We start from the raw sequence: 56,971 nt of genomic DNA on the forward strand, positions 1-56,971 counted from the left end.
CCCCTACCTGCAGACGACCCGAACGGCATGACCACCCGGCCCTCGCTGGCGGTCATCGGCACCGGCGGCCTGGCCAGAGCCGTCTGCTACGCCCTGGCCGTGATCGGGCCGCCGGCCCATGTCACCGTGATCGGGCGCGACCCGGCCCGTACCGCCGATCTATGCCATGTCGGTATGGCCAGAGCCGCACTGTCCGGCACCGGCGTCAGCTTCCGCCCCCAGACCGCGGACCCTTCCAGCGAGGACGCCCTCGCGGAGGCGCTGGCGGCCGCCGCTCCGGCGGGCGTGCTGCTGGCCGCCTCCAGCCAGTCCCCCTGGGAGTCGCTCAGCTCGCCCTCGGCGTGGACCGCCCTGCTGCGGCGCGGAGGTTTCGGGCTCACGCTGCCCTTCCAGGCGGAGTCCGCCGTCCGCGCGGGCGAGGCGCTCGCCTCGGCCTGCCCCGGCTCGTGGTTCGTCAACGCCTGCTTCCCCGACGCGGTCAATCCCGTGCTGGCCGCCGGCGGCACCCAGGTGCTGTGCGGGATCGGCAACGCCGGCCTGCTGGCCGCCAGCCTCCAGGCCGCCCTCGGCCTGCCCGACCAGCGAGAGCTGCAGGTGCTCGCACACCACGCGCACCTGTACGCCCCGGCCTCCCCCGAGACCGAGGCGCGGGCCTGGCATCAGGGCCGCCCGCTCGCCGACGTCGGCACGCTGCTGGCCGGCCAGCGGGCCACCTCCCGAACCGAGCTCAACCACGTCACCGGCCTGACCGCCGCCCGCGTGCTGGGCTGCCTGCTCACCGGCGGCGACCTGGACACCTCGCTGCCGGGCCCGCTCGGACTGCCGGGCGGCTACCCGGTACGGCTCGCGGCCGGCCGGCTGAGCCTGCGCCTGCCGCCCGGAGTGGACCGTGCCGACGCCGTCGCGTTCAACCAGCGCTCCGCCGTACAGGACGGGGTGGTCGTGGACGGGACGCGCGTCACCTTCGGCCCTGCCGCCCAGCAGGAGCTGGCGCGGGTCGCCCCCGATCTCGCCGACGGCTTCCACGTCGCGGACCTGGCGCCCGTGACCAAGGCGTTCGCCCAGCTCCGGGACCGGCTCCGCGACCTGCCCGCAGACTCACCCAGCCCCGCCGACAACCCGTAACGAGGTGCGCCCGACGATGCACGCAGCGAACCTGCTTATCGACTATTACGACCGCCTCCCCGCCTCGATCGCGGCCTGCGTCGACGACCTGGAGCCGGTCAGGTCCGACACCGGCTTCTCCCCCGGCTACCACCTGCCCGCCCTCGACGCGGACGTGGAACGTTTCCTGTCCGTGGCCACCGCCCGCTGGCAGCCGCTCGGCGCGTACGGCGAGCACCGGCTGACCCTGCTCGACCTCACGGGCAACCCCGCCACGGGAACCACCAAGACCTTCCCCTCGCTGCTGATCGTCGCGCGCGCGGTGGAGTACATCAGGCGGTACGGCGAAGCCGTCACGATCTTCTCGCCCACCTCGGCCAACAAGGGCGTCGCGCTGCGCGACGCGGTGCTGCGCGCGATCGAGGCCGGCCTGGTCGAGCCCGACCAGCTGCGCACGGTGATCCTGGCGCCCCGCTCGTGCCTGGCCAAGCTCCGCTCCAGCCGGCTGTCCACCGATCCCGCGCTGCGCGCGCTCAACCCGATGCTGATCTACAGCGGGCCCGAGCCTGAGCAGGTCAAGGCGCTCGGCCGGGCCTTCGCCGACAAGTTCGCCGGTGACCTGCGGGCCAGGGGCGAGAACCTGTGGTACTCGCTGGACCTGGCCAACTACCTGGTGGCCGACACCGCGAGGGCGTACTTCGAACACGCGGCGGCCCCCGTCACGGGGCCCCGGCTGCACGCGCACGCGGTGTCCAGCGCCTTCGGCCTGCTCGGCTACCACCGTGGCCGGGACGTGCTGGAGGACTCCGGGGCCTCGCGCCCTGAGCACCGGCCGGCCAGCCTGCTCGTGCAGCATCTCGGCACCCCCGACATGGTGCTCAACCTGCGCCACGGCGACTTCGAACGCGCCAACCTGCCCGCCTACCAGGCCCTCGACGGGCTCTACCGGCAGTCGTCCGACCCGCGCTTCCCCCAGGTGACCTACGACCCCGACGAGGTGCTCGACCCGACCTTCTACACCCACCGGCCCGCCACGTCCCCCGCGATGAACGCGATCATCGAGCGGGCCGGCGGCGACGGCATCGTGGTCTCGCTGGCCGAGTGCGTGGCCCGCTATCCGCAGGTGCGCGAACTGCTCGCCGGGTCCGGCTGCGAGCTGCCCGCCGACTTCCGGCAGCTCAGGGAATGGTCCCTGGTCATGGCCATGACGGGCGTGCTCAACGCCGTGGACCGCGGCCTGGCCGACGACTGGCGGGACGTGGTCGTGCACGGGTCGGGCCGCTACACCTCGGCCGAGTACGTGCCGCTCGAACTCGAGGCGATGACCGAGGTGGCGAACGTCGAGGACGTCGCCGCGGTGGTCTGCCGCTGATGTCGCTCCCTGAAGACGCGATCGCCGTCGTCGGGATGGCCGGGCGCTTCCCCGGCGCTCCCGACGTGGCCTCGCTCTGGCGCAACCTGCTCGACGGTGTGGACGCCGTGCACGACCACACCGAGGCCGAGCTGCGCGCGCTCGGGGTGGGCGAGCGCCTGCTGACCGACCCGGCGCACGTGCGGGCCGGCGGGCGGCTGCCCGATGTGACGGCGTTCGACGCCGAGTTCTTCGGCATGCCGATGGACGAGGCCGCCGCCATGGACCCCCAGCAGCGGCTCTTCCTGGAGCAGTCCTGGGCCGCCCTGGAGGACGCGGGCTGCGACCCGGCGGCCTTCGACGGGCTGATCGGCGTCTTCGGCGGAGCCTCGGTCAACAGGCATTTCCTCTACCGGCAGTTCACCGGCGACCCGGACGAGCCGCTGGTCCCCGGTTTCGCGCCGGACTACCTGGCCGCCCAGACGGCCTACCGCCTGGGGCTGACCGGCCCCGCGATGGCCGTGCAGACCGCCTGCTCCAGTTCGCTCACCGCGGTGTGCGTGGCCGCCCAGCACCTGCTCGACTACCGCTGCGACCTGGCGCTCGCGGGCGGCGTGAGCGTCACCGAGCCCCGGTTCCTGCACACGCCCGGCGGCCTGGTCTCGCCCGACGGCCGCTGCCGCGCCTTCGACGCCGCCGGCCAGGGCGGCGCCTACAGCAGCGGCGTGGCCGTGCTGGCGCTCAAGCGCCTGGAGGACGCGGTCGAGGCCCAGGACCGGGTCCTCGCCGTGCTCAGGGGCTGGGCGGTGGTCAACGACGGCGCCCGCAGGGCCGGGTTCGCCGCCCCCGGGCTGGAGGGCCAGGCGAGAGTGGTGGCCGAGGCGCTGGCGGACGCCGGCCTGCCGCCCGCCGCGATCGGTTTCGTCGAGGCGCACGGCAGCGGCACCGCGGTCGGGGACGCGATCGAGCTCACCGCCCTGGCCCAGGCCTTCTCCGACGAACCGCTGCCGCCGGCCTCCGTCGCCCTCGGGTCGGTCAAGACCAACCTCGGCAACCTGGACACGGCGGCGGGCGCGGCCGGGCTGATCAAGGCCGTGCTGGCGGTACGGCACGGCGTCATCCCGGCCAACCTCCACTTCGAGCGGCCCCATCCGGACGTCGACTTCGCCTCGCTGCCCTTCTACGTGCCGGTCAAGAACGTGGCGTGGGACGCGGAGACCCGGCGGGCCGGGGTCAGCTCCTTCGGCCTGGGCGGGACCAACGCGCACGTGATCGTCGAGCAGGCCCCGGCCGGCCCGCCGCGCCCGGCCGCCGCCGGCTGGCGTGTCCTGCCCGTCTCGGCCAGGACGCCCGAGGCGCTGCGCCAGGCCCGCACGCGGCTGGCCGACCACCTGGAGGCGGCTCCCGGCACGGACCTGGACGACGTCGCCCACACGCTGACCGCCGGACGGCGTGCCTTCGCGTGCCGGGCGGCGATCGTCTGCCGTGACCTGACCCAGGCCGTCGCCGGGTTGCGCGATCTGGCCGAACCTGTCACCCCGCCGCACGACCCGGCAGGGGGACGCGGCGGCCTGCCGTACGACGCTCCCGAGGACCTGCTGCGGGCGGCCGCCGCCTGGGTGAACGGCGGCGGGCCCGCCTGGCCGCCGCCGGGCGGCCGCATCGTCTCGCTACCGGCCTATCCGTTCCAACGGGAGGAGGTCCGATCATGAGACCCGACACCAGCTCGCTCGACCGCTGGTTCTCCACCCCGCAGCCCCGGCCCACGGCGCCCAGGCAGCTGTTCTGCCTGCCGTGGGCCGGCGCGGGGGCGGGAGCCTTCCAGGGCTGGGCCGCGGCGGCCGGACCGGAGCTCGAGGTGTTACCCGTGGTCCTCCCCGGACGGGAAGGCCGCTTCTCCGAACCCTTCGACCTCGACATCGCGGAGCTGGCCGACGCCGTCTCGGCCCGGGCCGACCGCCCGTACGCCTTCTACGGGCACTCCATGGGCGGCAGGCTGGGCTTCGAGGTGATCCGCGAGCTGACCAGGCGGGGCGAGCGGCTGCCGCGGCGGCTGTACCTCGGCGCGTGCCGGCCCCCGGACCTCGTGGAACCGCTGGCGGCGCTGTCGGAGGTGTCCGACGAGGAACTGCTCGGCAGGCTCATCGAGCTCGGCGGTCTGCCGGAGGAGCTGCTGGCCGAACCGGAGCTGCGCGAACTCGTGCTGCCGGTGCTGCGGGCGGACTTCACCTGGCTGCACGAGTACGTCTACGAGCCGGGACCACCGATCGGGGTGCCCATCGAGGCCTTCGCCGGAGCCGAGGACAAGTCGGTCTCCGTCGCGGCCATGCGGGGCTGGTCCAGGCACACGAGCGCCGGATTCACCCTCAGCGTCCAGCCGGGCGGCCACTTCTTCCTGCGCGAGCGGCGGGATCACATCTTGGACAGGGTGCGGGGATGAGCGGAACCGGCACGGGTGGACACCGCATGCCGCTCGGCGAGACCGGCTGGTGGGTGTGGCGCGAGGCGCTGCTGCGCAGCACCGGCTTCCCGGCCGACGGCCTGGACCGGCTGGCCGCCCCCGACTGCGGGCGGGCGGCCGACGCGCTGCTCTCGGGCGAGCTCGGGGACGCCGACTTCGACAAGGTCCTCGCGGAGGCCTGCCACGACGTCGCGAGGGAACTGAGCGAGATCGCCGCCGATCCGCTCTTCCGCGAGGCGATCACCTGGCAGAACAGGGGCGCCCTGGTCGCGCTGGACGCCCTGGCGCGGGGCGGGGCCGATCAGCGTCGCGACAGCAGGCGGCGCGAACGCGAGCGCATCGCCGTCAAGTACTGGCAGCGTTACAGCGCCAAGAACGAGACCGTGGGCTTCTTCGGGCCGGTGACCTGGGTGCGGTGCACGCAGGACGAGCCCGCGCTGAGCGTGCGGCCCGGCGAGCGGCTGCTGTCGGAGCGGCGCGTCTTCTTCGAGGACTGGGCGCTGCGCGCGTACGCGGCGAAGCTGGCCGAGGACCCGGCGGTGCGCCGCTGGCTGCCGCCCGCCCTGCAGCCCCAGCTGACCTTGGACGGCCGCCAGGTACGGCGGCCGGCGCACCCGCCCGTCCCGGTGTCGGCCGCCGAGGCTCTGCTGCTGTCCCGGTGCGACGGCAGGCGCCGGGCGGTGGACGTGGCCGGCGAGGTGGCGGGGCAGGCCGGCATCCGCACCGAAGGCGACGCCTACCTGCTGCTGGACCTCCTGGTCGAGCGCGGCCTGCTGACCTGGCAGGGCGACCTGCCGCAGTCCCCGCACGCCGAGGAGCGCCTGCGGCTGCTGCTGTCCGGCATCGAGGACGCGCCCGCGCGCGAGCGGGCCCAGGCGGGGCTGGAGCGGCTCGCGTCGGCCAGGCGGGAGGTCGCGCGCGCCGCCGGCGACCCGGACGCCCTGCTGGCCGCCCTGGACGCGCTCAGCACGGTGTTCACCGAGGTCACCGGTGCCGGCTCGGTCCGCAGGACCGGCCAGACGTATGCCGGCCGCGGTCTCGTCTACGAGGACACCACGCGCGACGTGACCGTGAGCGTGGGCGGGCCGCTGCTCGACGGCATCGCCGAGCCGCTGGCGCTGATGCTCGGGGCCGCCCGGTGGCTGACGGCCGAGCTGGCCGCGGCCTACGGCCAGGCGCTGCGGGACCTGTACGAGGAACTGCGCGCCGACGGCCCGGTACTGCTGTCCGACCTGTGGTACCTCGCCCAGGGCATGTTGTTCGGCTCCGGGCCCAGACCCGTCGACGCCATAGCCGAGGAGTTCGCCCGCCGCTGGGCGGAGCTGTTCGGCCTGGACAGCGTGGCGCCGGAGACCGCCGAGCTGACCTTCAGCACCCGCGAGCTGGCCGCCTCCGACGCGTTCGCCGCCACCGGCCCCGGCTGGTCCGCCGGCCGGCTGCACAGCCCCGACCTGCAGATCTGCGCCGACAGCGTCGAGGCGGTCAACCGCGGCGACTACCTGGTGGTCATGGGCGAGATGCACGCGGCCTGGGCGACCTTCGACTGCTCCGTCTTCACTCTCGCCCACCCCGACTCCGGCGCCCTGCGCGACGCGCTGGCCGAGGACCTGGGAACGGACCGGGTCAGGCCGCTCTACCCGGTGGACTGGCCGCGCTACACCGGCCGCGTGTCGTACTCGCTGGATCACCCGACCGACAGCGAGCTGGCCTGGACCGCCGCCCCCGGCGCGGACCCCGACCGGCTCATGCCCGCCACGGGCGTCCTGGTCGGCGAGGCGGACGGGGAACTGGTCGCCACCGCCCCCGACGGCCGGAGCCGGCCGCTGCTGGAGGTCTTCTCGCAACTGCTGTCCATGCACGCGGTGGACGGCTTCAAGCTGGTCGGGGCCGGACCGAACCAGCACACCCCGAGGATCACCATCGACCGGCTGGTGGTGGCCCGCCGGACCTGGCGGACCACCGCCGACGCGACGGGGCTGACCGACGTCGGCGGCGAGCGCGCCCGCTACCTGGCCGTACGCCGCTGGCGGCGCGAGCTCGGCCTGCCCGAACGGGTCTTCGTCAAGCTGTCCACGGAGATCAAGCCGCTGTACGTCGACCTCACCAGCCCGGTCTTCGCCGACCTGCTCTGCTCGATGGTGCGCTCGGCGCGCCTCACCGCCGGGCAGGACGTGCGGCTGGTGGTCTCGGAGATGCTGCCCACCCCCGACCAGACGTGGCTGCTCGACGCCGAGGGCCGCCGCTACTTCACCGAACTGCGCATGCACATGGTCGATCCCCTTCCTGGAGGCGCGGGATGACGCTGCCCGATCTGGTGCTGGCCCACGCCGCGCGCCGCCCGTGGGCGCCGGCCGTACGGCAGTGGCAGGACGTGCTCACCTACGGCGAGCTGGCCGAGCAGGCGGGCGGTCTGGCCGCCCGGCTGCCGGACATGGGGCCGGAACGACTGGTGGGGGTGTGCCTGCGGCGCACGCCCAGCATGGTCGCCGGGGTGCTCGGCGTACTGCTGGCCGGGGGCGCGTACGTGCCGCTCGACCCCGACGGCCCCGCCGCTCGCCGGGAGCAGATCATCCGGAGCGCGGGCCTCGACGTCGTCGTGGTCGACGAGTCCACCGCCGGCCTGTTCGACGGGGTGCGGGTGGTCCCGGTGGAGGGTCCGCCCGCCGCGCCGGGGCGCTGCCCCGCGCTGCCCGACAACGCGGCCTACGTGCTGCACACCTCGGGATCCACCGGCACGCCCAAGGGGGTGGTGATCAGCCATCGGAGCGCGCACGCGTACGCCACCAGGCAGATCGAACTGATGGGCCTCGACGAGCACGCGCGCGGCTTCGCCTTCGCCTCGCTCGGTTTCGACGTGTCGGTGCACGACCTGTTCGTGCACCTGGGCGCCGGCGCCACCGTCATGCTGGTGGACGAGGCGGACCGGCGCGACCCCGTACGGCTGCAGCGCTTCTGCGAGGAGCATCGCATCACGACAGGCGTCGTGCCGGTCTCCCTGCTGCCCGTGCTGGAGCCGGCACGTCTGCCCGAGTGGCGGACCCTGGTCACCGGGGCCGAGGCGCCGGGGCCGGAGCAGGTGGAACGCTGGTCAGGCGCGCGCTTCCTCAATTACTACGGGCCCACCGAGACGACGGTGGCGGTCACCGTCTTCGAGGCCGAGGGGAGCTGGGACCGGCCGCTGCCGATCGGCGTCGCCCAGGGCGGGCACCGCGCGCACGTCGTGGACGAGGAGCTGCGGGAGGTCCCGGCGGGCCTGCCCGGCGAGCTGCTGATCGGCGGGGTGGGTCTGGCCCGGGGGTACCTGGGCCGGCCAGGGCTGACCGCCGAGCGTTTCCTGCCCGACCCGTTCGGCGGCGGCGGTGAGCGGCTCTACCGGACCGGCGACCTGGTGGTGCGCCAGCCCGACGGGAACCTGCTGTTCCTGGGCAGGACCGACCGCCAGGTCAAGATCCGCGGGCAGCGCGTGGAGATCGGCGAGGTGGAGACCGTGCTGCGCGGCCACCCGCAGGTCGGGCACGCCGTGGTGGAGGCCGTCGAGGGGCCGGGCGGGCTCCAGCTGGTGGCCTTCTGCACCGCTGACGGCGCGAGTCCTGGCCTGCTGCGGGAGCACTGCGCGGAGCGGCTGCCCGAGGTGATGGTGCCGGCCGAGGTGCTCGTCCTGCCGAGCCTGCCGATGTCGTCGTCGGGCAAGGTCGACATCCAGGCGTTGCTGGCGCTGCTGCCCGACGCGCCGCCCGCGGGCGGGGGCACACCGCCGCAATCGCCGACCGAGCGCGCGGTGGCCGAGGTCTGGTCGCGGGTGCTCGGCCGGACCCCGGGGCTGGAGGACGACTTCTTCGCCTCCGGCGGGCATTCCATCAGCGCCATGCGCCTGGTCAGCGGCCTGCGCGAGGCGTTGGGGCGGGAGCTGGCGGTGGAGGACGTCTTCGCCGCGCGCACCCTCGGCGCGCTTGCGGCACGGGTGGACGGCGCGCCGCCCGCGGCCGAGCGGCTGCCCTCCGGCAGCTCGCCCGCGCTGACCGCGTCGCAGCGGCGGCTGTGGTTCCTCGAGCGGCTCTCCCCCGGCAACGTCGCCTACAACATCGCGGTCGCCGAGCGCCTGCGCGGAACGCTCGACGTGTCGGCGCTGGAGCGGGCGCTGTCCGCCGTGGCCGCGCGGCACGAGGTGCTGCGCTGGCGGGTGCCCGACGCCGGCGGCGTGCCCCGCGTGGAGGTGTCCGCGCCCGAACCCGTGCACCTGGAGGTCGAGGCCCTGGACGGCGACTTCCAGGGCCAGGCGCAGCGGCTCCGCGCCTGGCTGGACGGTGCCGCCGCCCATCGCTTCGACCTGGCCCGCGGCCCGCTGTGGCAGGCCAGACTGGCCAGGCTCGGCCCGGACGACCACGTGCTGTCGGTGACCTTCCAGCACGCGGTCTTCGACGGCTGGTCGCAGCGGCCCTTCTTCGACGATCTGGCCCGTGCCTACGTCGGCGAGGTCCTGGCCGAACCCCGGACCACCTTCTCCGACTACGCCGCGTGGCGCGCGGAGCGGAACAGCAGGCGGGCCGAGCAGGACCTGGCCTGGTGGACCCGGTCGCTGTCCGACGCCCCCACGACGCTCGACCTGCCCAGGGACAACCCGCGGCCCGACGTGCAGAGCCATGCAGGGGCCCTGGCCACGGCAGCGCTGACGCCGGAGACCACCGCCGGCATCCGCGCGCTGGCGGTACGCCTGGGCACCACCACCCCGAGCGTGCTGCTGGCCGCCTTCGCCGAACTGGTCCGGCGCATCACCGGCCGCGACGACATCGTGGTCGGCACCCCGGCGGCGGACCGCAGGCACGAGGCGTTCCAGGACCTGATCGGGTTCTTCGTCGACATCGTGCCGATCCGGTTGCGTTCGGCCGGGTCGGCCACCTTCGCCGAGCGGGTGCGTGGCTGCTCGGACGCGGTCATCGACGCGCTGGCCAGGCCCGGCGCCGCCATCGAGGACATCGTCGGCGCCCTGGCGGTACGGCGTGAGCCGAGCCGGGCCCCGCTGGTGCAGGTGCTCTTCAACGTCTACAACTTCCCCGAGCCGCGGCTGGAGCTGAAGGGGCTGAGCTCCACCGGCATCGTGCCCGCGCCCGCCGGCTCCCCGTTCGACCTGACGGTCTACGTCGTGGAGCGGGACGGGCGCTACGCGGTGGACATCGTCTACAACACCGACCTCTACGCCGCCGAACGCATCGAGCTGCTGCTGCGGGCGTTCGCCGACCTGCTCGACCAGGCCGTGGCCGACCCCGGCGCCCCCGCGGCCGGCTTCGAGCTGAGGGGCGTCGACGTGCTCGCGCGGGGGGTGGCCGACGACCCGGCCGACGCCGTACGAGCCGAGCCCGTGGCGGCAGGGGCTCGCGCGGAGCCCGTCACCGACACCGAGCGGCTGCTGGCCGGGATCTGGCGGGACGTGCTCGGCCGGGCCGAGGTGACCGCGACCGACAACTTCTTCGACGTCGGCGGCACCTCCATGGCCGTCGTCGTGGTCCGGGACCGGCTGGCCGCCCTGACCGGGCGACAGGTGACGGTCGTCGACCTGTTCCGCTACCCGACCGTACGCGCGCTGGCCGCCCACCTCGACGGCGAGGCCGCGAATCCGGAACTGAGCCGCGCCGACCGGCGTGCCGACACACGCCGCCAGCTGCGGGACAAGCGCAGGAGGAGACAGTGACAGAGTTGTCGAACGACTCGGGCGCCGAGCCCATCGCCATCATCGGCATGAGCGCCCGTGTGCCGGGCGCCAACGACCTCGACCAGTTCTGGCGCAACCTGGTCGACGGGGTGGAATCGGTGACCTTCTTCACCGACGAGGAGCAGCTCGCCAGAGGGGCGACCCCGGAGCAGCTGGCCAGCACCTCCTTCGTCAGGGCCGCGCCCATCATGATCGACATGGAGGGCTTCGACCACCGTCTGTTCGGCATGAGCGCCCGCGAGGCTGAGCTGGCCGACCCGCAGCAGCGGGTCTTCCTGGAGCAGGCGCACGCCGCGCTGCAGGACGCCGGCTACGACCCGACCACCTACGACGGCGCCATCGGCGTCTACGGCGGCTCGGGGCCCAGCCAGTACCAGTGGCTCAACCTGCAGACCAACCCCGACCTGGACAGCAACGCGCTCAAGCTCGGCATGTCGATCGGCAACAACATCGACTACGTCGCCACCACGGTCTCCTACCGGCTGAACCTGCGCGGGCCGGCCATGACCGTGACCACCGCCTGCTCGTCCTCGCTGGTCGCCCTGCACCTGGCGTGCGAGTCGCTGCGCGGCGGGGAATGCGACATGGCACTGGCCGGCGGGGTCTGCGTGGAGCTGCCGCACGGCGTCGGATACCCGGCCATGGAGGGTTTCACCTCCTCCGACGGGCACGTCAAGCCGTTCGACGCCCGCGCCGACGGCACCATCTGGGGCAGCGGCGTCGGCGTGATCGTGGTCAAGCGCCTGGAGGACGCGCTGGCCGACGGCGACCACATCCGCGCCCTGGTCCTGGGGAACGCCGTCAACAACGACGGCAGCAACAAGATCGGCTTCTCCGCGCCGAGCCACGCGGGCCAGACCGAGGTGATCGTGGAGGCGCTCGGCGTGGCCGGGGTGGATCCGCGCACCATCAGCTACGTGGAGGCGCACGGCACCGGCACCGCCCTCGGCGACCCCATCGAGGTGGCCGCCCTGAGCGAGGTCTACCGGCGCGACACCGACGATCGCGGCTGGTGCGGCATCGGCTCGGTGAAGTCCAACATCGGCCACCTCAGCCAGGCCTCCGGCGTGGTCGGCGTGATCAAGACGGTGCTCGCGATGGAGCACGGGCTGATCCCGCCCAGCATCAACTTCGAGCGGCCCAACCCGGCCATCGACTTCGACTCCAGCCCCTTCTACGTGGTCTCCGCCCCGTCGAAGTGGGAGGGCGACGAGGCCGACCCGCGCCGGGCGGCGGTGAGCTCCTTCGGCATCGGCGGCACCAACGCCCACGTGATCCTCCAGCAGGCTCCGCCGGCCGCCGCCGCCACGCGCGCTGACGGCCCGCACCTGCTGCGACTCTCGGCCCGGACGGAGAGCGCGCTGGAGGCGATGCGCGCCCAGCTGGCCGACCACCTCAACGAGCACCCCGAGCTCTCGCTCGCCGACGTCGCCCACACGCTGCGGGTGGGCCGGCCGGAACAGCGGCATCGTGTCGCCGTGGTCGCCGACGACGTGGCGGGCGCGGTGAGCGCGCTGACCGACCGCAAGCGTCACCCTGCCGGGTCGGCCGTCGGGGCCCCGCCCAAGGTGGCCTTCCTGTTCTCCGGGCAGGGCGCGCAGTACGCGGGCATGGGAGCCGCGCTCTACGCGGCCGAGCCGTCCTTCGCCGCCGCCGTGGACGAGTGCGCGGAGCTGCTGCGCGCCGAGCTCGGCGAGGACATCAGGCAGCTGATGTTCGCCGAGGGCGGCGACGACAAGCTGCGCGAGACCCGCTTCACCCAGCCCGCGCTGTTCACCGTGGAGTACGCGCTGGCCAGGCTCTGGCAGGAGCGCGGCGTCCGGCCCTCGGGCATGATCGGGCACTCCGTCGGGGAGTACGTCGCCGCCACGCTCGCCGGGGTGTTCACCCTGCCCGACGCGCTGCGCCTGGTGACCGCCCGCGGGCGGCTGATGCAGTCGATGCCCTCGGGTTCGATGCTCGCGGTGATGAAGGACGAGCAGGAGATCGCCGAGCTGCTCGTCGACGGGGTGAGCATCGCCACCGTGAACGGCCCGGGCACCTGCGTGGTCGCCGGGACGGACGAGGCGATCACCGCGTTCGCCGAACTGCTCGACGGCAAGGGCGTCAAGGCCACCCGGCTGCGCACCTCGCACGCCTTCCACTCCCCGATGATGGACCCCATCCTGGCCGACTTCGAGGCCCTCGTGGCGTCCGTGCCGCGCCAGGAGCCCCGCCTGCCGTTCCTGTCGAACGTGACCGGCGACTGGATCACCGCCGAGCAGGCCGTCGACCCCGCCTACTGGGCCGGGCACATCCGCCGCCCGGTGCGCTTCGGCGACTGCGTCGCCCGGCTGGTGGCCGAGAAGGACTGGGTGATGCTGGAGTGCGGGCCGGGCAAGCAGCTGACCGGGCTCGCCCGCATGCAGCTGCGCGGCGCCAAGGACGCGCTCCCGCCGCTCGCCAGCCTGCCCGGCCCCGCCGAGGGCACCGGCGACCTGCACGTCCTGTACGGCTCCGCCGCCCGGCTGTGGTCGGCGGGAGTGCCGGTCACCATGGCGGACGGCCAGGAGGCCGGCCGCAGGGTGCCGTTGCCCGGCTACCCCTACGAGCGGGAGTACCGGTTCGTCCCGCCGGGCGAGGGCAGGGCCACGCCCGCCGCGCAGCCGTCCGGCCCGCGGGCGCTGGAGGACTGGTTCGAGGTCCCGGCGTGGCAGCAGCTCGCGCCTTCCACACTCGGCGAGCCGATCACCCGCTGCCTGGCCTTCGTGAGCGGCAGGCGCGGCGAGGAGCTGGTGGCGGCGATCCTGGCCGAGGGCGGCGAGGTGGTGACGGTCCGCCCCGGCACGGAGTACGCGGGCGGCGGCGAGTTCACCGTGCGTCCCGGCGAGCGCGCCGACTACGACGCCCTCGTCGCGGCGCTCGGCGACTCCCTGCCCTCGCGCGTCGTGCACGCCTGGGCCCTGGACAGCGACCCCGCGCAGGCGCAGGAGCACGGCTTCTTCAGCCTGCTCTCCCTCGTCCAGGCGCTGGCCGCCGAGCAGCGGGCCGACGGAGTCCACCTCGACGTGCTCACCACGGGCACCGAGGACCCGCTGGGCGGCGCCGACGTGACCCGGCCTGAGTACGCGCTCGTCGCGGGCATCGCCCGGGTCGTCCCGCTGGAGGTCGACGGCCTGCGGGTGCGCCACCTCGACCTCGAGCCCGACGAGCTCGGACGCGGCGGCACCCCCGCCGGGAGCGCCCTGGCCGAGCTGCGCAGGGAACCGGCGGGCGACGTGCTGGCCCTGCGGGGCGGGCGCCGGTGGGTCCGCGAGTTCCAGCCGGTCCGGCTGGCCGGCGGCGCGGGCCACTCGGGGCTGCGCGAGGAGGGCGTCTACCTGATCACCGGCGGGCTGGGCGGCATCGGCCTCACGCTCGCCGAGCACCTCGGCACCCGGCTGCGGGCCCGAGTGGTGCTGCTCGGCCGCGGCGGCACGGTGACGCCGAGGGCCGCACTCGCGATCACACGGATCGAGCAGGCGGGCGGCAAGGTGACCGTCCTGGCCGCGGACGTCACCGACCCCGCCCGGTTGCGCGAGGTCAGGGACGAGGTGGTGGCCACCTACGGCGGGCTGCACGGCATCGTGCACGCCGCTGGCCTGCCGGGCGGCGGCATGGCCGAGATCAAGGAGCGGGCCGTGGCGCAGGCCGTCCTCGACCCCAAGCTGGCCGGCACCGTCGCGCTGCTCGACGTCTTCGGCGACCTGGGGCTGGACTTCGTCGCCCTGTGCTCCTCGGTCACCAGCGTCAGCGGCGGGTTCGGGCAGGTCGACTACTGCGCGGCGAACGCGTACCTGGACGCCCGCGCCCGCGCCGCCCACGGCACCCGCGTCCTGAGCCTCAACTGGGGCGCGTGGCTCGAAGTGGGCATGGCCGCCAACGCCACCGGGCTCACCGGCGGCGCGACCGGCCTCACCGCCGCCGTCGCAGGGGGCACGCCCGTCGACCATCCGGTCGTGCGCAGCCGTACCGACGGCAGGGCGTCGGGGCCGCTGGCCGCCGACAGCCACTGGGTGCTGGACGAGCACCGCATCGGCGGCGTGCCGGTGCTGCCGGCGACCGGACAGCTGGAATGCGCGCGGGCCGCCTTCGCGGCCGTCGTGCCGGCACCGGGCGAGGGCCACGCGGTGGAACTGCGCGACGTGGTCTTCCTCGAGCCGCTCGCCGTACCCGACGACACCACCACCGAGCTCGTCGTCGCCTTCCCCGACGGCCCCGACGGCACGGCCTTCGAGGTGCGCGCGGGCGGGCGGCTGCACACCCAGGGCGCGGCGGCATGGGTACGGCCCGCGCCCGCCGCGGCCGTGGACGTGGCGGAGGTGAAGGCCAGGATGGAGCCGGTGGCCGAGCAGGACGGCGAGTACGCGGGAGTGCTGACCTTCGGTCCGCGCTGGCGCTCGCCCGAGCTGGTCTGGCGGGCCGAGGAGGAGGAACTCGCCTTCGTCGAGGGCACCGAGCAGGTCGCGGAGGAGGTCGGCCGCTGGGGCCTGCATCCCGCGCTCCTCGACGTGGCCACGTCCTTCGGCCGGGGCAACGGCGGCGGCGCCTACCTACCGCTGAGCTACGGGCGGCTGCTGGTCAGGTCGCCGCTGCCGGACCGCTTCTACAGCCACCTGAAGCGCAGGGGCGACGGCGGCGCCGAGGTCGTCACCGCCGACCTGACCCTGATGGACGAGTCGGGCACGGTGCTCGTGGAGATCGAGGAGTTCGTGCTGCGGCGCATCGACGCCTCGGCGGTGACGGGCTCGCTGAGCGCCGGGGACCCGCAGCCCGGCGCCGGCATCCGCCCCGCCGACGGCGCCGAGGCGTTCTTCCGCGTGCTGGCCGCGGCCGAGCTGGGTTCGCAGGTCGTCATCAGCGCGACCTCGCTCGCCGAGATCACCCGGCGGGAGCGGCTGACCCGCGAGAGCCTCGAAGCCAAGGCCCCGGCGGCCAGGACCGAGGACTTCGTCGCGCCGGAAGGCGAGGTGGAGGCCGCGCTGGCCCGCGTGTGGAGCGAGATCCTGGGCGTGCCCGAGGTGGGCGCCGACGACGACTTCTTCGAACTCGGCGGCAACTCGCTCATCGCCGTCCAGCTGATCGCGCAGGCTCGGGCCGCGGTCGGCGTCAAGCTGCCGATGCGCACGCTCTTCGAGGCCCCGTCCGTGCGCCAGATGGCCGCCAGGGTCGAGCAGGTCCGCGCGGAGCAGCAGGCCGCCGAGGCCCCCGCGTCCACCACGATCCCGCGCGTGTCGCGAGGAAGGTAGCCCGATGCGCGCCGAGCATCGCGAGTTCCGGGCGGACTGGCTCGAGGAGTCCATCGCCGCCCGGTTCTGGGCCGTCGTCGCCGAACATCCCGACCGGGTCGCGGTGCTCGGCGAGGAGGGACCGCTCACCTACGCCGAGCTCGCCCGGGAGGTCCAGGCCGTGGCCGCGGCCGTGCACGGGGCCTCCCGGGTCGGGCTCCTGGTCGGTCACGGCCCCAGGATGGTGGCCGCCATCCTGGGGGTGCTCACGGCCGGCGCCACCTACGTGCCCCTCGATCCGGCCTACCCGCGGGCACGCCTGGAGCGCATGGCCGAGCTGGCCCGGCCGGAGCTGGTCGTGACCCTGCCCGAGCACAAGGACCTGCTGGACGGCGACCTCGTCGACCTCACCTCGGTGCCGCCGGCGCCGGGCTTCCGGCCCGTCGCCGTGGACCCGGACGCGCCGGCGTACATCCTGTTCACCTCAGGGTCCACGGGCCGGCCCAAGGGGGTCGTGCAGAGCCACCGGGGAGCGTTGTTCCAGATCCGGACGCACACCAACAACCTGCGTATCGGGCCCTCCGACCGGATCAGTGTCGTCTCCTCCTTCAGCTACGACATGGCCGTGACGGACGGCTTCTCCGCGCTGCTCAACGGAGCCGCCGTGGTGCCGGTCGACCTCCGGCTGCACGGGCTGGGACGGCTGCGGGAAGCCCTCGTCAGCGGATCGGTCACGATCTACCATTCGACGCCGACCGTTTACCGGTATCTGCTCGACTCCCTTTCCCCGGACGAGGTGCTGCCGGACATCCGGGTCGTCGTGCTGGGCGGCGAGGAGGTCGTCCGCCACGACCTCGACCGCTTCCGGCGGCATTTCCCCGACTCCTGCGTCTTCGTCAACGGTTACGGGGCCACCGAGATCTCCTTCGTCGCGCAGAACCACCTGACGGCCGCCGGCCTGGGCGACGACCCGGTCGTGCCCGTCGGGCGGCCCCTGGACGGTGTGGAGATCGAGCTCCGCGCCCCGCAACCGGACCCGGCGGAGGGCGAGATCGTCATCCGCAGCCGGTACCTGGCCGGCTACCTGGGCGCCTCGGAGCGGGACCAGGCCAGGTTCGGCGTCGATCCGGACGGCATGCGGTACTACCGCACCGGCGACCTCGGGCGGTGGCTTCCCGACGGCCGCCTCGCCTACCTGGGCCGGCTCGACCGGCAGGTCAAGATCCGCGGCCACCGCGTCGAGCTGGGCGAGGTCGAAGCCGTGCTGGCCACGCTGGTGCCCCGGGCCGCCGTCGTCACCCGTGAGGTCAGGGGCGAGCCCCAGATCGTGGCCTACGTCCTGGGCGCCGACGCCGCCGGGCTGCGCGAGCGGCTGGCCGAGGAGTTGCCCGACTTCATGGTTCCCTCCGTGATCGTCCAGGTCGACACCCTGCCCCTGACCCCGACCGGGAAGATCGACACCGCCGCCCTGCCGGACCCGAGCCCCGGACCCGCCCCCGTGCGAACGGCGAGCCTGCCGCGGCCCGTGGCCGAGCTCGCCACCCAGATCGCGGGCGCCTGGGGCGCCGTGCTCGACCTGCGGGAGGTCGACTGGGAGCGGTCGTTCTTCGACCAGGGAGGGCACTCGCTGCTCATGGCGAAGGTCCAGCAGCGGCTCGAAAGCGTCCTGGGCCGGCGCGTCCCGCTGACCACCCTCTACGCCCATGCCACCGTCGAGTCCCTCGCGCGCCACCTCGCGTCAGGGGACGAGCGGGCGGCCGAGGCGGGCGCGCCGAGCGACGCCCCCGCCGTCCGCGCGGCCCTGCGCCGCCGGCGCCGCCGGTCCTGATCAGCCCACCAGGGCGACGCGTCCCCGGGTCCCGGGCCTCCGGACCCGGGTTCCGGGCCTCCGGACCGGGGCCTTCGGGCCCGAATTTCGGGCCCGGGTTTCGGGCCCACCCGTCACCTGGAGGGGCTGCGGCTCCTGCCCGCCCGCGCGCGAGGAAAGGGCCGTCAGGACGGGCAGGCGTTCAGGACGCGCCCTCTCGCAGTTCCTTGGCGGCCGCTCGATAGCCCTGGGCGACGCGGCCGAACATGTCCAGCAGTACTCCGACCTGTTCCGGCCGGTAGTCCAGGCTGACCGCCTCCAGGTGGCGCCTGGACGACGCGCAGGCGGCGTCGTAATCGTCCATGCCGCCCTCGACCAGTTCGACGGTGACCGTACGCCGGTCACGTTCCCCGCGCACCCGGCGCGCGTAGCCGGCCTTCTCCAGCCTGTCGATCAACCGGGTGGTCGAGGCGGACGGCAGCCCGAGCTCATCGGAGATCGCCCCCACGGCGAGCGGTCCGCGCGTCTCCAGCAGCATGAGGGCGGCGACGTCGGCCGGTTGCAGGCCGAGCCGTTCGGCGACCGCCTCGTTGTGCAGGAGGACCGCGATCAGGAACTCGCGGAACCCGGCCTCTCCCGGGTGTTTGTGGGCCACTTTCACAACCTACTTCACGGCGATATATCTTCATATCGGAGATACTCCGATTTGGAGGAGATATGGAGATCCTTGTCATCGGCGCCGGCGTGGGCGGACTCGCGGTGTCCCGCGCATTACTGGCCGCCGGGCACCGCGTGCGGGTTTACGAGCAGGCTCCGGCCCGGCGGACAGGAGGTAAGGCGCTGCTCGTCTGGAGCAACGGCAATGCCGTCCTCAACGATCTCGGCATCAGCCTGGACGGCGTCGGCGCCCGCATCGACAGGATCGACGCGATGACCGACGACGGGCGGCTGCGCACCAGCATGGACATCGCCCACGCGGCCGGCCGCTTCGGCTTCGCCACCCAGGCGATCCCCCGCCGGCACCTGCTGGAACGCCTGGGTGACGGGCTGCCCGACGACCTCGTCCGCTACGGCACGAGCTGCCAGGGCGTGAGCCAGGACGACGACCGGGTCACGGTGACCTTCAGCGACGGGTCGACGGCCACGGGAGACCTGCTCGTCGGAGCCGACGGCCACCACTCGGCCGTCCGGCGCCACCTGTGGGGCGACGGCTCGGTCCAGCCTGCCACCTTCGGCACGTGGCAGGGCCTCAGCCCGATCGACATCGACCTCACCGGCACGCACCGCCATCTCATGATCACCGGGCCGGAGGGCGCGTGCGGGCTCATGCCCGCCGGCGACGGTTTGCTGCAGTGGTGGTTCGACGTGCGGTGGTCACCCACCGACCCCCGGCCCGCCGCCCCGCTGGCCGAGCTGCGGCGCCGGTTCGGGCGGTGGGCCTCGCCCGTCCCCGAGGTGCTCGCCGCCGCCACCGAGGACGACCTCGAGTTCTTCGGCCACCACTGGAACAAGGTCCGCCCGGTGTGGGGAGAGGGCCGCATCACCCTGGTCGGCGACGCCGCCCACACCATGCCGCCCACCCTGGGACAGGGCGCCAACCAGACCCTCGAGGACGCGTGGGTGCTCGGCCGCGAGCTCGCCAGGGGCGGCGACCCGGCGGTACGGCTGCGCGCCTACGAGAAGGCCCGCTACCCGCACATCTCCCTGGTGTCCAGGCTGGCCAAGCGCAACCCCGCCAACTGGCGCATCCCGCCGCTGCTCGGCCGGCTGATCCCGGAAACGTCCCAGACGGGAATGCTCGCCCGCTTCAGCAACCGCCTCACCACGCCTGCCGTCCGATCCGCCTGACGCGGCCGCCGGTCGCGCCGTGCCGCCCACCCCTTCCGCGACGAACCTGCCGGTGTCCGGCCCCCACCAGCCCGGATAGCGATCGTCAAGTTTGTACCTCTTTTTCGGCTATATGCGTGTTTGTCAGATTTTCGGGGCAGAAGGGGGACCGATTCACGGCTCGGGAGAGGCGCCTCCAGGAGCAGATCGCCGTTCGAGCGGATGCTTCGCCGGTGCGGCCCTGCCGGGTGGTCGAGGTCGAGGCAGGAACGGCAAGGAGCGCTCATCATGAAGGACCGAACACGGGTAGCGCTGGCTGTGATCGCCGGCTACTACCTCGGTCGGCGGCACAAGCTGGGGCTGGCCATGGCGCTGGCGGCCGCCGGGCTGGCGAGCGGGATGACTCGGGGTGAGGGCGGCGGCGGACTGCTCCAGCTGGGAAGCAAGCTGCTCGGCGAAAGCCCCGAGTTGCAACAGCTGACCGGACGCCTGCGGGGCGAGCTGGTGGAGGTCGGCAAGGCCGCGGCGGTGGCCGCGACCAGCAGGCAGATCGACTCGTTGAGCTCGCGCCTGCACGACCGCGCCGAATCCCTGCGGCAGCCCGGCGGCGGCAGGGGCGCCGACGAGCAGGCCGGTGCCGAGGAGCAGACCGGCGACGGAGAAGGCGAGCGGACCGCCGGCGGAGCGGGCAGGAGCCGCGGCACGGAGGAGACAACGGACCGTGGCGCGGGCGGCCGGGGCGGCCCGGAGGGCGACGAGGAAGGCCAGTACGACGAGGACGAGTACGACTACGTCGAGGAGCCCTACGACGAGGAGGAACAAGAGCCTCCTGAGGAGGAGCCCACACCACCGCCGAGGCGTCAGCGTCCCGTCCGGCCGGTCTCCAGGACGCGGAGGTGACGTCGATGGCCGCGCCGAAGACAGCAGTCACCGAGAAGGTGGCGGAGAAGATCGCGCAGGCCGTGCCCACGGACCGGCTCGCCCAGGAGATGCAGAACCTCGTCCAGGCCATGGCCGAGCGGGCGCTGCTTTCCCTGACCGGCAAGGTCGAGGGCATGGCCGGCCGGCTGACCGACTTCGCGGCGGGGGGCGGAACCAGCCTGATCAGCGCCATCACCGGGTCGGAACCCGGCGGTTCCGGGCTGGCCAAGGCGACTGAGGCCGTCAAGGGCGGCATCGGGAGCACGGGCCAGAAGCTCGGGGGCGTGAGGCAGAAGCTCGGGAAGGCGGGCCAGAAGAGCGCCAAGCCCAAGATGACCAACATCGTCGAATCCGTCGACGTCGGCGCTCCCGTGCGCGTCGTCTACAACCAGTGGACGCGCTTCCAGGACTTCCCCGGCTTCATGAAGAAGGTCGAGAGCGTCGAGCAGGAGTCCGAGGAGCAGGTGAGCTGGAAGGCGCAGATCTTCTGGTCGCATCGGACGTGGCAGGCCAAGGTGATCGAGCAGGTGCCCGACAAGCTGATCATCTGGCGTTCGGAGGGAAACAAGGGATATGTCGACGGCGCGGTGACCTTCCACGCGCTCACCCCTGATCTCACCCGCGTGGTGCTCGTCCTCGAGTACCACCCGCAGGGCGTGGTCGAGCGGGTCGGGAACATGTGGCGCGCGCAGGGGCGGCGGGCACGGCTGGAGCTCAAGCACTTCGTCCGGCACGTCATGACGCAGACGATGCTGCACCCCGAGGAGATGGCCGACGACGGCTGGCGTGGCGAGATCCACGACGGCGAGGTGGTGAAGGACCACGAGACGGCGCTCCAGGAGGAGCAGGAGCGGGAGCAGCCCGCGGACGAGAGGGCCGAGGAGAAACCCGCGGAGCAGCCCGAGGAAGAGCCTGAGGAAGAGCGCGAGGACGAGAGGGCCGAGGAGGAACAGCCGGAGGAGGAACCCGAGGAAGAGGAGGAGGAAGAAGAGGAAGGACCCCAGCGGGAGACCGCTGAGGAGGAGGAAGAGGAGCCCGAGGAGGCTTCCCGGCCCGCCGTCGCCAGGGAGCGGTCGACGGGAGCGGGCGCCGCGAGTCCGGTACGGCGGCGCCGCGAGGCCGCGGAGGACCAGCCGTCCTCCCCGGCGCGCAGAAGGACGGGCTCGACGCGCACCAGGTGACGGGCCGGCAACGACCACCAAGGAAGAGGCAGGGCATGACGGTGCAGCCTGCGGGAGGCGGCGGGGTGACCAGCCGTCCCTCCGGAACGAGTCTGGCCGATGTCGTCGACACGATCCTCGACAAAGGGCTCGTCATCGACGCCTACGTCAGCGTCTCGCTGATCGGCATCGAGATCCTGAGCATCGACGCGCGGATCGTCGTGGCGAGCGTCGACACGTATCTGCGTTTCGCCGAGGCGACGGATCGGCTGGATCTCACCAAGTCCAGGAAACCTGGGCTTCCGGAGGTCGTGCAGAGCGTGACGGGGGGCGGGGACCAGCAAGCGGCGGCGGAGCAGATCCAGGCCGAACAGGTGCAGGCGGAGCAGGTGCCGTCCGAGGACGACGAGCGCCCCTCGCTGGAGGCCGCCGGCAAGAGGCTGGAGGACCTGATCGGCGACCGCGACGAGGAGCGGGAGCCTGCCCGGTCGCGCGGGAGCAAGAAGGAGGAGGGCTGACATGGGCCAGACCACCGAGACGACCGAACAGCCCGCCACCGAGCAGAAGACCGGGTGCTACCTCTACGGCATCGTGCCCGCGGACGTGGAGGTCGACCCGGAGGCCCAGGGCGTGGCGGAGGCGCGGATACGCACGGTACGGCACGGCGACCTGGCCGCGCTGGTGAGCGAGATCACCCTCGACCGCCCGCTCGGCACCCCCGACGACCTGCGCGCGCACGAGCAGCTGCTCGACGCGACCGCCGCCGAGGTGCCGGTGCTGCCGATCCGCTTCGGCGCCGTGCTGGCGACCTGCGACGCGGCGGTCGAGGAACTGCTGGCTCCCTATCACGACGAGTTCGCCGCCGCGCTGCGGGAGCTGGAGGGGCGCGCGCAGTTCGCCGTGAAGGGGCGCTACGCCGAGGAGACGGTGCTCGGCGAGGTGCTCGAGGAGAACCCCGCGATCGAGCGGCTCCGGGAGGAGATCCACGGCCTGCCGGAGGACGCCACGCGGGACCAGCGCATCCAGCTCGGCGAGCTGATCAACACGGCGGTCGCCGCCAAGCGCGAAGCGGACACCGCGGCGCTGCTCGAAGCCGTCAAGACGGTCGTCGTCATGTCGTCCGTCCGGGAGCCGTCACACGAGCTGGACGCCATGAACGTGGCGCTCCTCGTCGATACCGACCGCGAGGGCGAGCTGGCGCAGGCCGTGGAGGAGCTCGGACGGCAATGGGCCGGGCGGGTCGAGCTGCGCCTGCTCGGGCCGATGGCGCCCTACGACTTCGTGGTGAGCGGCGGCCAGGGCGGTGGGTGATGGGACTGCTCACCATGATCGTGGGCCTTCCGCTCGCGCCGCTCAAAGGACTGATCAAGCTCGCGGAGGTGCTGCGGGACGAGGCGGACCGCCAGCTCTACGACCCCGCAGTGGCCAAGCGCGAGCTCGAGGAGATCGAGAAGGCCAGGGACGCCGGCGAGATCTCCGAGGAGGAGGCGGAGGAGGCCATGGAGCGGGTCCTGCTACGGATCACCGGCCAGGCCACCGACCTGCCCGATGACACGGAGGGGAGGTGACTTCGTGCCTGCCAAGCGCAGGGTCGCACGTCCCGAGGAAGACCGGAACGACCGGCCTGCCCCGCGCCGTACAGGTGACATGACGGCCGTGTCGGCGGGCCAGGCCGGCCTGCGCCACATCATCGACCTGACCGCGCGAGAAGCCGAGGGCGTCACGATGGTGGAACCGGCGGAGGACGGCTGGGTGGTGGAGGTCGAGGTCGTCGAGGACCGCCGCATCCCCTCGGCCGGCGACATCCTGGCCCTCTACGAGGTGGACCTCGACGAGGAGGGCAACCTTCTCGCCTACCGGAGGAAGGGACGGTACCGGCGGGGCACAGGCGACAGACCGTACGAGGAGTCATGACATGACCGATCCGCGTTCCGCGCCTGCCGTACGACCGATGTCCTCTCCCGCGCGACAGGGCGGGCGCGAGCCCGCCAACCTCGGCGACATCCTGGAGCGCGTGCTCGACAGGGGGGTGGTGATCGCGGGCGACATCCGGGTGAACCTGCTGGACATCGAACTGCTCACGATCAAGTTGCGGCTGGTGATCGCCTCCGTCGACACGGCCAGGGAGATGGGTATCGACTGGTGGGAGCACGACCCATGGCTCACGGGCGACAGCCGGGGCCTCCTGGAGGAGAACCGCAGGCTGCGCGCCAGGCTCGAGGCGCTGGAGGAGCGCGAGTCCCTGGGCGCGGGCCGAGAGGAGCGCCAGTCCCTGCGGGCCGGACGATCGGACGAGCAGCGTGAACGACACAGCCAACGAGACACCGAATGACACCCTGCGTGACACGGGGACCTACCTCTACGCCGTGACCCGCGACCTCGGTCTCAAGGTGCCTGAGGGCCTGGTCGGTGTGGCCGGCACGCCGGTGCGGGCCGTCGCGCACGCCGGACTGGCGGCATACGTGAGCACCGTCCCGCTGAGCCTGTTCGGGGCGGAGCCGCTGCGGCGGTCGATGGAGGACCTCGACTGGCTCGGCCGGACCGCGAGGGCCCACCATCACGTCGTGGAGGCGGTCGCGGAGGGCTGCCCGGCCGCGCCGGTCCGGCTGGTCACCGTCTACAGCGGCGACGACCAGATCAGGCAGCTCCTCAGCCGCAGGCACGACGACTTCGTGGAGGTGCTCGCCCGCATCGCCGACCGGCAGGAGTGGGGCGTGAAGGCCTACGTCGACCTGTCCGCCGCCGCTCCCCCCGAGGAGGAGACGGTGCAGGCGGGCGGCCCGGGAGCGGCCTACCTCAGGCGGCGCCGGCAGAGCATTCGCGGTCGCGAGGAGTCGTGGCGCAAGGCCGCCGCGCGCGCGGAGGAGATCCACGAGGCGCTCTCGTCCCTCGCCATCGGGAGCCGGCGGCACCGCGCCCAGGACCCGCAGCTGTCGGGCCGCAGCGAGCTCATGATCCTCAACGGCGCCTACCTCGTCGAGCGGGACCGCGCCGGCGAGTTCACCCGCGCCGTCGAGGGGTTGCGCGGGCAGGGTGTGGACGTCGAGCTGACCGGTCCCTGGGCGCCCTACTCCTTCACCGATCTGGCCGATCCGGCGGAGCCGGAGGTGCTCGGTGACGCTTGAGGAGCCGCGCGGTGCCCGGCTGGCCAGGGAGGGCCGTCTTCCCCCCGAACGGGTGGCGCTGGTCGACCTGCTGGACCGGCTGCTGGCCGGCGGGGTGGTCGTGAGCGGCGACCTGGTCCTGTCCATCGCCGACATCGACCTCGTCCGGATCTCCGTGAGGGCGTTGATCATGTCCGTGCGGGAGTGCGACACGACGGCGGGCGACGACACCGGCTGGAGGTGAGAGGGCGATGGAACCACGCCATACGGCGCGCACGAGCAGGGTGCGCATCGAGACCGACCGCGAGGCCATGGAACGCGACCTCTCCCGCCTGGTGCTGACCCTGGTCGAGCTCGTCCGCCAGCTGGTGGAGCGCCAGTGCGTGCGGCGGATGGAGCAGGGGGACCTGTCGGACGAGCAGATCGAGGTGCTCGGGCTGACGCTGATGCGGCTGGAGGAGGCGATGACCGAGCTGTGCGACCGGTTCGGCCTGACCCCGGCCGATCTCAACCTCGACCTCGGACCGCTCGGGACCCTGCTTCCCGAGGACTGATCAGTTGCCGCTCACGCGCCGCCGGCGACTAATAATGGAGTCCTGCATTAGTGGGCCGGTCGGCGAGGTGGGCTGTGAACATCGGTGGCGGAGATCTCCGGCGGCTGCGCCATCTCAACTCGTTGGCCTGCCTCCGGGTGCTGCGCGGGGCGGACCCGCTGACGCTCGCCGAGGTGGCCAGGCGCACCGGGCTGTCCAGGGCGTCGGCCGTCGAGGTGGTCGCCGACCTGTGCGAGCGCGGCTGGATCATGGAGGTGCCGCCCACGCGGGGTGCCATGGGCAGGCCCGCGCGCCGCTACCGCTTCCGTTTCGAGGCCGGTCACGTCCTCGGGCTCGACATCGGCGTGCACAAGGTGCTGGCCGCGATCACCGACCTGGACGGCCGGGTCGTCGCCAGCGGCAGGACCCCGGTCAGCCCCGACGTGCCGCGCCCTGAGCGGCTGGCCGCCGTGGACCGTGCCGTCGCCGCCTGCATGGAGACGGCGGGCCTGGCGCCCGGCGACGTCTGGGCGGTCACCGCCGGGACGGTGGGCGTGGTCGACCGTAAAGGCCAGGTGACCGCCGTCCACGCGATACCCGACTGGGCGGGCGTGGATCTGATCGCGCACTTCGGGGCCACGTTCGACGCGCCGGTCCTGGTGTGCAACGACAGCAATCTGGCGGCGCTGGCCGAGCAGCGGATGGGCGTGGCCCGCGACGTGCGCGACCTGGTCTACCTGCACGCCGGTCGGCGGCCCGGCGCCGCCGTCGTCCTGGACGGCAGGCTCCACCACGGGTTCGGCGGCGCGGCGGGCGAGGTGGGGATGCTGGACGCGGTGGGCTGGCTGCGCATGGGCGAGCACCTGGAGCGGTCGCCGTCGTTCGCGGGAGCGGCGCCCGACGAGGTGGCCGGACTGGTCTTCGGCGCGGCGCGGCAGGGCGACGCCGGCGCGCTGGCGGCCGTCGAGCGGTACGCCGCGGACCTGGCGGTGGGCACGGCGGCCATGGTGCTCACCCTCGACCCCGAAGTGGTCGTGCTGGGCGGTGGCCTGTCCCGCTCGGGCGACGTGCTGCTGGAGCCGCTGCGCCGCGCGCTGGAGTCGCTGTGCCTGCGGATGCCGGAGATCCGCCTGTCGACCCTGGGCGAGAACTGCGTGGTGCTGGGCGCGGCGTGCATGGCCATCGACGAGGTCGACGCGCTGACGCTGTCCGCCGACGACCCGCTGGAGCGCGCCCGGCACACGTCGATGGCCCCCTGAGCGAAAGACCGGACGGTCTTTCGCCGTGGTCACTTCCTGAAGGCGTCCTTCGTCTTCTCAGCGGCCAGTCTGAGACTGCCCTTGACCTTTTCGGCTTTTCCCTTCGCCTGCAGCGAACGGTTGCCGGTCATCTCGCCGAATCTCTGCTTGACCTTGCCTTTCGTCTCCTGGATCTTGGCCTTGGCCTTTTCGGTCCTCCCCATGGCCGCGCCTCCCCCCGCGTGACGAATTGTTGCTGTCCACAATAGGTCGCGGGTGACGACGAGCCGCCGCGGCCCACATAAGTTCACCGTTCTGGGCATAACCGGAGCTGTGACGACAATGGTGCGCACCTCCGGGGGCAGGAAGCTCGCCGTCGAGGAATGGGGGTCCCCCACCGGCCATCCCGTCTTCCTGCTGCACGGCACTCCGGGCAGCAGGCTCGGCCCCAGACCCAGGGCCTCGGTGCTGTACCGGCTCGGCGTACGGCTGATCACCTTCGACCGTCCCGGCTACGGCGGGTCGGATCCCGCGCGCGGGCGCCGGGTCAGCGACGCGGTCGAGGACGTCAGCGCGGTCGCCGACTCGCTCGGCCTCGACACCTTCGCCGTCGTGGGCCGCTCGGGCGGCGGGCCGCACGCGCTGGCCTGCGCCGCGCTGCTGCCCGGACGGACGTCGAAGGCCGCGGTGCTCGTCGGCCTGGCGCCGCGCACCGCCGAGGGCCTCGACTGGTTCGAGGGGATGGCCGAGTCGAACGTGGTGGAGTACAGCGCCGCCTGCGCCGGCTACGACGTGATCGCCGAACGGCTCGGCGCGGCGGCCAGGCGGATCAGGGCCAACCCCGCCCAGCTCGTCGCGGGGCTCTTCCACGAGTTACCGGAGGCCGACCGCAGGGTGGTGGCCGACGACGGCATCAGGACGATGCTGTGGCGCAACTTCGCCGAGGGCCTGCGCCACTCGGCCGACGGCTGGGTGGACGACGCCATGGCGTTCATCCGGCCGTGGGGGTTCGACCCCGCCGTGATCGAGACGCCCACGCTGTTGTGGCACGGCGAGGACGACGTGTTCTCCCCCGTCGCGCACTGCCGCTGGCTCGGCGAGCGGATCCCCGGCGCGGTCGTGGCCGTGGAGCGCGGGGCGGCGCACTTCGGCGCGCTGTCGGTGCTGCCCGACGTGCTGCGCTGGCTGGTCACGTCGGCTGAGGTTCGAGGTCCCTGTTGATGCGCCGCCACTCGCGCAGCGACTCGATGTTGGGGTGTCCAGGGCCCAGCACGTCTCTCATCAGGCCGATGACCTCGCGCTGCTGACCCGTCGAGTGCAGGGTGACGGCGAGGTTGGCACGGCAGGCGAGCGTGTCGGGGTGCTGCGCGCCGAGCACGCCCCTGAGCAGGGCGGCGGTGTCGCGCTCGAGCGATTCGGCGGCGGCCAGGTCGCCGAGGTCGCCCAGGCAGTTGGCGTAGTTGACGGCGCACGACAGGGAGAAGGGGTGGTCGGCGGCCAGCCGTACCCTGAAGGCCTCCAGGGTCTGCTCGCCCAGCTCGCACGCCTCCCGCACCGCGCCGGTGCCGCGCAGGTAGGTGATCAGGTTGTTGGCGACGACGAGCGTGTAGGGGTGGGTGGCGCCGAGGCCGGCGCGGAACTCCTCGAGGATCCCCGTGGCGATGCGCCGCGCCTGCGGCTTGTTGTCCAGCGCCGACAGGCAGCAGGCGTACTCCAGCTCGGCCGCCCTGGTCTCGGGGGAGGCGGGGAAGTGCTGGACGTAGCGGTCGTAGGTGTCCTTGGCCAGTTCGAGCGCCTCGCTCTGCGCTCCGGCCTTGCGCAGCGAGACCGCCAGGCTCTTGGCGGTGCGCAGCGTGTCGAGGAAGTCGTCGCCGAGCACGTCCTGGTACTTCTCCAGCGTGTCGCGCAGCAGCTCGACCGACACCCGGAACTCGCCCGCCTCCCGGTGGTCGCGCGCCAGGTTGGCCTGCGAGAACAGCGTGTAGGGGTGGGTGGCGCCGAGCACCGACCTGCGCCGCTCCAGCGTCTCCTGGTCGATCCGCCGGGCCGAGAAGCAGTCGCCGACCAGCCGGTAGGAGACGGCCAGGTTGTTGGCGGCGGCGAGGGTACGCGGGTGCTCCTCGCCGAACAGCTCCTTGAACTGGGCGTAGGTGTTCTGGTCGAGCGCGAGCGCCTGCCTGAACTCGCCGAGGCCGCGCAGGTCGGCGGCGAGGCTGCCCGAGGTCATGAGCGTGTGCGGGTGCCGCCCGCCGAGCGTGGCCTTCTGCAGGGCCATGACCTGCTCGTCCTCCTCCTTCGCCGCCTTGTAGCGGCCCTGTGACCGCAGCACGTTGGCCAGGTGGAAGCGCAGGTAGAGCGTCTGCCAGTGGTCGGGCCCGTACGAGTCGAGCCAGGCCCGCTCCAGCTGCCGGCCGCGCTCCAGCGCCCGCTCGAAGTTGCCGCGTTTCCAGGTGTAGCGGACCGAGTCGATGAGGAGCTGGCGGGTGTCCTCGTCCCCGCATTCGGCGGCCCGCGACGGCGTCAGGTGCGGCCAGATCAGGCTGTAGCGCGGCCAGTTCTCCGGGTCGTCGACGTCGCCCTGGCGCGGCCGGGCGCCCACGAGCACGGTGTGCACGTCATGGCAGGCGCGCGTCTGGGCCTCGTCGTCCATCTGGCTGCGGATCACCGCCTGCACGAGGCGGTGCACCTGGATGGTGTTGTCGCCCTGGTCCACCCGCGCCAGCGCGAACCTGCTGATCTCCCTGATGACGCTGCCGAGCATGAGCTTCTCGCGCAGGGTGTCGTCGTGCTCGCGCAGCAGCCGCACCATCTCGTCGCTGTAGATCATGGTCATCGAGATGGGCTCGGCGGAGAAGAACGCGCACAGCTGCAGCAGCCGTACCGCCGCGGGCGAGCGGCGCCTGAGCTGTTCGAGCGAGACGCTCCAGGTGGCGGCGACCGGCTTGGGGCCGCGGAAGGTGGGCAGCGCCCTGGTCAGCTCGCTCTCGAGCAGCTCGACGTAGTCGCCCGCGGGCATGCCCGTCTCCCGCAGCCACGCGCCCGCCTGGTCGACGGCCAGCGGCAGGAACCCCAGCGCCGCGGCCACCTTCTCGGCGTCGCTCTCGGCCAGCCCCGGCACCTGCCCGCGCAGGTGCTCGACGCTCTCGTCGCGGCTGAAGACGTCCACCTCCAGCGGCGCGGCCACGCTCGACCAGGCGGGGTTGCGCGAGGTGATCAGCACGTGCCCGGCGGGGCTCACCGGAAGATAGTCGGTGAGCTCGGCCAGCTCGGTGGCGTTGTCGAAGATCAACAGCCACCTCGGGTACGGCTCGCCGCGCCGCAGCCCCTCCAGCACGGCTCTGACCGTGGCGTCCTCCGGCTTGAGCCCCAGCCTGGGCGCCAGCTCGTCGAGGAAGTTGTCGGAGATGGCGGCGGGCTCCTCCGCCGACACCCACCACACGAGGTCGTAGTCGGCCATGAAGCGGTAGGCGTACTCCAGCGCGACCTGGGTCTTGCCGACGCCGCCGAGGCCGTACAGGGCCATGGGCAGGACGACCGCCTGGCCGGTGCCGACGAGCTGGTTGCGCAGCTCCTCCAGCACGGCCGCGCGCCCGGTGAAGGCGGCGTTGCGGGGCGGCAGGTTGGAGACCCTGGGCGGCGTGCCGGGGAAGCGCGGGCCGATCGGGGCGGGCTCGGCGGGGTGCTCGGACGTGTGGCCGGCCCTGCCGAAGGCGTGCAGGAGCAGCTGCGCCGCCTCGCCCTCGACGAGCTGGTCGATGCGGACGCCCTCCTGGGTGGGCACGTCGCCGACGCAGACGGCGACGTAGGGAGGCGGCTGCGCGACGAAGTGCCTGGTCCTCGGCGAGCGCTGGAAGGCGGGCGAGACCACGGCGGCGGTCCTGGCCGCGCCCGGCAGCGCCTGCTCCCAGTCGGGCAGGTCGGCGCTGACCTGCAGGACCTTCATCCCGCTCCGGCGCAGCAGCGCGGCGACCCAGTCGGCCCACATCCGGTCCTCGGGGACGTAGGCGAGCGCCAGCGTCCCCTCCTCCTCCGTCTCGGGCGGCCTGCGCTCGAACAGCGCCAGGACGTGGGCGCGGACCTCCTCGGTGACCGGCGGCAACCCGTTGACGTCGCCGTCGGTGACCGCGCCGGCCAGCCGCTCGTAGGCGGACAGGATGGACGTCGGCGAGGAGGCGACCTCGCCGAAGGTGGCCAGCGTCTCCTCGTAGGCGTAGAAGGGCACGTAGGGGATCTCGATGGCGGCCCAGTACTCCTCGGCGTCGGTCCCCTTGGGGAATCCGGCGAAGCGCCTGCGCGCCAGCGCCCGCCCGGCGTCGAGCTTCTTCTTCTCGCCCGACTCGATGCGCATCGGGACCGGCAGGATCCTGATGCCCCTGTCGCCGTAGCGCTGGTCGATGTGCCTGGCCACGGCCGCCGCACCGTCGATGCTCTGGTCGCTGAGCGTGAAGCAGTCGACAAGGACGTCAGGGAAGTGCACGGTGCAGATGTCGGCGATGTCGCTGAGCCCGGTGCGGCTGTCGATCAGCACGTAGTCGTAGTGGCGCCGCATGTCGGCGCGCAGCGCGTCGAGGAAGACGCCGCCGCCGAGCCGTTCGTAGAAGTTGTCCCAGTCGAAGGTGGACAGCAGCGAGGAGTAGTCGCGGTTCTGCCGCCCCGCCGAGATGAAGTCGATGGTGCCGCTGCCCGGGAAGTGGTCGTACTCCAGGGACACCGCGCGCGGCAGCACCTGGGTGTACTCCAGGTGCCAGTCGGCCGCGCGCTCGACCGGCTGCAACGCGGCGAAGGCGTAGTCGGTGATCAGCTCGATGACGCCGGGCGTCGCGCTGATCACCCCCGCGTCCAGGAAGGGGTGGAAGAACCTGTGCAGGCCGGGCGATTCCAGGTCCCAGTCGAGCGCCAGGACCTTCCTGCCGTTGGCGGCGAGGATCCAGGCCACGTTGGCCAGCGCCATCGTGCGTCCCGTGCCGCCCTTGTAGGAGTAGAACGTGATGATCCTGCCCTCGCTCATGACCACTCCTCGGGACCGCTCAACCTCGGTTTCTCGCTCGACGGGCCAGGCGGTGGATAGCCGGGCGCCTCGCGCAGCCGCCGCCACTCCGCCTGCCTGATCAGGTCGGCCAGCGCGTCCAGGTCGGAGATCGGCCTGGCCTGGACCGTCTCGCGCAGCGCGCCCTCCAGCCGCTCGCGCTCCGCCGCGCTCTGCGTGTCACCCGCGGGCCAGGGCACGAGCACGGGCGCGGTCAGCCGCGACACCGCCTCGCGCACCCCTGTGTCGGCCAGCGCCCACGGGTCGAGGAGCACCACCCCCTGCTCGCCGTCGAGCCCACCGGCCTCCTCCAACGTGCCGACGACGGGGCGCAGCCCCTGCCGCCTGACGACCTCGGCCGCCGCCTCGGCGAGCGTGCCGGGGCCCGCGAAGGGGTTCCAGTCGAGCGGCGACCTGCCGTAGAAGCCGGGGTCGCGGTCACCCGGCAGCGCGCTCAGGGACGGCGCCACCACCGTCACGTGGTACGGCCTGCCGGTCTCGACGGTCGCGAACGCGTTCGGCTGCTCCCGGTAGTCGGGGATGGCCTGGTAGGGCACCTGGACCGTCCTGCCGACCTCGATGATCCTGCGCGCCAGCCACCAGACGCCCTCCTTGTACGCCTCGCGGAAGCGGCGCAGTTTCATGACCCCGTAGATGCCGCTTCTGGCGTACTCCTTGCCGAAGGCGGCGTGCCCGTAGTTGAGCACGCCCGCGCACTCCGGCACCGGCGTGTCGTACAGCGGCGCCCACAGCACCGGCAGGATGGCCTCGGAGCCGGGACCGCAGCGCCGGCTGAAGGCGCCCCACTCCTTGCCGCAGTGCTCGCTGTCGAAGTAGCTCATGGAGTAGACGGGCACGAAGACCCTGCAGGTGGACAGCGCCTGGGAGACATGTGATGGCCAGATCCCGCCGATCGGCACCTGCCGGTCCATGAAGCCCGGCTGCTCCACGTTGACGACGGCGCGCACGTCGTCGGACAGGTGTTTGAAGAAGCGAGCGACCCAGAGGTCGCTCACGTCGTTGCGCCGGTAGCTCAGAAAGAAGTACGGGGATTCGGGCAACCCGCCTCCTTCCTATTTCATGGCAAGCCAATTCACTGCGAAATCCACCATCGGCGCAAGAGGCAGTAGACGACATTCTGCCCGGCCAACATCGCCTTTCCGCGAGAAATCCGTTTTGTCGAGATCGGCGCCCAGTTCCGTCAGGTGAGCGTCCTGGAGGTCCACGTCCTGGTATTCCCACCAGCCTTCCTCCACCACACATCGGTAGGTCCTGAGCGGCGGGTCAGGCAGGCGGTACTCCGCGAGGTGCAGAGCCGTACAGGCGGTGTAACCCACGCCGAGCAGCAGGATCCACGCGTTCGCCTCGTACAGCCGGGCCAGCGGGGAGTGCTCGCCGAGGTGGCAGTCGCGGGCGTGGCCGTCCATCAGCTTGGCGGCCATGGGGCCCAGCGCGGCGAAGGAGGTCTGCGGGTGCGCGCTGCGCACCGCCCCCTCGGTGGTCCTGACGTGCTCGGCCAGCCGTCCCATGCCGGTGGACGGCGTGGCCAGCGGGTCGAAGGGCGGCATCGTCGCGCGGAAGGCGGCGACCTGCCCGGGGGACATGCCCGCGATCCGCTCCAGGTGCTCGCGCGAGGTGTCGGAGTTGCCGGCCGTCTGCGTGGGCACGACCAGCGTGCCCTCCTCGCCCAGCACGTCGCGCAGCGCCGCCGCGGCGGTCGCCGCCGTGACGTCGCCGACCCTGCGCAGCGCGCTGTGGACGAGCAGGACCTGGCCGGCCGCCACCCCCAGCCGGCTGAGCTGGCCGGACAGCTCCCGCCTGGTCATCCGAACCTGCCGCGGTGGGCCGCCCGCTCCTCCTGCGCGGCGCGCTCGGCCGCCTCGGGCACCGGTTCGTCCAGCCACGGCATGACGCTCCGCCGCATGCCCGCCACGAACGTCATGCCCAGCGGGGTGAGCGTGCCCGCGCCGAGCAGCGTCTCGACGGCCACGGCGGTGTCCGCCCGCCAGCGGGCGAAGGCGCGGGCGTCGCGCCGGCGCCAGAAGTCGGTGACGGCCAGATGCGCGTAGGCGCCCTGCAGCAGTCCCTCCAGCGGGCGGGGATCGTCACGCCACGGCGCGTAGAAGAGCCGGGCGTCACGCGCGTCGAACAGGTCGAACAGATCGAGCACCGCGCCCAGCTTCACGTGCTGGAACTCGTGCAGGAGCAGCAGGGCCAGACTCTCCCCCTCGTCCGGCAGCGTGGTGGCGATCGCGCCGAACGCGTGTCTGGAGGCCGAACTGGTGGCGCCGCCGACCGTGCTGAGCGGGGTCAGCGTGGTCAGCCCCGCCCTGATCGCGGGCAGGTAGGCGGGATGGTCGCGCTCGATCACCCGGACGGCCGCGGCGAACCGCTCCTGCCACGCCCGCGCCTGCTCGCCGGTCAGCCGCGGCGCCGGCGACCACTGGTGGCAGTCGCGGTAGGGGTCCAGGTCCTCCACCGCCACCTCCATCCCCCCTGCCGAGAGCCGCCGCAACGGCTCCCACGCCGCCCCGCCCGCCTCGGCGCCCCCGCCGTCGAGGCGCACCACGGTGCCGGTCATGCCGGTGAAGGCGCCGAGGCCGGGCAGGTAGCCGACGCCGTCGCGCACCTCCACCTCGACCTCGGCCGTGACACCGGCCCTGAGCGCGGCGGCCGCCGCGACGTTGCCGAGGTGGGCGGGGCCTGCCGTACCGGCCAGGCGTCCGGCCGCCCACGCCAGCACGTACGGGTGGCCCAGCACGGCGGCCAGCGCGGCGGGATGCTCGGCGTCGATCCTGGTCAGCAGGCGCCACGCGGCGCCCGGCGCGGCGGCCTTCGTCAGCGCCAGCCTGCGCAGGCTGGCCTGGCCCGCGGCCAGCGCCGCGACCGTCTCGGCGCTCCCGTGCCCCGCGGCCAGCTCGCCGAGCTGCGCCGACGTCAGCTCATGCGTACGGCGCAGCCGCCCCCGCACATGCGTGATCAGCTTGAGCAGGTCGGCGCAGTAGACGCTCGGATTGGCGAAGCCGCCCCCCTTGTAGCGGTGCGGGTAGAGGCCTCCGCCGCAGCTGCCGACCACCGGGCAGCGCCGGCACGCCTCGGCCAGCCCGTCGATCCCGCGCTGCCGCGCCACGATCCCCGGATGCCCGGCCACCTCGTCGAGCGGGTGGGAGAACACGTCGAGCCCGGTCGCCGGGGCGCCGTCGTAGGCGGTCTTCAGCGAGTCGACCTGCTCGTAGGCGCCGTCGGTCTCGATGACCACCAGGTCGCTGGGCTCCAGGCCGAGCGCTTCGGTCGTGCTCGGGCCACCCCTCGACGTCGACTCGATCGACTCGAACAGCCGCACGGACATCGGCCTGCCGTCGGCCACCCACCGGTCGAAGACGGCGACGAGCCAGTCGCCCGCCCCGCGCTCCGGCGGGTCGTCCCAGGTGGCGTGCTTGAGCAGGAAGTCGACCCGCGGTGGCGCCTGCCGGGCCAGCGCCTCGTAGACGGCGATCGGGTCGTTGGCCACGTCCACCGTGCACAGCAACCCCGCGTAGAGGTGCGGACGCCGGCGCAGCAGGGCCAGCCTGCCGACCACCCTGTCGTGGCTGCCCCTGCCGTCGGCGTAGCGCCGGTGGCGGTCGTGGGCGGCCCGGTCGCCGTCGAGCGAGACCCCCACCCTGATGCCGTGCTCCTCGAACAGGTCGAGGAAGTCGTCGTCCAGCAGCAGCCCGTTGGTGTGCAGGCGCAGGTCGAGGCGGCACGTGCCGGCCAGCGCCGACTCGATCGCCTCGGCGACGGCCCGCAGCCTGGCGTGGCCGGCCAGGAGCGGCTCGCCGCCGTGGAGGACGACCGTGATCCGGTCGAGGGCGTGGCTCTTGACGTGCTCGGCGATGCGCAACGCGCTCCAGGCGATCGTCTCGGCGGACATCACCCTGGGCCGTCCGCGCCAGCTCCGGTCGGCGTGCTCGTACACGTAGCAGTGGTCGCAGGCCAGGTCGCACCTGCTGTGGACCTTGAGGACGAACTGGCGGAACGGCACCATCGCCGCCCTCCCGTCAGATTCAGATGGCGGAGTTGAACGCCGCGACGGAGACCCTCGGGGTGTCGGGAACGACGCGGCGCAGCATGCCCTCCAGCTCCGCGTCGCACATGTCGTTCTCACACAGACTGCTCAGCGGGACGTCACGCACATCGACGACGCCCGAAATAACCGCTGTGGCCTCTTTGTCCATGTCTGTTCCATCGCTCGGAAAACCCTGCAGGGATTCAAGGGGAGTGTAATCCTGGCGATCCCCGTGGCTTCCGACCGTCCGCGGCAAAACTCCCCTCGAGTTTTCCCTCATCTCTGGATACGTCCCGGCAGCGGCACCCGCCTCATACCTTTTCCGCCCCGGGAAGCGCGCCCAGGAGAACGCGGCCAGGAGAACGCGGCCAGGAGAACGCGGTCAGGAGAACAGGGCCTCGGACACGTCGAGCCTGAGGCCCGGCACGGCGGCCTCGGCCTGCATCGCGGCCAGGAAGAAGATCAGCGCACTCGGCTCGCCCTCGGCCTTGCGCTCGACGGCCAGCGCCAATGCCGCCTTGGCCAGTTTGACCCCGTGCAGCCGCAACTCCGCGGCCTCGGCGACCTTGCCCGTCGCCCGGCGCAGCCAGTGGGTCGCCGCCTCCAGCCACGCCTCACCGTCGCGGTCGCCCTTCGCGGCCTCGCAGGCCAGCAGCACGGCCACCTCGTAGGCCGCGCCCGCGTTCCCCTCCCGCGCGCTGTCGAGCAGTTCCAGGCCGACCGCGCCGTAGCTGGCAGGCATGCGATGCGCGGCCGGACCCAGCGCGCCGACGGGCGCCTCACCGGGGACAGACGTCTTCCCCAGCGCCGGCGACTCCCCAGGGGCGGACACCCTCCCGAACGCGGGCGACCCGCCGGAAGCGGACGACTTCCCCAGCGCGGGCGACCCACCGGAAGCAGGCGCTCCGCCGCGAGCGGACGTGCGAGCCTCGCCCGGGGCGGGTCCTTCGCCGGGGGCGAGCCTTTCGCCGAGGGCCGGCCTTCCTCCGGGGGCGAGCCCTTCCCCGAGGGCCGGCCTTCCTCCGGGGGCGAGCCCTTCCCCGGCGGCTGGCCTTTCCCCGGGGGCGAGCCGTTCCCCGTCCCTGTGGGCGCGCCGTTCCCCGTGAACCGACCCGTCCCTGTGGGCGAGCCGTTCCCCGTGAACCGACCCGTCCCTGTGGGCGAGCCGTTCCCCGTGAGCCGACCTTTCCCCGGGGGCGAGCCGTTCCCCGTGAACCGGCCCTTCCCTGTGGGCGAGCCTTTCGCGGGAGGCCGGCCTTTCACCGGAGGCGTGCGTTTCGCTGTGGGCGGGCGTTTCGGCGGGGGCGGGCGCGAGGACGTCGCCGCCCGCGGGCCGCTCGGCCGCGGCCCTCCACAGCCCGACGAACTCCTGGATCAGGTCGCCCGCCTCGGCGACCGGCAGCCCGGTGACGGTCGCGGCCCGATGGCAGGCCAGCACGAACGTCCTGATCAGCGGCCACGACGGCAGCCTGCGGTGCTTGCCGGTCACCAGGTCGCCGAGGGTGGCGCGCGGCAGCGGGCGCCAGGCGTCGTCGCCCGGCCCCTCCTTCCTGATCTCGTCGGCGTACCTTTCGAGCGCCGCGTAGGACGGCCTGCCGGCGTCTATCCGATACAGCCTGTCGATGCGCCGCCGAAGGACGGCAAGAGGGTCCTCGCCTTGATCGTTCTCACACATCAGCCAACCTGTTCCCGAGAACGAGAAAGGCCCCGCCATGGCAGGGCCGCCAAGAAATACGACTGGCCCCAGTTTATGAGGGAAACGGCAGATGTGGGGGGCAGTCCGAGACTGTCCGCATACATCCGGAATCACGGCAAGCACCGGCGCGCACCAGCCATCACTGGTACCACTACGGCCATGGGTCCCCCGCTCGCCGCACGAGCGGTGGCCCTTTATGTCTATCTAGAGCGGATTTATCCGCATCTAGATGCCCTTATCGCCATCTAGGAGCAATGACGCCCATGGCTAGGAAACTGCGCAGCCGTGAATACATCCGTCCTGGTGCCGGTTCCGTTACGGCACCGCATGGCCGGTGAGGCGACCAGCGTGCCCAGAGGAAAGACGCCCGTTCTCCCTGGATGGTTGACGGCCGCGCTCACCCTGCCGCTGAGCTCGGCCGGTGCCTACGCGCTCGGCAACCAGTCGGCCACCCTGTCCGGTCAGGCGCTGCTGTGCGTCCTGCTCGTGACGGGGCTGCCGTGCCTCTGCGCGCTCGCGGTGCACCTGCCCGGCATCGTCAACTCCTGGGCCGACGCCCGCGTCAAGATCATCGCGCATCGGGATCCCGGCAACGCCGCCGCCCACGCACAGCTGTTCAGGGCCAGCGTGGGCGCCACCGCGATGGCGCGGAACAAGATCGAGGGGCAGCAGGTGGTCTCCATCGCCAACCACCCCGTGGGGTCGCCGGCCCAGCCACAGGAGACGGGCAGCCCGCCCACGCTGGACGACCTCTCCGTCACCCCGCTGCGCCCGGCGGGCACCGACGGCTGACTCCCGGCCGCCGGGGTGACCTCGGCAAGCCGGTGGAACCATGGCCACCCGGCCGCCGCGCTCACCTCCCGCCCCCGGTCACCTCACCGCCCCGGCCGCCTCCCGACACCGGTCCTCCCGACCCCGGTCATCTCGCGGCCGTGGTCACCTCGCCGCCCTGGCCGCCTCCTGACCCCGGTCATCTCGCGGCCGCGGTCACCGCGCAGGCGCGGCCAAGGGGAGAGCGTGGTCGCGCAACGCCGCCGTGTCAGCCGATGGCCGTGGCGGTGCGGAGTTCGGTGAGGTAGCGCTTGACGACGCGCCCGCCGTACCGGGAGGAGACGAGCGCGCCGACGCAGTCGAGCAGGGCGGCGCGCGCGGGCAGCGCGCGGAGACCCGAGTAGGTCGACAGCAGGTCGAGGTACTCCTCGGTGGTGTAGGCCAGCTCCCACTCCCAGCGCTCGAAGACGGGGGCGGCGAACCCGGGCAGCGCCTCGCCGTCGGGCGGGACGGCGGCGGCGGGCCGGAGCCGCAGGCCTGGCGTCGTGGCGGGGTCGAACCGTTCGTAGCACTCCTGGACCTCGGCGAAGAAGGCCGCGGTGCCGCCCGCCACGTGGTGCGTGGCCACGGTGGCGAGCAGCCCGCCGGGGCGGAGCGCGGCCCGCGCCCTGGCCACCCGCGTGGCCGGGTCGAGCCAGTGGAAGGAGGTGGCCGCGAACACCACGTCGTACGGCTCGGCCGGCAGCGGCCACGTCTCGAAGTCGGCGTTGACCACCTCGATGGACGGCATGCGGGCCCGCGCCAGCGCCGCGAGCGAGGGCCCCAGCTCGACGGCGGTGACGACACAGCCGCGGCCGAGCAGGCCGCGGGTGGCCTGCCCGGTGCCGCAGCCGATCTCCAGCACGCGCGACGCCACGGGGACGCGGGTGAACAGTTCGGCCGGGTAGCCGGGCCTGGCCCTGTCGTAGAGCTCCGCGTCCTCGTCGAACGTTCGCCTCAGATCCACGGCCGCCCCTTTCGCGGTGTCTCCTCCGGCGGCACGGCCCCGATCCGGCGGCGCGTGCCCACGGGGCCGGCCCCGATCCGGCGACGCGTGCCCGTGGGGCCGGTGCCGGCGGCGGCGGCGCCGACCGCTGTGTCCCGGAGGGGGGAGAGCACCGACATGCCGGTAGCATGTCATGTCATGATCGCGCTTTCCTGGTGGCCGGCCTTCTAGGCGGTCCCTGCGCGATGTCCGATGACCGCCCTTCGCGAGGCGGTCATCGATGGTTGGCCTCCTCGTCCGCACGACTGGAGGCTCCAACATGACGACCTGGTCCACTCTGCTCGGCACGCTGCTCGACGGTCGATCGCTGCGCGCGCGGGACACCGCGTGGGCGATGGGCCAGATCATGGCCGGCGCGGCGACCGACGCGCAGATCGCCGGGTTCGCCGTCGCGCTGCGCGCCAAGGGCGAGACCGTCGAGGAGGTGTCGGGGCTGGCGACGGCGCTGCTCGACGGCGCCGCCCCGCTGGAGGTGCCCGGCGACGCGGTCGATCTCGTCGGAACGGGCGGCGACCAGGCCCACACCGTGAACGTCTCCACCATGGCCGCGATCGTCGCCGCCGCGGCGGGGGCCAAGATCGTCAAGCACGGCGGGAGGGCGGCCTCGTCGTCCACGGGCGCCGCCGACGTGCTGGAGGCGCTCGGCGTCGTGGTCGACCTGTCCCCCGCGCGCGCGGCGGGGGTCGCGGCGGAGGTGGGGATCACCTTCCTGTTCGCCGCGCGGCACCATCCGGCCTTCCGGCACACCACCGGGCCGCGCAGGCAGCTCGGCGTGCCGACGGTCTTCAACGTGCTCGGGCCGCTGGTCAACCCGGCCAGGCCGGCGGCGCAGGCGGTGGGGGTGTGCCACGCGCACCTGGCGCCGGTCGTCGCGGGGGTGCTGGCGGCGCGGGGCTGCTCGTCGCTGGTGTTCAGGGGCGACGACGGCCTGGACGAGCTGACCACGACAGGGCCGTCCACCATCTGGGAGGTCAGGGACGGGACGGTCACGTCGGGCCGCTTCGACCCGCTGTCGCTGGGCATCGCCCGGGCGTCCGTCGACGACCTCAGGGGCGCGGACGCCGCGTACAACGCCGAGGTCGCACGGAAGGTGCTGGGCGGCGCTCCGGGGCCGGTGCGCGACATCGTCTGCCTGAACGCCGCCGCGGCGCTGGCGGCGGCCGGGCGGGAGGGGGTGGGCGGGCTGGCGGCGGCCTACGGACGCGCGTGCGCGGCGATCGACTCGGGCGCGGCCGCGGCGCTCCTGGAGCGCTGGGCGGCGGCCACCCGGCGCTGATTCCATACATTTTCCTCACACGATGTCAAGAGACGGCAAGTGGATCATTACTTCTGGGGCCGTGGAACGAGCGAAAGAGACAACGTCGCAGGTCACCGGGAGCCCCAGAAACACGGGGTTTCGTCCCGAATGCGGTAGATCATCACCAGCTGCAAGGGGATGTCAAGCGAGTTGCAGGTGTGATCGTGGACCTTGGTTCCATGAACACAAGCCCCTTCGCGGCGAGCGTCACTGTTGTTGTTCCCGCACTCAACGAAGCCGACAACCTGCCACACGTCTTCGCGACGTTGCCCACCTGGATCGACGAGGTGATCCTGGTGGACGGCAACTCCGTCGACGACACGGTGGCCGTGGCCCGCAGCCTCCGCCCGGACCTGCGTGTCGTCACGCAGACCAGGCGGGGCAAGGGCAACGCGCTGACCGAGGGTTTCGCCGCCGCCAAGGGCGACATCATCGTCATGATCGACGCCGACGGGTCGACCGACGGCCGGGAGATCGGCCGGTTCGTGCAGGCCCTGGTCGACGGCGCGGACTTCGCCAAGGGCTCCCGCTACATCGAGGGCGGCGGCTCGGACGACATCAGCCCCGTCCGCTCGTTGGGCAACAAGGTGCTGACGTTCGCCACCAACGCCCTGTACGGCACGCGTTACACCGACCTGTGCTACGGCTACAACGCCTTCTGGACCCACCACCTGGACGCCATGGCGCTCGACTGCGACGGGTTCGAGATCGAGACGCAGATGAACGTCAGGGCCGCGAAGGCGGGGCTGGACATCCGCGAGGTGCCCAGCCACGAGCGCTCGCGCATCCACGGGGCCAGCAACCTGCACGCCGTCCGCGACGGGTGGCGGGTGCTCAAGACGATCTGGCGCGAGCGGGGAAAAGCCGCCCCCGTCCTGAGCGGCGACATGCTTGATCCCTGCATGACGCAGTGAGCCGGACGGGGCGGTCGGCCACAGACCACATGTCGTCCACAGGGTGTGGACAACATGGCCGTGACGCCACCGGTCCGCGTCCGGCCGCATGACTCCATCGTTCAGGGGCAGAGGAAGCGCCGTCTTGAAAGAGAGGTGAGCTCATGATCGTGTTGGGGCTGATCCTGGTCCTGATCGCAGCCGCGACCATCTACCTCGTCGCGATGGAACCCGATACCACCTACACCGTTGTCGGCTACACCTTCCAGCCGTCCCACCTGGAGATGTTCCTGGTGGGCGCGGCCACCGCGGGAGTCCTGCTGCTCGGCGTCTCGATGATCGGCTCAGGTTCGCGCCGGTCGCTCCTGCGGCGCCGCGCGCTGCGCGACGTCCGGGTCCAGGCCGACGACCGGGTCGCCAAGCTGGAGGACGAGAAGCGGGCGCTGGAGCGGAAGCTCAACGACAACACCCCCGACAGCACCCACGACGACACCCACGCCGTCGCTGGGGAGACGCGGACGATCCCCCGCCAGGCCCCGCACCCCGACGATCACCTGGTCGCGGGGCGCCGTTCCGACGAGCGCTGAAACAGCTTGCCCTCGCGCCACAGCGCGAGGCCGGTGACCAGGGCGCCGAGCCCCTCCCACACCCCCACGCCCACGAACTCGGCGGGTGCGGCGCCCGTCACCACCAGCGTGGTGAACACCACGAACGTCACCATCCTCCACGGGACGGTCCACCGGAAGAACGGTGTCCAGTCGGTGGCCGCGGCCAGCAGGTAGTAGACGCCCATGTTGACCGCGGCCATCGACGAGGCCGCCATGTACACCTTCGTGTAGTCACCGGGTCCGCGCCTCTCCACGACCTCGAATCCCAGCAGGCCGAGCAGATCGTCCGATCTCAGCAGGCCGAACAGGCCCAGGGCGAAAGCAAGGAAGCCGAAGACGGCGATGGTCCATCCGGATATCGATCGCGGCAAGCGCATGGGAAACCTCCCAAAAGGGGTGTGATCTGCGAGACGATCTCACCATGAAAAGGCGCTTCACCCGCCCCGGCCGCCCCATCGCGCTCAAGCTGCTCGTCCTGCTCTCGGTCCCGCTGATCTCGCTGGTCGGGCTGTGGACGTTCGCGGCCGCGTTGACCGGTGGTGACGGGTTGCGCCTGCTGGAGATCAACAACCTGGTCACCAACCTGGCCGACCCGTCGGAGCAGATGAACATCCAGCTCCAGCGCGAGCGGCTGTCGTCGGCCGAGTTCCTGTCGTCCGCCAGGCCGTACCGGGAGCTGATCAACCAGCGCAGCAGGACGGACACCGCCGTGGCGGCCTTCCGCCGGCGCGCCGCCCTGCAGGAGAACGTCACACCGGAGATGGCCGAGCAGCTCAAGGCGCTCTACCGCGAGCTGAACCGCCTCCCCGAGCTGCGCAGAGGCGTCGACGCGCGCTCGGTCGGCGCCATCCAGACGATCACCGTCTACAGCGACGTCGTGGACGCCTCCTTCCGCATGTACGACCAGATGATCCTGGTGCCCGACATGGCGCTCTACCGGCTGGCCAGGTCGGTCACCATGCTCGGCGAGGCCAAGGAGCTCCTGTCCAGGGAGCGGGCGATGATCGTGCACGTGCTCGCGACCCGCGAGGTCGGCCCCTCCGACCGGGCGCTGTTCACCCGGATGTCGGCCACCCGCCGCCTCCTCTACTCCCAGGCGCTCACCCACCTCGACGACGACCTCGGCGCCGCCTACCGCGGGCTGGCCGGCTCCGCCGCCTACCGCGACTTCGTCGCGATCGAGGACGCCATCCGCGGCCAGGCGACCGCCAACGGCCTGCCCGCGACCTCCGCGACCTGGGTGTCGCGGGGCGACGACCTCGCCGCCGCCGTCGAGCGCAACCAGTCCGAGGCCGTGCAGGGCCTGGTCGACCGGGTCAACCCGACCGCCACCGCCATCCTGATCAAGATCGGCGTCGCAGGGGGCATCGGCCTGGTCGCCGTCGTCGCCTCCGTCGTGCTCTCCCTGCGCTTCCGCGGCCGGCTGGTGCGCGAGCTGGCGGGCCTGCGCGACGCCGCGACCGGCTTCGCGGAGGTACGGCTGGCGGGCGTCGTCGATCAACTGCGCGCCGGCGGCGCCAAGCCCGAGGTCGAACCGCTCGACACCGGAGCGCAGACCACCGAGGTGCGCGACATCGTCCAGGCGTTCAACTCCGTCCAGTCCACGGCGGTCGGAGCCGCCGTCGACCAGGCGAAACTGCGCGACGGTGTGCGCCAGGTCTTCGTCAGCCTGGCCAGGCGCAACCAGTCGCTGCTGCACCGCCAGCTGCTCCAGCTGGACGGCATGCAGCGGCGCACCCACGACCCGGTCATCCTCGACGACCTGTTCAAGCTCGACCACCTCACCACCCGCATGCGCAGGCACGCCGAGAGCCTGATCATCCTGTCGGACCAGACGCCGGGCCGGGGCTGGCGCAACCCGGTGCCGGCCGTGGACGTGCTCAGGGCGGCCGTGGCCGAGGTGGAGGAGTACGCCAGGGTCGAGGTGCCGCAGCCGCCGAACGTGGCGGTGATGGGCTCGGCCGTGACCGACGTCGTGCACCTGGTGGCCGAGCTGGTGGAGAACGCCACCCTCTTCTCGCCCCCGCAGACCAGGGTGGACGTGCGGGCGGTCGGCGTGCCGGAGGGGCTGCAAGTCGACATCGAGGACCGGGGGCTCGGGCTGCCCGAGGAGGAGCTGCGCGAGCTCAACGCCAGGCTGGCCGAGCCGCCCGAGTTCGACCTGGCCGAGAGCGACAGGCTCGGGCTGTTCGTGGTGGCCAGGCTCGCGGCCAGGCACGGGATCAGGGTGCGGCTGCGGCCCTCGCCGTACGGGGGGATCACGGCGACGGTGACGCTGCCCGCGGCCCTGCTCTCCGATCAGCCGGCGCTGACGGGCGGCAGGTAGCGGCTCCAGCCGCTGGCCCTGGCGGCGGCCGCGGCGGGCACCCGGTCGCCGGCCCACGGCGGGAGCAGCTTCCTGGCCTCGGCCTCGGTGAAGAAGCCGTAGTCGTCGAGCTCCTCCGCCTGCAGGGTGACGGGGGTGTCGGCGGGGATGGTGCCGCAGTCGAACAGGAAGTTGACCAGCGGCAGCGGCCGGACGTCCAGCGGGCCCACCCACTGCACGACCAGCAGGTCGCCGACGGGCAGCGTGAGGCCGAGCTCCTCGGCGACCTCCCTGGCGCAGGCCTGCGCGGGGTCCTCGCCCTCGTCGACGTGGCCGCCCGCGAAGCCCCAGTGGTCGCGGTAGTTGGGCTTGACCAGCAGCGTTCTTCCTCTGGGGTCGGTGATGTAGGCGCCCGCCCCGGCCAGCACCTTGCTCAGCGACGCCCAGAACTCCGTGTCCACGCTCACGTGATCAACCTACAACGTCGTCCCGGACGCGGAACGGCCGACGCCGGGGCCAGTGATGGGAACATCCTACAAAAAAGATAGGATTTGTCCCCGTGACACGACGCGCGTTGATCTTCTGGGCGACGGGCGTCCTGGCCTACTTCGTCGCGGTCTTCCACCGCCAGTCCCTCGGTGTCGCGAGCCTGGCGGCCGCCGCCCGTCTCGACGTCGGCGCGTCGGGTCTGGCGACCCTCGCGATGCTCCAGCTCCTCGTCTACGCCGTGATGCAGATCCCCGTCGGCGTGCTGGTCGACAGGTTCGGCTCCAAGCGCATGCTGCTCATCGGGGCGCTGATCATGTCGTGCGGCCAGGTCGTCTTCGCCTTCGCCGACGACCTGCTGCTCGGCCTGGCCGCCAGGACGCTGGTGGGCGCGGGCGACGCCATGACGTTCATCAGCGTGATCAGGCTGGTCAACCTGTCCTTCCCGGCCCGCCGCAACCCGGTGATCGTGCAGCTGACCGGCATCCTCGGCCAGTTCGGCGCCATCGCGTCGACCGTGCCGATCATCGGATCGCTGCGCGCGTACGGCTGGACGCCGACCTTCCTCGGCGCCGCCGGGGTGGGCGTGCTTGCCACGATCCTCGTCGCGGCCGTCCTGCGCGACGGGCGTCCCTCGGCCGACCGGCGCGAACCGGGGCTGAAGGCCGCGTGGATGCAGCCGGGCACCAGGCTGGGCATGTGGACCCATGCCGCCACCCAGTGCTCGGCCGCGGCGTTCCTGCTGCTGTGGGGCTACCCGTACCTGGTGCAGGGCCAGGGACTCGCGCCCGGGACCGCGGGCGTGCTGCTGTCGGCGCTGACCGCCGTCGGCATGGTGTGCGGCCCGATCCTCGGCTACCTGGCCGGCCGCTTCCCGCTGCGCCGATCGTGGCTGGTGCTGGCCGTCACCGGGTCGACCGCCACCGCGTGGACGGCGGTACTGCTGTGGCCGGGCGGCCGGGCTCCGCTGTGGCTGCTGGTGGTCCTGGTCGTCGTGCTCGCCACGAACGGCCCCGGATCGATGATCGGCTTCGACTACGCCAGGACGTTCAACCCCGCGGGCCGCATCGGCGCGGCCACCGGCATCGTGAACGGCGGCGGCTTCCTGGCCTCGATGTCGGTGATCGCGCTGATCGGCGTGACGATGGACCTGACCGGCGACCACCGTTGGGCGATGGCCGTGCAGTACCCGGTCTGGCTGCTCGGCGTGGTGCAGGTGCTGCGTTACCGTGCCAAGGCCCGCGCGCTGCTAGCCCAGCTCGACGAACGGCTCGGGGAAGTGGGAGGTGCCGAGCAGTCGGCCCTGCGCGCGCAGTCCGGCGACCAGGTCGAGCCTGGTCTTGGCGGCCAGGTCGGAGTCGCCGTCGTAGACGTAGCGGATCGTCGGGTCGGCCAGCTGCACCGGGTGGTGCAGGACGTCACCGGCCATGGTGAACTCGCCGACCTCGACGCTCTGGTGTCCGGGCGTGTGGCCGGGCGTCAGCCGTACGACCACGCCGGGGGCGACCTCCGCGTCGCCGTCGACCACCTGCAGCAGTTCCCTGACCGGGTCGAGGACGGACGTCGCCTCGATCTCGGCCCGCTGGACGACGTGGCGCGCGTTGGGGAACACCGGCCGGCCGTCGACGATCGTGCCGCCGAAGTGGTCGCTGTGCAGGTGCGTGATGATCAGCGTGTCGACGTCGCCGGGCGCCACCCCCGCGGCGGCCAGCTCGCCCGGCAGCGCGCCGGGGGCGGGAGCCCAGCTGGAGGTGGGCCCGATGCCGGTGTCGATCAGGGTGACGTGGCCGTCGCGGTCACGCAGGAGGAAGCAGTGGAAGTGGAGGATCCACTCGCCCTCGTCGACCTCCGCGCCGAGAAAGGTCTCGAGGAACGGCAGGCGAAGCGAGGGCCCCATCGGGCCGATGGCATCACACAACGGGGTGATCTCGACATCGGCCACGATTCTTGACTTATGCGGCATCCGACAACGCTAGCCGGGTGACGTACTCGTTCTCCAGGTCTGCGGCGAACACGGCGCGACGGCAGCGCGCGCAGCGGTACATGATCGGACCCTCGTCGAGGGTGGTGTGACACGTCGGGCACTGGGTCTTCTTCATGACATCCCCCTTGGGCTCGCACCTCCATGAAAGCCTCCGACGATTGCAGGAGCCCTGCAGCCGGCTTGACGGATCCCGCTCCGGGAGATGTGGGCGGCTTGGGGCGACGGGAACAGAACCCTTGCCGTCCGCGTTGACTGTGATATCTTGCGAACCAGCGTTGAGCGTCTACCTGCTCCGCTGATTTCCCTGAAGGGCCCGTGCTGAGGGCCCGTCCCGTGTTCTCTCACCCACCGCCTGCGTTTTTCCAGGCGTGCCCTCGAGGAGGGTTCATCATGTCTGTTTCCACCGTGTCTTCTGTTCCCACGGTCCCCCGCCCCCGCACCGCCGCCGCACCCGCCCGGCAGGTCACCGGACTGCTGGACGTGCGCGACAAGAGCGCGTTCCTGCGCCTGTCCGGCTACCGGCCCGGCCCCGACGACGTACGGCTGCCGCTGGACCGGATGAAACACCTCGGCCTGCGCGCCGGCGACCAGGTGACCGCCACCCTCGCGGGCGCCAAGCTGGTCTCCGTCGAGCAGGTGAACGGCCGCGCCGACTGGCGCGAACGTCCCCACTTCGCCGACCTGACCCCCGTCCACCCCGAGGAGCGGCTGACGATCGAGACCGAGTCGCTGACCACCAGGGTCGTCGACCTGTTCGCCCCCATCGGCAAGGGCCAGCGCGGGCTGATCGTCGCCCCGCCCAAGGCCGGCAAGACCATGGTCCTGCAGGCGCTGGCCGCGGCCGTCTCCCGCAACCATCCCGACACGCACCTCATGGTCGTCCTGGTCGGCGAGCGACCCGAAGAGGTCACCGACATGCGCCAGACCATCGCGGGCGAGGTGGCCGCCTCCACCTTCGACCGGCCCGACAAGGAGCACGTCGCGGTCGCCGAGCTGGCACTCGAACGCGCCAAGCGCCTGGTCGAGCAGGGCCAGGACGTCGTGCTGCTGCTCGACTCGCTCACCAGGCTCGGCCGCGCCTACAACAACCTCGCGCCGGCCGGCGGGCGCGTCCTGTCGGGCGGCATCGACGCCGGCGCCATCTACCCGCCCAAGCGCTTCTTCGGCGCCGCCCGCAACCTCCAGGACGGCGGCTCGCTCACCATCCTCGCCACCGCGCTCGTCGAGACCGGCTCGCGCATGGACGACTCCTTCTTCGAGGAGTTCAAGGGCACCGGCAACATGGAGCTGCGGCTCAACCGCGCCCTGGCCGAGCGCCGGCTGTTCCCCGCCGTCGACCTCGGAGCGTCCAGCACCCGCCGCGAGGAGATGCTGCTGCACCCCGCCGAGCGGCAGGTGGTGTGGCGGCTGCGCCGCATGCTCGGCGGCCTGGACCCGCAGCAGGGCCTGGAGCTGCTGGTCGGCCGGCTCCGCGAGACCCCGTCGAACGCCGCCTTCCTCACACTGGCCGAATCCGCCTGACGCTCACCGGCGCCGCACGTAGGTCGCGCGTTTCCCGGAACCGCCGGGAAAGACCGCTCCTCCGCGGGGCGGCGGGACGGCGCACGTCCACAGCAGGACGGTTGACCGTCGGGGCGCCGGGAGAGTCCAGGCACGGACGATCATCCCGGGCATCCCGGGCATCACGGGCATGCGGCTGACCCGCGATGATGGGGGGATGCTGGCTGACATCGTCGAACACCTGCGCTGCCCCGTCTGCCGTGAAGGGGTGCGGCTCGACGCGGGGGCCGTGCGGTGCGGGCATGGGCACGCCTTCGACGTGGCCAGGCAGGGATACGTGAGCCTGCTGACCGGGTCGCAGGCGCCCGGCACGGCCGACAGCTCCGCCATGGTGGCGGCCAGGGCCGACTTCCTGGGCAGGGGGCACTACGCGCCGCTGGCCCGGGCGCTCGCCGAGACCGCGGCGGCCTGTCTCGCGCCCGCCACGCCGTCCCGGAACGCCGGCGCGGGCCGCGAGTCCGCCGGTCCGGCGGACGCGACCGCGCTCGACCCTAACCACGGCGCGGGCCGGGAATCCGCCGGTCCAGCAGGCACGACCGCGCTCGACCCTTACGCCGCCGGCGGGCCGGGGGCCGGCGCGCCGGTGATCGTGGACGCGGGGGCGGGGACCGGCTACTACCTCGGGGCGGTGCTCGACGCCGTGCCCCGTGCCACCGGCATCGCGTTCGACATCTCCAAGCACGCGGTCAAACGGGCGGCCAGGGCGCACGAGCGCGCGGGCGCGTTCGTGGCGGACGCGTGGCGGCCGCTGCCGCTCGGGGACGCGGTCGCCGACGTGGTGATGAACGTGTTCGCTCCGCGCAACGGCACCGAGTTCGCCAGAATCCTGCGACCGGGCGGCCACCTGATCGTGGTCATCCCGGCAGGCGACCACCTCAGCCCGCTGGTGCGAGAGTTGGGCCTGCTGTCGGTGGACGAGGCGAAGGAGCATCGGGTCGCCGAGAGCCTGCGGGGCTTCGAGGAGACGGGCAGGCGGGAGGTGAGGTTCGAGATGTCGCTGACGCGGGAAGATGTCGGCTTGGCGGTGGGCATGGGTCCGAGCGCGTGGCACAAGGACCCCGACCACCTCCACCACCAAATCCGGAAATTTCCGGAATGGACCTCAGCAATTGCGAGTTTTCGCCTGTCTATCTTCACCGCACCCCCTCAATCAAGGCCCATTCCTTGACGCACCTCCGGGACTCATGTTACTGATGGGGCATTTAGTCCGAAATTCCCTCACATTCCTCAGGTATTTCATCCACCCAGACGCAATACTGGACGGCAACTGAGGAGGGGGAGGCAGCGGATGAAGGCGGAGGAACGCTGGCAGGCCAGGTTCCGGGCGCCCAGCATGACGCTGCCCGAGTGGGCACGCCAGGCGCCGAACCGCTCCCTCTACCGCTCGAACGCCTCGGGCGTGTGGGAGATCTACGCGTGGGACCGTACGACCGGCATCACCCGCCAGGTCACCAACCAGCCGTACGGCACCAGCCACGCCGCCCTCGACCCGACGGGCCACTGGATCTACTGGTTCGCCGGCAGCGACCGCGACGAGCTCGGCGTCTGGATGCGCCAGCGCTTCGCCGGCGGCGTCCACGAGGTCATCGCCCCCGACCTGCCGCCCAGCGAGCCCGGCGGCATCGCGCTGTCCGCCACCGGCCTCGCGGCCGTCAGCCTGGCCCGCGCCGGCACGTTCAGCACCTACCTGGTCCGGCCAGGGGAGTCCGCCCGACTGCTCTACGAGCATTCCGAGGCCTCCTGGGTCACCGACATGTCGCTCGACGGCGAGCTGGTCGCCCTCAACCACAGCGAGCACGGCGACTTCCGGCACCCTGCGCTGCGCGTGCTCAAGCAGAACGGCGACGTGGTCGGCGAGCTGGCCGACGGTCCCGGCAGGGGCGTGATCGGCCTGCGCTTCGGCCCCCTCCCCGGCGACCGCCGCCTGCTCACCCTGCACGAACGCCGCCGGCGCCACGAGCCGCTGGTCTGGGACCCGAAGACCGGCGAGCAGCGCGAGATCTGGCTGAAGGACCCCGGCGAGCTGACCGCCGAGTGGTACGACGACGGCCGCGCCCTGCTGATCGTCAGGGACGACCGGGGCCGTACCCATCTGCACCGCTACGACCTCGGCGGCGGCGGCATGTCCCTGATCGACACGCCTCACGGCGTGATCGGCGCGGCCAGGCCCAGGCCGGGCGGCCACGTGGAGTACGCGTGGTCGAGCGCCTCCCGCCCACCGGTGATCCGGTCGAGCAGCGGCCACGTGGTCATGAACGCGATCGGCCCCGCCGCCCCTACCAGCGTGCCCGTCGAGGACATCGACGTCTCCGGTCCAGGCGGGCGCATCCACGCGCTGGTCTCCAGGCCCGAGATGGGCTCGGCCCCCTTCCCCGCCGTCTTCCTGCTGCACAGCGGCCCGCACCTGCACGACGCCGACACCTTCTCCCCCGAGGTCGCCGCGTGGGTCGACGCCGGCTTCGCGGTCGTGCGCGTCAACTACCGCGGCTCGACAGGGTACGGCTCGGCCTGGCGCGACGCGCTGCGCGGCGACGTCGGCCACATCGAGCTGGCCGACGTGGCGGCGGTCAGGGAGTGGGTGGTCTCCCGGGGCGTCGTCGACCCGGACAGGACGGTGCTCGCGGGCACCTCGTGGGGCGGTTTCCTCACCCTGCTCGGTCTCGGCGTTCAGCCCCGGCTGTGGGCGGCGGGCATCGCGGTCGCCCCCATCGCCAGCCACGTCACCGCCTACGAGGACCACGTCGAGGGCCTGCGCGCCCTGCAGCGGTCGCTGCTCGGCGGCTCCCCCGACGAGCAGCCGGAGCGCTACCACGACAGCTCGCCGATCACCTACGTCGAGAAGGTCGAGCGCCCGCTGCTGATCCTCGCCGGGGTCAACGACTCGCGCTCGCCGCTGCGGCAGCTCGAGGAGTACGTGAGCCGCCTGGCCGAACTCGGCCGCGAGCACGAGGTCCACTACTACGACGCCGGTCGCGGCGGGCTCGTCGTCGCCGAACGTATCGACCAGATGGCGATAATGCTCAATTTCATCCGCAAACACGGACTCACAACTGACACAGCGTAATAGGTTGCCTCTTTCTTCGCCTTGAATGTCGCCCTCGGCCGCTGCCAGCATCACGCCACCCCCCAGCCGAAGGGCACGAATCTGTGAGTACCTCCACTGAGACCCACGGCGTCAACCGTCTGAAAAAGGACGCCGTCGGCCTCGTCGGCGTCATCTTCATGGCCGTGGCGACCGCGGCCCCCATCACCGCCATGACCGGCAACGTCCCCATCGTCGTCGGCTTCGGCAACGGTCTGGGCGTCCCCGCCGGCTACCTGTTCGCCACCGCCGTGCTCACGATCTTCTCCGTGGGCTACACGGCGATGTCGAAGCACATCACCGCGGCCGGCGCCTTCTACGGCTACATCTCCCACGGCCTCGGCCAGGTCGTCGGCATGGTCTCGGGCCTGCTGGCCACCATGGCCTACGTGGTCTTCGAGGCCTCGATCATCGGCTTCTTCGCCTACTCGGCCAACGACACCTTCAAGTCGCTGGCCGGGGTGGACATCCACTGGCTGTGGTTCGCCTTCCTCGGCCTGGCGCTGAACATGATCCTCACCTACTTCGACATCAACCTGACGGCCAAGGTCCTGGGCGTCTTCCTGATCACCGAGATCTTCATGCTCGGCCTGGTGGCGATCGTCACACTGCTGAACGGCGGCGGCCCCGACGGCCTCATGGCCGCCACGCTCAACCCCGCCAACGCCTTCCGGACCACCGGCCTGCAGGCGGGCGCGGTCGGCCTCGGGCTGTTCATGTGCTTCTGGTCGTGGGTCGGCTTCGAGTCGACCGCGATGTACGGCGAGGAGTCGCGCGAACCCAAGAAGATCATCCCGATCGCGACGCTGGTCTCGGTGATCGGCATCGGCCTGTTCTACACGTTCGTCTCATGGATGACGGTCGCGGCCAACGGCGTGAAGGCGCCGGAGATCGCCGCCAAGGAGTTCGCCGGCATCTTCTTCAACCCCACCGAGCAGCTGCTCGGCCCGTGGGCCGTCGGCCTGTTCAAGATCCTCATCCTGACCGGGTCGTTCGCCTGCGCGATGGCCTTCCACAACTGCGCCGCCCGCTACCTCTACGCGCTGGGCAGGGAGAACCTCATCCCCGGCACCGGCCGTACTCTCGGGGCCACCCACCCCGTCCACGGCTCGCCGCACATCGCCGGGTTCGTGCAGTCGGCGATCTCCGTGGTGCTGGTCCTGGCCTTCCACTTCGCCGGCATGGACCCCTACGTCCACATCTACACGCTGCTGGCCGTGCTGGGCACGCTGGCCATCCTCATCGTGCAGACCCTCTGCTCGTTCTCGGTGATCGGCTACTTCCACGTCAAGAAGAAGCACCCGGAGACGGCCAACGTCTGGCGCACCCTGATCGCCCCGCTGGCCGGCGGGCTCGCCATGGCGTACGTGGTGCTGCTGCTGTTCCAGAACCAGGAGGCGGCGGCGGGCGAGGCGGCCAAGAGCGGGTTCTTCACCGCGATCCCGTGGATCGTGGTGGGCGTCGCGGTCCTCGGTGTCGCGACCGCCCTGTACCTGAAGGCGCGCGACCCGCAGAAGTACGAGGTCATCGGCAGGATCGTGCTGGAGGACACGGTCGAGCGCGACTAGCGGGCGCGCAGCACCAGGATCGCCAGGTCGTCGGCGCTCAGCTCGGGCGCGAAGTCGGCCGCCGCCCTGCGGATGCGTTCGGCGACCGCCCTGGCCGACAGGCCCGCGCACTCGGCCAGCAGCTTGGCCAGGCCGCCGTCGTCATCGAGCAGGCGCCCGCCGCAGCGCCGCTCGGTGACGCCGTCGGTCACCGCCAGCAGCACGTCGCCGTGGTCGAGGTGGATGGTGTCCGCCTCGAACACCACCTCGGGGAAGACGCCGAGCAGCGACTGCGGGGTGGTCACCGTGTCGACGACGCCGCTCGGCCTCAGCCGTAGCGCCTCGGGGTGGCCGGCCGAGACCAGGCGCACCTCCAGGCCGCTCTCGACAGGAGTGATGTCGCCGTGGAGCAGCGTGAGGAACCTGGCGCGCTCGCCCTCCTCGAGGATGGCCTGGTTGAGCCGGCCGAGGACGGCGGCCACGCCGTACCCCTCCCTGGCGAGCAGGCGCAGGGTGTGGCGGGCCAGGCCGGTGACCGCGGCGGCCTCGGGGCCGGTGCCGCAGACGTCGCCGATCGCGAACCGCCACGACTCGTCGCCCGCCTTGAACAGGTCGTAGAAGTCGCCGCCGACCTCGTTGGCCTCGCCGGCGGGCTCGTAGACGACGCCGTAGTCGAGCCCGGGCACCTCCGGCTCGCTCGGCGGCAGCAGGCTGCGCTGCAGCGCCCGGTTGGCGGCGGCCTGCTGGGCGTACAGGCGGGCGTTGTCCATGGCCAGCGCCGCGCGCCGGGCGATGTCCTCGGCGAGCTGGATGCTCTCGTCGGTGAAACGGTCGGGACGGCCCAGGCACATGGCCCCCAGCGAGCGCCCCCGCGCGGTCAGCGGTACCGCCAGCACCTGCGAGTCGGCCAGCTGGAGGCTGGCGGAGGTGCTGTCGGGGACGGTGAGCTCGCTCAGCCGCTCGCGCAGGCCGTCGATGCGCGCCTCGTCGGCGTGCCACAGGTAGGCCAGGCGGCGCGGCCCGGTGGTGTCGGCGGTGTAGACGGCGCACCAGGCCGACAGCCTCGGCACGACGATCTGCGCGATGATCGCGGGCACCATGTCGGGATCGAGGGTGCCGGCGAGAAGGTCGCTGGCGTCGGCGAGGAAACCGAGCCAGTGGGGGCCCCTGGAGGTCTCCTCCGCCCATTCGGCTGCCACCCGGTCCGCCGAGCCGGGTAGCGTGAGCCTTGCCCAATGGACACGGGAATCGCCCGCGAAGGTGATACCCCATTCCTCGACATCCACGGAGGGGCCTTTCGGGTCCCCGTTGGGAGCGGTCCGCTGCCTGAACTCCACCTGCACGGCGTCGCCGCAGTGCTTCCAGACGATCTCGAAGGGAGCGTCGGCGACCTGCGCGGCCAGCTCCTCTGCCAGGTGCTCGGCCACAGGCAGCACGGGAGAGGCGGCCCAGGCGGTCATCACCTCACGGGTGAACCTTCTCGCGGAGGGGACAGCGGTCTCGCCTGGCGCGAAGGTGGCCGCGAGAACCGCACGGGAAGAAGCAGTCATCGTTCCGTGCCTACCACACTTCCCATTGACTTGGGGTAAATCCAAGGACAGGACTACGAGCGACTCATCGTGACAGACTTGCATCACTCACGGCGGCACCCCGGGAGTGGAGGAGACCCCATGACGACGGCCAAGACCGCGCCTGCTGCGGAAGAGAGGACGTACTCAGAGTCCGACCTCGTCCCCGTCCTCGAGACGCTTTTCGCATGGCGCGACGGTGACTTCCGCCGCCGGGTCCCGCATGCCCCTCCCGGGATACTGAGCGAGATCCGGCTGCTGCTCAACGAAGTGGCGGACCGCAGGGAGCACCTCAGCAACGAGCTGACGCGTGTGCGCAAGGAAGTGGTCAAGGAGGGGCGTTTCGGCGAGCGGCTGACCCCCGGCCCCGGTGTGGGGTCGTGGGCGGAGAGCGTCGAGTCCGTCAACGCCCTCATCGACGCGCTGGTCAGCCCCGTGACCGGAGCGGCCGACGTGATCGACGCCGTGGCCAAGGGCGATCTGACCCGCAGGATAGACCTCGACCGCTCGGCCAGAGGTGAGGTCAGGCGGCTCGGCAAGGCCATCAACGGCATGGTCGAGCAGCTGTCGCTGTTCAACAGCGAGGTGACCAGGGTGGCCCGCGAGGCGGGCACCGAGGGCAGGCTGGGCGGCGCCGCCAACGTCAAGGGCATGTCCGGCAGCTGGCGCGACCTGACCGAGGCCGTCAACACGATGTCGTCGCGCGTCTCGGCCCAGGTGCGCGACATCGCCGAGGTGACGACCGCTGTCGCGAAGGGCGACCTGAGCCGCAAGGTGACCGTCGACGCGGTCGGCGAGATGTTCGAGCTGAAGAACACCGTCAACACGATGGTCGACCAGCTGTCGGCCTTCGCCGAGGAGGTGACCCGTGTCGCCCGCGAGGTCGGCACCGAGGGACAGCTCGGCGGCCAGGCGCAGGTCAGCGGCGTGTCGGGGGTGTGGAAGGACCTCACCGACAACGTCAACTTCATGGCCAACAACCTGACCAACCAGGTACGCCAGATCGCCGCCGTCTCCACCGCCGTCGCCCAGGGCAACCTCACCAAGAAGATCACCGTCGACGCCCAGGGCGAGATCCTCCAGCTCAAGGACACCCTCAACACGATGGTCGACCAGCTGTCGTCCTTCGCCGACGAGGTCACCCGCGTCGCCCGCGAGGTCGGCACCGAGGGCAAGCTGGGCGGTCGCGCCGAGGTGAAGGGCGTCTCCGGCGTCTGGAAGGACCTCACCGACAACGTCAACTCGATGGCCAACAACCTGACCTACCAGGTGCGCAACATCGCCCAGGTCACCACGGCCGTCGCCAACGGCGACCTGACCCGCAAGATCGACGTCGACGCCCAGGGCGAGATCCTCGAGCTCAAGTCGACGATGAACACGATGGTCGACCAGCTGTCGTCGTTCGCCTCCGAGGTGACCCGTGTCGCCCGCGAGGTCGGCACCGAGGGACAGCTCGGCGGCCAGGCGCAGGTGCGCGGCGTGTCGGGGGTGTGGAAGGACCTCACCGACAACGTCAACTTCATGGCCAACAACCTGACCAACCAGGTACGCCAGATCGCCGCCGTCTCCACCGCCGTCGCCCAGGGCAACCTCACCAAGAAGATCACCGTCGACGCCCAGGGCGAGATCCTCCAGCTCAAGGACACCCTCAACACGATGGTCGACCAGCTGTCGTCCTTCGCCGACGAGGTCACCCGCGTGGCCCGCGAGGTCGGCACCGAAGGCCAGCTCGGCGGCCAGGCCCGGGTGCAGGGCGTGTCCGGGGTGTGGAAGGACCTCACCGACAACGTCAACTTCATGGCCAACAACCTGACCTACCAGGTGCGCAACATCGCCGAGGTCACCACGGCCGTCGCCAACGGCGACCTGACCCGCAAGATCGACGTCGACGCCCAGGGCGAGATCCTGGCGCTGAAGACCACCATCAACAAGATGGTCGACCAGCTGTCGTCCTTCGCCGACGAGGTCACCCGCGTCGCCCGCGAGGTCGGCACCGAAGGACAGCTCGGTGGCCAGGCCAGGGTCGAGGGCCTCGAAGGCACGTGGAAGCGCCTGACCGAGAGCGTCAACGAGCTGGCCGGCAACCTGACGACGCAGGTGCGCGCCATCGCCACCGTGACGAGCGCCGTCGCCCAGGGCGACCTGACCCGCTCGATCGCCGTGGAGGCGCAGGGCGAGCTGGCCGAGCTCAAGGACAACGTCAACTTCATGGTGGCCAACCTCCGCGAGACCACCCAGGCCAACCAGGAACAGGACTGGCTGAAGTCCAACCTGGCCCGCATCTCGCGCCTCATGCAGGGTCACCGCGACCTCATGGATGTCGCCAAGCTGATCATGAGCGAGCTGACGCCGCTCGTCTCGGCCCGCTTCGGCGCCTTCTACGGCGTCGACAACAGCGTCGCGGAGCACGACCTCATCCTCATCGGCGGCTACGGCGTGCGGCCCGACCGCTCGCCACGCCAGCGGTTCGCCCTCGGCGAGGGCATCGTCGGCCAGGCCGCGGTGGAGGGGCGGCCGATAGTCCTCGACGACGTGCCGGCCGGGTTCATCACCATCGACAGCGGGCTCAGCCAGTCCACGCCCGCGCAGATCGTCG

Annotated in this window: 44 protein-coding genes and 2 pseudogenes; 32 read left to right on the forward strand and 14 right to left on the reverse strand. The window is 72.2% G+C overall.

The features are described from left to right. The 8 genes from ABZX22_RS41860 to ABZX22_RS41895 all read left to right on the forward strand — a co-directional run. Positions 1 to 1,125, forward strand: a 1,125-nt coding sequence (locus tag ABZX22_RS41860) for a hypothetical protein (protein WP_354921768.1), incomplete at its 5' end; no start/stop codon positions are given. Between the two features lie 16 nt (positions 1,126 to 1,141). Further along, positions 1,142 to 2,476, forward strand: coding sequence for a DUF6002 family protein (locus ABZX22_RS41865; RefSeq protein ID WP_354921771.1), 1,335 nt, complete (start codon positions 1,142 to 1,144; stop codon positions 2,474 to 2,476). Further along, the gene (locus ABZX22_RS41870) at positions 2,476 to 4,167 is read left to right on the forward strand and encodes a beta-ketoacyl synthase N-terminal-like domain-containing protein (RefSeq protein ID WP_354921774.1); all 1,692 of its coding nucleotides are present in this window, start codon (positions 2,476 to 2,478) and stop codon (positions 4,165 to 4,167) included. The genes ABZX22_RS41865 and ABZX22_RS41870 overlap by 1 nt, the downstream gene beginning before the upstream one ends. After that, positions 4,164 to 4,895, forward strand: a complete 732-nt coding sequence (locus ABZX22_RS41875; RefSeq protein WP_354921777.1) for a thioesterase domain-containing protein — start codon at positions 4,164 to 4,166, stop codon at positions 4,893 to 4,895. Before ABZX22_RS41870 ends, ABZX22_RS41875 begins: the two co-directional genes overlap by 4 nt. Continuing rightward, positions 4,892 to 7,216 (forward strand): lantibiotic dehydratase, encoded by a 2,325-nt coding sequence (locus ABZX22_RS41880; protein WP_354921780.1) that lies wholly within the window; start codon positions 4,892 to 4,894, stop codon positions 7,214 to 7,216. Before ABZX22_RS41875 ends, ABZX22_RS41880 begins: the two co-directional genes overlap by 4 nt. After that, positions 7,213 to 10,602: an amino acid adenylation domain-containing protein gene (locus tag ABZX22_RS41885; RefSeq protein ID WP_354921783.1), complete on the forward strand. Its 3,390-nt coding sequence runs from the start codon at positions 7,213 to 7,215 to the stop codon at positions 10,600 to 10,602. Before ABZX22_RS41880 ends, ABZX22_RS41885 begins: the two co-directional genes overlap by 4 nt. Continuing rightward, entirely contained in the window at positions 10,599 to 15,890 is a 5,292-nt protein-coding gene (locus ABZX22_RS41890; RefSeq protein ID WP_354921786.1) for an SDR family NAD(P)-dependent oxidoreductase, read from the forward strand. Before ABZX22_RS41885 ends, ABZX22_RS41890 begins: the two co-directional genes overlap by 4 nt. Positions 15,891 to 15,894: 4 nt before the next feature. Beyond that, positions 15,895 to 17,697, forward strand: a complete 1,803-nt coding sequence (locus tag ABZX22_RS41895) for an AMP-binding protein (protein ID WP_354921789.1) — start codon at positions 15,895 to 15,897, stop codon at positions 17,695 to 17,697. A gap of 181 nt (positions 17,698 to 17,878) precedes the next feature. Here ABZX22_RS41895 and ABZX22_RS41900 read toward each other — a convergent pair whose 3' ends face one another. Further along, entirely contained in the window at positions 17,879 to 18,331 is a 453-nt protein-coding gene (locus ABZX22_RS41900) for a MarR family transcriptional regulator (RefSeq protein WP_354921792.1), read from the reverse strand. Positions 18,332 to 18,393: 62 nt separating this feature from the next. On the opposite strand from ABZX22_RS41900, the gene ABZX22_RS41905 reads away from it, so the two are divergent. From ABZX22_RS41905 to ABZX22_RS41960, 12 genes and pseudogenes are all read left to right on the forward strand, one after another. Further along, positions 18,394 to 19,524 (forward strand): FAD-dependent monooxygenase, encoded by a 1,131-nt coding sequence (locus ABZX22_RS41905; protein ID WP_354921795.1) that lies wholly within the window; start codon positions 18,394 to 18,396, stop codon positions 19,522 to 19,524. A gap of 267 nt (positions 19,525 to 19,791) precedes the next feature. Then, positions 19,792 to 20,403: a hypothetical protein gene (locus tag ABZX22_RS41910; RefSeq protein WP_354921798.1), complete on the forward strand. Its 612-nt coding sequence runs from the start codon at positions 19,792 to 19,794 to the stop codon at positions 20,401 to 20,403. 5 nt (positions 20,404 to 20,408) lie between these two features. Further along, complete coding sequence (locus tag ABZX22_RS41915; protein WP_354921801.1) at positions 20,409 to 21,605, forward strand: SRPBCC family protein; 1,197 nt, start codon at positions 20,409 to 20,411, stop codon at positions 21,603 to 21,605. 35 nt (positions 21,606 to 21,640) lie between these two features. Beyond that, positions 21,641 to 21,844 (forward strand): annotated as a pseudogene (gvpJ, locus tag ABZX22_RS41920) (gas vesicle protein GvpJ); the annotation flags it as partial. A 259-nt stretch (positions 21,845 to 22,103) separates the two neighbouring features. Beyond that, on the forward strand, positions 22,104 to 22,895 hold the full coding sequence (locus ABZX22_RS41925; RefSeq protein ID WP_354921804.1) for a GvpL/GvpF family gas vesicle protein: 792 nt from the start codon (positions 22,104 to 22,106) through the stop codon (positions 22,893 to 22,895). Further along, positions 22,895 to 23,152, forward strand: coding sequence for a gas vesicle protein GvpG (locus tag ABZX22_RS41930; RefSeq protein WP_354921807.1), 258 nt, complete (start codon positions 22,895 to 22,897; stop codon positions 23,150 to 23,152). The genes ABZX22_RS41925 and ABZX22_RS41930 overlap by 1 nt, the downstream gene beginning before the upstream one ends. Further along, positions 23,133 to 23,498, forward strand: coding sequence for a gas vesicle protein GvpO (gene gvpO / locus ABZX22_RS41935; protein ID WP_354921810.1), 366 nt, complete (start codon positions 23,133 to 23,135; stop codon positions 23,496 to 23,498). Before ABZX22_RS41930 ends, gvpO begins: the two co-directional genes overlap by 20 nt. A gap of 37 nt (positions 23,499 to 23,535) precedes the next feature. Then, entirely contained in the window at positions 23,536 to 23,916 is a 381-nt protein-coding gene (gvpJ, locus tag ABZX22_RS41940) for a gas vesicle protein GvpJ (RefSeq protein WP_354921886.1), read from the forward strand. Next, a complete protein-coding gene (locus ABZX22_RS41945; RefSeq protein WP_354921812.1) occupies positions 23,885 to 24,709 on the forward strand; it encodes a GvpL/GvpF family gas vesicle protein in 825 nt (274 codons plus the stop codon). Before gvpJ (ABZX22_RS41940) ends, ABZX22_RS41945 begins: the two co-directional genes overlap by 32 nt. Next, positions 24,699 to 24,932, forward strand: coding sequence for a gas vesicle protein (locus ABZX22_RS41950; RefSeq protein WP_354921815.1), 234 nt, complete (start codon positions 24,699 to 24,701; stop codon positions 24,930 to 24,932). Before ABZX22_RS41945 ends, ABZX22_RS41950 begins: the two co-directional genes overlap by 11 nt. A gap of 7 nt (positions 24,933 to 24,939) precedes the next feature. After that, positions 24,940 to 25,242 carry a gas vesicle protein K gene (locus tag ABZX22_RS41955; protein WP_354921818.1) on the forward strand — a complete coding sequence of 101 codons (303 nt, stop codon included), beginning with the start codon at positions 24,940 to 24,942 and terminating at the stop codon, positions 25,240 to 25,242. Positions 25,243 to 25,316: 74 nt separating this feature from the next. Beyond that, complete coding sequence (locus tag ABZX22_RS41960; protein WP_354921820.1) at positions 25,317 to 26,480, forward strand: ROK family transcriptional regulator; 1,164 nt, start codon at positions 25,317 to 25,319, stop codon at positions 26,478 to 26,480. Between the two features lie 29 nt (positions 26,481 to 26,509). Here ABZX22_RS41960 and ABZX22_RS41965 read toward each other — a convergent pair whose 3' ends face one another. After that, positions 26,510 to 26,683, reverse strand: coding sequence for a CsbD family protein (locus ABZX22_RS41965; protein ID WP_354921823.1), 174 nt, complete (start codon positions 26,681 to 26,683; stop codon positions 26,510 to 26,512). A 118-nt stretch (positions 26,684 to 26,801) separates the two neighbouring features. Here ABZX22_RS41965 and ABZX22_RS41970 point away from each other — a divergent pair, with 118 nt between their 5' ends. Continuing rightward, positions 26,802 to 27,680 (forward strand): alpha/beta hydrolase, encoded by an 879-nt coding sequence (locus tag ABZX22_RS41970; protein ID WP_354921889.1) that lies wholly within the window; start codon positions 26,802 to 26,804, stop codon positions 27,678 to 27,680. Here the strand turns inward: ABZX22_RS41970 and fxsT are convergent. From fxsT to ABZX22_RS42000, 6 genes are all read right to left on the reverse strand, one after another. Next, complete coding sequence (fxsT, locus tag ABZX22_RS41975) at positions 27,649 to 31,467, reverse strand: FxSxx-COOH system tetratricopeptide repeat protein (protein WP_354921826.1); 3,819 nt, start codon at positions 31,465 to 31,467, stop codon at positions 27,649 to 27,651. The two genes, ABZX22_RS41970 and fxsT, sit on opposite strands and share 32 nt — an antisense overlap. Continuing rightward, a complete protein-coding gene (locus ABZX22_RS41980; protein WP_354921828.1) occupies positions 31,464 to 32,546 on the reverse strand; it encodes a TIR-like protein FxsC in 1,083 nt (360 codons plus the stop codon). Before ABZX22_RS41980 ends, fxsT begins: the two co-directional genes overlap by 4 nt. Positions 32,547 to 32,558: 12 nt before the next feature. Next, positions 32,559 to 33,311, reverse strand: coding sequence for an AAC(3) family N-acetyltransferase (locus ABZX22_RS41985; protein ID WP_354921831.1), 753 nt, complete (start codon positions 33,309 to 33,311; stop codon positions 32,559 to 32,561). Next, positions 33,308 to 35,512, reverse strand: a complete 2,205-nt coding sequence (locus ABZX22_RS41990) for an FxsB family cyclophane-forming radical SAM/SPASM peptide maturase (protein WP_354921834.1) — start codon at positions 35,510 to 35,512, stop codon at positions 33,308 to 33,310. The genes ABZX22_RS41985 and ABZX22_RS41990 overlap by 4 nt, the downstream gene beginning before the upstream one ends. A 19-nt stretch (positions 35,513 to 35,531) precedes the next feature. Then, positions 35,532 to 35,702, reverse strand: coding sequence for a hypothetical protein (locus ABZX22_RS41995; RefSeq protein ID WP_354921837.1), 171 nt, complete (start codon positions 35,700 to 35,702; stop codon positions 35,532 to 35,534). Positions 35,703 to 35,915: 213 nt separating this feature from the next. Beyond that, the gene (locus tag ABZX22_RS42000; RefSeq protein ID WP_354921840.1) at positions 35,916 to 37,208 is read right to left on the reverse strand and encodes a hypothetical protein; all 1,293 of its coding nucleotides are present in this window, start codon (positions 37,206 to 37,208) and stop codon (positions 35,916 to 35,918) included. A gap of 306 nt (positions 37,209 to 37,514) precedes the next feature. Between ABZX22_RS42000 and ABZX22_RS42005 the strand changes: the two genes are divergently transcribed. Next, positions 37,515 to 38,021 (forward strand): hypothetical protein, encoded by a 507-nt coding sequence (locus ABZX22_RS42005; protein WP_354921842.1) that lies wholly within the window; start codon positions 37,515 to 37,517, stop codon positions 38,019 to 38,021. Positions 38,022 to 38,268: 247 nt separating this feature from the next. On the opposite strand, the gene ABZX22_RS42010 is transcribed toward ABZX22_RS42005, so the two are convergent. Continuing rightward, positions 38,269 to 39,006: a class I SAM-dependent methyltransferase gene (locus ABZX22_RS42010; RefSeq protein WP_354921845.1), complete on the reverse strand. Its 738-nt coding sequence runs from the start codon at positions 39,004 to 39,006 to the stop codon at positions 38,269 to 38,271. A gap of 298 nt (positions 39,007 to 39,304) precedes the next feature. Between ABZX22_RS42010 and trpD the strand changes: the two genes are divergently transcribed. The 3 genes from trpD (at position 39,305) to ABZX22_RS42025 (ending at position 41,822) form a co-directional block, all read left to right on the forward strand. Next, a complete protein-coding gene (gene trpD / locus ABZX22_RS42015) occupies positions 39,305 to 40,321 on the forward strand; it encodes an anthranilate phosphoribosyltransferase (protein WP_354921848.1) in 1,017 nt (338 codons plus the stop codon). Between the two features lie 200 nt (positions 40,322 to 40,521). Beyond that, complete coding sequence (locus tag ABZX22_RS42020; protein WP_354921851.1) at positions 40,522 to 41,256, forward strand: glycosyltransferase family 2 protein; 735 nt, start codon at positions 40,522 to 40,524, stop codon at positions 41,254 to 41,256. Positions 41,257 to 41,399: 143 nt separating this feature from the next. Further along, positions 41,400 to 41,822, forward strand: coding sequence for a hypothetical protein (locus tag ABZX22_RS42025; protein ID WP_354921854.1), 423 nt, complete (start codon positions 41,400 to 41,402; stop codon positions 41,820 to 41,822). Here ABZX22_RS42025 and ABZX22_RS42030 read toward each other — a convergent pair. After that, on the reverse strand, positions 41,786 to 42,220 hold the full coding sequence (locus ABZX22_RS42030) for a hypothetical protein (RefSeq protein ID WP_354921857.1): 435 nt from the start codon (positions 42,218 to 42,220) through the stop codon (positions 41,786 to 41,788). The two genes, ABZX22_RS42025 and ABZX22_RS42030, sit on opposite strands and share 37 nt — an antisense overlap. A gap of 44 nt (positions 42,221 to 42,264) precedes the next feature. Here ABZX22_RS42030 and ABZX22_RS42035 point away from each other — a divergent pair, with 44 nt between their 5' ends. Beyond that, positions 42,265 to 44,169: a nitrate- and nitrite sensing domain-containing protein gene (locus tag ABZX22_RS42035; RefSeq protein ID WP_354921860.1), complete on the forward strand. Its 1,905-nt coding sequence runs from the start codon at positions 42,265 to 42,267 to the stop codon at positions 44,167 to 44,169. On the opposite strand, the gene ABZX22_RS42040 is transcribed toward ABZX22_RS42035, so the two are convergent. Beyond that, entirely contained in the window at positions 44,142 to 44,615 is a 474-nt protein-coding gene (locus ABZX22_RS42040) for an NUDIX hydrolase (RefSeq protein ID WP_354921863.1), read from the reverse strand. The two genes, ABZX22_RS42035 and ABZX22_RS42040, sit on opposite strands and share 28 nt — an antisense overlap. 92 nt (positions 44,616 to 44,707) lie before the next feature. Here ABZX22_RS42040 and ABZX22_RS42045 point away from each other — a divergent pair. Further along, a pseudogene (locus ABZX22_RS42045) lies at positions 44,708 to 45,739 on the forward strand (MFS transporter); the annotation flags it as partial. A gap of 144 nt (positions 45,740 to 45,883) precedes the next feature. Here ABZX22_RS42045 and ABZX22_RS42050 read toward each other — a convergent pair. Both ABZX22_RS42050 and ABZX22_RS42055 read right to left on the reverse strand, forming a co-directional pair. Beyond that, positions 45,884 to 46,597, reverse strand: a complete 714-nt coding sequence (locus ABZX22_RS42050) for an MBL fold metallo-hydrolase (RefSeq protein ID WP_354921892.1) — start codon at positions 46,595 to 46,597, stop codon at positions 45,884 to 45,886. After that, the gene (locus tag ABZX22_RS42055; protein WP_354921866.1) at positions 46,587 to 46,733 is read right to left on the reverse strand and encodes a hypothetical protein; all 147 of its coding nucleotides are present in this window, start codon (positions 46,731 to 46,733) and stop codon (positions 46,587 to 46,589) included. The genes ABZX22_RS42050 and ABZX22_RS42055 overlap by 11 nt, the downstream gene beginning before the upstream one ends. A gap of 275 nt (positions 46,734 to 47,008) precedes the next feature. On the opposite strand from ABZX22_RS42055, the gene rho reads away from it, so the two are divergent. The 4 genes from rho (at position 47,009) to ABZX22_RS42075 (ending at position 52,828) form a co-directional block, all read left to right on the forward strand. Further along, a complete protein-coding gene (rho, locus tag ABZX22_RS42060; protein ID WP_354921869.1) occupies positions 47,009 to 48,139 on the forward strand; it encodes a transcription termination factor Rho in 1,131 nt (376 codons plus the stop codon). Positions 48,140 to 48,335: 196 nt separating this feature from the next. After that, positions 48,336 to 49,346 carry a putative RNA methyltransferase gene (locus ABZX22_RS42065; protein WP_354921872.1) on the forward strand — a complete coding sequence of 337 codons (1,011 nt, stop codon included), beginning with the start codon at positions 48,336 to 48,338 and terminating at the stop codon, positions 49,344 to 49,346. Between the two features lie 120 nt (positions 49,347 to 49,466). Further along, positions 49,467 to 51,242, forward strand: a complete 1,776-nt coding sequence (locus ABZX22_RS42070) for a prolyl oligopeptidase family serine peptidase (RefSeq protein WP_354921875.1) — start codon at positions 49,467 to 49,469, stop codon at positions 51,240 to 51,242. Positions 51,243 to 51,325: 83 nt separating this feature from the next. After that, the gene (locus ABZX22_RS42075; protein ID WP_354921878.1) at positions 51,326 to 52,828 is read left to right on the forward strand and encodes an APC family permease; all 1,503 of its coding nucleotides are present in this window, start codon (positions 51,326 to 51,328) and stop codon (positions 52,826 to 52,828) included. Here the strand turns inward: ABZX22_RS42075 and ABZX22_RS42080 are convergent. Then, on the reverse strand, positions 52,825 to 54,357 hold the full coding sequence (locus ABZX22_RS42080) for a SpoIIE family protein phosphatase (protein ID WP_354921881.1): 1,533 nt from the start codon (positions 54,355 to 54,357) through the stop codon (positions 52,825 to 52,827). The two genes, ABZX22_RS42075 and ABZX22_RS42080, sit on opposite strands and share 4 nt — an antisense overlap. Before the next feature lie 120 nt (positions 54,358 to 54,477). Between ABZX22_RS42080 and ABZX22_RS42085 the strand changes: the two genes are divergently transcribed. Continuing rightward, the coding region (locus tag ABZX22_RS42085; RefSeq protein ID WP_354921883.1) for a HAMP domain-containing protein at positions 54,478 to 56,971 on the forward strand (2,494 nt) is incomplete at its 3' end.

It is taken from the genome of Nonomuraea sp. NPDC003804, from assembly GCF_040610675.1.
Lineage (GTDB): Bacteria > Actinomycetota > Actinomycetes > Streptosporangiales > Streptosporangiaceae > Nonomuraea.

What these genes read in the sequence shown, in the direction of transcription:
- ABZX22_RS41995 (WP_354921837.1), bottom strand. Translation starts at nt 35,702, where the DNA reads ATGGACAAAGAGGCCACAGCGGTTATTTCGGGCGTCGTCGATGTGCGT.
- ABZX22_RS42025 (WP_354921854.1), top strand. Translation starts at nt 41,400, where the DNA reads ATGATCGTGTTGGGGCTGATCCTGGTCCTGATCGCAGCCGCGACCATC.
- ABZX22_RS41955 (WP_354921818.1), top strand. Translation starts at nt 24,940, where the DNA reads ATGGAACCACGCCATACGGCGCGCACGAGCAGGGTGCGCATCGAGACC.
- ABZX22_RS41865 (WP_354921771.1), top strand. Translation starts at nt 1,142, where the DNA reads ATGCACGCAGCGAACCTGCTTATCGACTATTACGACCGCCTCCCCGCC.
- ABZX22_RS42065 (WP_354921872.1), top strand. Translation starts at nt 48,336, where the DNA reads ATGCTGGCTGACATCGTCGAACACCTGCGCTGCCCCGTCTGCCGTGAA.
- ABZX22_RS41885 (WP_354921783.1), top strand. Translation starts at nt 7,213, where the DNA reads ATGACGCTGCCCGATCTGGTGCTGGCCCACGCCGCGCGCCGCCCGTGG.
- gvpO (WP_354921810.1), top strand. Translation starts at nt 23,133, where the DNA reads ATGACACGGAGGGGAGGTGACTTCGTGCCTGCCAAGCGCAGGGTCGCA.
- ABZX22_RS42000 (WP_354921840.1), bottom strand. Translation starts at nt 37,208, where the DNA reads ATGTGTGAGAACGATCAAGGCGAGGACCCTCTTGCCGTCCTTCGGCGG.
- rho (WP_354921869.1), top strand. Translation starts at nt 47,009, where the DNA reads ATGTCTGTTTCCACCGTGTCTTCTGTTCCCACGGTCCCCCGCCCCCGC.
- ABZX22_RS41870 (WP_354921774.1), top strand. Translation starts at nt 2,476, where the DNA reads ATGTCGCTCCCTGAAGACGCGATCGCCGTCGTCGGGATGGCCGGGCGC.
- ABZX22_RS42080 (WP_354921881.1), bottom strand. Translation starts at nt 54,357, where the DNA reads ATGACTGCTTCTTCCCGTGCGGTTCTCGCGGCCACCTTCGCGCCAGGC.
- ABZX22_RS42055 (WP_354921866.1), bottom strand. Translation starts at nt 46,733, where the DNA reads ATGAAGAAGACCCAGTGCCCGACGTGTCACACCACCCTCGACGAGGGT.
- ABZX22_RS41965 (WP_354921823.1), bottom strand. Translation starts at nt 26,683, where the DNA reads ATGGGGAGGACCGAAAAGGCCAAGGCCAAGATCCAGGAGACGAAAGGC.
- ABZX22_RS41915 (WP_354921801.1), top strand. Translation starts at nt 20,409, where the DNA reads ATGGCCGCGCCGAAGACAGCAGTCACCGAGAAGGTGGCGGAGAAGATC.
- ABZX22_RS41990 (WP_354921834.1), bottom strand. Translation starts at nt 35,512, where the DNA reads ATGGTGCCGTTCCGCCAGTTCGTCCTCAAGGTCCACAGCAGGTGCGAC.
- ABZX22_RS41880 (WP_354921780.1), top strand. Translation starts at nt 4,892, where the DNA reads ATGAGCGGAACCGGCACGGGTGGACACCGCATGCCGCTCGGCGAGACC.
- ABZX22_RS41985 (WP_354921831.1), bottom strand. Translation starts at nt 33,311, where the DNA reads ATGACCAGGCGGGAGCTGTCCGGCCAGCTCAGCCGGCTGGGGGTGGCG.
- fxsT (WP_354921826.1), bottom strand. Translation starts at nt 31,467, where the DNA reads ATGAGCGAGGGCAGGATCATCACGTTCTACTCCTACAAGGGCGGCACG.
- ABZX22_RS42030 (WP_354921857.1), bottom strand. Translation starts at nt 42,220, where the DNA reads ATGCGCTTGCCGCGATCGATATCCGGATGGACCATCGCCGTCTTCGGC.
- ABZX22_RS41895 (WP_354921789.1), top strand. Translation starts at nt 15,895, where the DNA reads ATGCGCGCCGAGCATCGCGAGTTCCGGGCGGACTGGCTCGAGGAGTCC.
- ABZX22_RS41970 (WP_354921889.1), top strand. Translation starts at nt 26,802, where the DNA reads ATGGTGCGCACCTCCGGGGGCAGGAAGCTCGCCGTCGAGGAATGGGGG.
- ABZX22_RS42035 (WP_354921860.1), top strand. Translation starts at nt 42,265, where the DNA reads ATGAAAAGGCGCTTCACCCGCCCCGGCCGCCCCATCGCGCTCAAGCTG.
- trpD (WP_354921848.1), top strand. Translation starts at nt 39,305, where the DNA reads ATGACGACCTGGTCCACTCTGCTCGGCACGCTGCTCGACGGTCGATCG.
- ABZX22_RS41875 (WP_354921777.1), top strand. Translation starts at nt 4,164, where the DNA reads ATGAGACCCGACACCAGCTCGCTCGACCGCTGGTTCTCCACCCCGCAG.
- gvpJ (WP_354921886.1), top strand. Translation starts at nt 23,536, where the DNA reads ATGTCCTCTCCCGCGCGACAGGGCGGGCGCGAGCCCGCCAACCTCGGC.
- ABZX22_RS41905 (WP_354921795.1), top strand. Translation starts at nt 18,394, where the DNA reads ATGGAGATCCTTGTCATCGGCGCCGGCGTGGGCGGACTCGCGGTGTCC.
- ABZX22_RS41925 (WP_354921804.1), top strand. Translation starts at nt 22,104, where the DNA reads ATGGGCCAGACCACCGAGACGACCGAACAGCCCGCCACCGAGCAGAAG.
- ABZX22_RS42050 (WP_354921892.1), bottom strand. Translation starts at nt 46,597, where the DNA reads ATGCCGCATAAGTCAAGAATCGTGGCCGATGTCGAGATCACCCCGTTG.
- ABZX22_RS41910 (WP_354921798.1), top strand. Translation starts at nt 19,792, where the DNA reads ATGAAGGACCGAACACGGGTAGCGCTGGCTGTGATCGCCGGCTACTAC.
- ABZX22_RS42070 (WP_354921875.1), top strand. Translation starts at nt 49,467, where the DNA reads ATGAAGGCGGAGGAACGCTGGCAGGCCAGGTTCCGGGCGCCCAGCATG.
- ABZX22_RS42020 (WP_354921851.1), top strand. Translation starts at nt 40,522, where the DNA reads ATGAACACAAGCCCCTTCGCGGCGAGCGTCACTGTTGTTGTTCCCGCA.
- ABZX22_RS41930 (WP_354921807.1), top strand. Translation starts at nt 22,895, where the DNA reads ATGGGACTGCTCACCATGATCGTGGGCCTTCCGCTCGCGCCGCTCAAA.